38 protein-coding genes (2 of these 38 running past the window's edge) are annotated in these 57671 nt (G+C 71.8%); 5 read left to right on the forward strand and 33 right to left on the reverse strand.

Annotated features, from left to right (window positions below; translation table 11 throughout):
• Window positions 1–212: the 5' portion of a hypothetical protein gene (locus tag ACIPJI_RS24985; protein ID WP_402248926.1), read on the reverse strand. 643 nt of this gene lie to the left of the window's left edge; the window shows 212 of its 855 coding nt (coding positions 1–212); the start codon lies at window positions 210–212; its stop codon lies off the left edge, out of view.
• Window positions 213–567: 355 nt separating this feature from the next.
• On the opposite strand from ACIPJI_RS24985, the gene ACIPJI_RS24990 reads away from it, so the two are divergent.
• The gene (locus ACIPJI_RS24990) at window positions 568–1404 is read left to right on the forward strand and encodes an alpha/beta fold hydrolase (RefSeq protein ID WP_402248928.1); all 837 of its coding nucleotides are present in this window, start codon (window positions 568–570) and stop codon (window positions 1402–1404) included.
• A gap of 265 nt (window positions 1405–1669) precedes the next feature.
• Here the strand turns inward: ACIPJI_RS24990 and ACIPJI_RS24995 are convergent, their stop codons facing one another.
• The 4 genes from ACIPJI_RS24995 to ACIPJI_RS25010 all read right to left on the reverse strand — a co-directional run bounded on the left by ACIPJI_RS24995 (window position 1670) and on the right by ACIPJI_RS25010 (window position 5436).
• Entirely contained in the window at window positions 1670–2116 is a 447-nt protein-coding gene (locus tag ACIPJI_RS24995; RefSeq protein ID WP_356622164.1) for an SPW repeat protein, read from the reverse strand.
• A 126-nt stretch (window positions 2117–2242) separates the two neighbouring features.
• The gene (locus ACIPJI_RS25000; RefSeq protein ID WP_356622177.1) at window positions 2243–3727 is read right to left on the reverse strand and encodes an MFS transporter; all 1485 of its coding nucleotides are present in this window, start codon (window positions 3725–3727) and stop codon (window positions 2243–2245) included.
• A 189-nt stretch (window positions 3728–3916) separates the two neighbouring features.
• On the reverse strand, window positions 3917–4315 hold the full coding sequence (locus tag ACIPJI_RS25005; RefSeq protein ID WP_356622165.1) for a RidA family protein: 399 nt from the start codon (window positions 4313–4315) through the stop codon (window positions 3917–3919).
• Window positions 4312–5436: an acyl-CoA dehydrogenase family protein gene (locus ACIPJI_RS25010; RefSeq protein WP_356622166.1), complete on the reverse strand. Its 1125-nt coding sequence runs from the start codon at window positions 5434–5436 to the stop codon at window positions 4312–4314. Before ACIPJI_RS25010 ends, ACIPJI_RS25005 begins: the two co-directional genes overlap by 4 nt.
• A 153-nt stretch (window positions 5437–5589) precedes the next feature.
• Here ACIPJI_RS25010 and ACIPJI_RS25015 point away from each other — a divergent pair, with 153 nt between their 5' ends.
• The 3 genes from ACIPJI_RS25015 (at window position 5590) to ACIPJI_RS25025 (ending at window position 8777) form a co-directional block, all read left to right on the forward strand.
• The gene (locus ACIPJI_RS25015) at window positions 5590–7206 is read left to right on the forward strand and encodes an AMP-binding protein (protein WP_402248931.1); all 1617 of its coding nucleotides are present in this window, start codon (window positions 5590–5592) and stop codon (window positions 7204–7206) included.
• A gap of 4 nt (window positions 7207–7210) precedes the next feature.
• Window positions 7211–8029 carry a PaaX family transcriptional regulator C-terminal domain-containing protein gene (locus ACIPJI_RS25020; RefSeq protein ID WP_402248933.1) on the forward strand — a complete coding sequence of 273 codons (819 nt, stop codon included), beginning with the start codon at window positions 7211–7213 and terminating at the stop codon, window positions 8027–8029.
• A 238-nt stretch (window positions 8030–8267) separates the two neighbouring features.
• Window positions 8268–8777 (forward strand): hypothetical protein, encoded by a 510-nt coding sequence (locus tag ACIPJI_RS25025; protein ID WP_402248935.1) that lies wholly within the window; start codon window positions 8268–8270, stop codon window positions 8775–8777.
• 67 nt (window positions 8778–8844) lie between these two features.
• On the opposite strand, the gene ACIPJI_RS25030 is transcribed toward ACIPJI_RS25025, so the two are convergent.
• The 4 genes from ACIPJI_RS25030 to ACIPJI_RS25045 all read right to left on the reverse strand — a co-directional run bounded on the left by ACIPJI_RS25030 (window position 8845) and on the right by ACIPJI_RS25045 (window position 16540).
• Entirely contained in the window at window positions 8845–12108 is a 3264-nt protein-coding gene (locus ACIPJI_RS25030; RefSeq protein WP_402249165.1) for a DNRLRE domain-containing protein, read from the reverse strand.
• A gap of 455 nt (window positions 12109–12563) precedes the next feature.
• Window positions 12564–13184, reverse strand: a complete 621-nt coding sequence (locus ACIPJI_RS25035) for a hypothetical protein (RefSeq protein ID WP_402248937.1) — start codon at window positions 13182–13184, stop codon at window positions 12564–12566.
• Window positions 13185–13329: 145 nt separating this feature from the next.
• Complete coding sequence (locus ACIPJI_RS25040) at window positions 13330–15711, reverse strand: bifunctional salicylyl-CoA 5-hydroxylase/oxidoreductase (protein ID WP_402248939.1); 2382 nt, start codon at window positions 15709–15711, stop codon at window positions 13330–13332.
• Window position 15712: 1 nt separating this feature from the next.
• Window positions 15713–16540, reverse strand: coding sequence for an enoyl-CoA hydratase family protein (locus tag ACIPJI_RS25045; RefSeq protein ID WP_307708852.1), 828 nt, complete (start codon window positions 16538–16540; stop codon window positions 15713–15715).
• 206 nt (window positions 16541–16746) lie between these two features.
• On the opposite strand from ACIPJI_RS25045, the gene ACIPJI_RS25050 reads away from it, so the two are divergent.
• Window positions 16747–17196: an ATP-binding protein gene (locus tag ACIPJI_RS25050; RefSeq protein ID WP_373465430.1), complete on the forward strand. Its 450-nt coding sequence runs from the start codon at window positions 16747–16749 to the stop codon at window positions 17194–17196.
• A 21-nt stretch (window positions 17197–17217) separates the two neighbouring features.
• Here the strand turns inward: ACIPJI_RS25050 and ACIPJI_RS25055 are convergent, their stop codons facing one another.
• The 24 genes from ACIPJI_RS25055 to ACIPJI_RS25170 all read right to left on the reverse strand — a co-directional run.
• Window positions 17218–18648 carry an amino acid permease gene (locus tag ACIPJI_RS25055; protein ID WP_402248941.1) on the reverse strand — a complete coding sequence of 477 codons (1431 nt, stop codon included), beginning with the start codon at window positions 18646–18648 and terminating at the stop codon, window positions 17218–17220.
• 139 nt (window positions 18649–18787) lie between these two features.
• On the reverse strand, window positions 18788–19819 hold the full coding sequence (gene argF, locus ACIPJI_RS25060) for an ornithine carbamoyltransferase (protein ID WP_307708849.1): 1032 nt from the start codon (window positions 19817–19819) through the stop codon (window positions 18788–18790).
• 61 nt (window positions 19820–19880) lie between these two features.
• The gene (locus tag ACIPJI_RS25065) at window positions 19881–21110 is read right to left on the reverse strand and encodes an arginine deiminase (protein WP_402248943.1); all 1230 of its coding nucleotides are present in this window, start codon (window positions 21108–21110) and stop codon (window positions 19881–19883) included.
• A gap of 121 nt (window positions 21111–21231) precedes the next feature.
• A complete protein-coding gene (locus tag ACIPJI_RS25070; RefSeq protein WP_402248945.1) occupies window positions 21232–23640 on the reverse strand; it encodes a hypothetical protein in 2409 nt (802 codons plus the stop codon).
• Complete coding sequence (locus tag ACIPJI_RS25075) at window positions 23637–25769, reverse strand: hypothetical protein (protein WP_402248947.1); 2133 nt, start codon at window positions 25767–25769, stop codon at window positions 23637–23639. The genes ACIPJI_RS25070 and ACIPJI_RS25075 overlap by 4 nt, the downstream gene beginning before the upstream one ends.
• Window positions 25766–28489 (reverse strand): hypothetical protein, encoded by a 2724-nt coding sequence (locus ACIPJI_RS25080; protein WP_402248949.1) that lies wholly within the window; start codon window positions 28487–28489, stop codon window positions 25766–25768. Before ACIPJI_RS25080 ends, ACIPJI_RS25075 begins: the two co-directional genes overlap by 4 nt.
• 2 nt (window positions 28490–28491) lie before the next feature.
• Window positions 28492–31962 carry a tubulin-like doman-containing protein gene (locus tag ACIPJI_RS25085; protein ID WP_402248951.1) on the reverse strand — a complete coding sequence of 1157 codons (3471 nt, stop codon included), beginning with the start codon at window positions 31960–31962 and terminating at the stop codon, window positions 28492–28494.
• Between the two features lie 52 nt (window positions 31963–32014).
• The gene (locus tag ACIPJI_RS25090) at window positions 32015–34396 is read right to left on the reverse strand and encodes a VWA domain-containing protein (protein WP_402248952.1); all 2382 of its coding nucleotides are present in this window, start codon (window positions 34394–34396) and stop codon (window positions 32015–32017) included.
• Window positions 34397–34402: 6 nt separating this feature from the next.
• On the reverse strand, window positions 34403–34972 hold the full coding sequence (locus ACIPJI_RS25095; protein ID WP_402248954.1) for a Pycsar system effector family protein: 570 nt from the start codon (window positions 34970–34972) through the stop codon (window positions 34403–34405).
• Window positions 34969–36180 (reverse strand): hypothetical protein, encoded by a 1212-nt coding sequence (locus ACIPJI_RS25100; protein ID WP_356622677.1) that lies wholly within the window; start codon window positions 36178–36180, stop codon window positions 34969–34971. Before ACIPJI_RS25100 ends, ACIPJI_RS25095 begins: the two co-directional genes overlap by 4 nt.
• Window positions 36177–38495 (reverse strand): hypothetical protein, encoded by a 2319-nt coding sequence (locus ACIPJI_RS25105; protein WP_402248956.1) that lies wholly within the window; start codon window positions 38493–38495, stop codon window positions 36177–36179. Before ACIPJI_RS25105 ends, ACIPJI_RS25100 begins: the two co-directional genes overlap by 4 nt.
• Window positions 38492–39412 (reverse strand): hypothetical protein, encoded by a 921-nt coding sequence (locus tag ACIPJI_RS25110; protein WP_402248957.1) that lies wholly within the window; start codon window positions 39410–39412, stop codon window positions 38492–38494. Before ACIPJI_RS25110 ends, ACIPJI_RS25105 begins: the two co-directional genes overlap by 4 nt.
• Window positions 39413–39481: 69 nt before the next feature.
• Complete coding sequence (locus ACIPJI_RS25115; RefSeq protein WP_307708838.1) at window positions 39482–40210, reverse strand: Crp/Fnr family transcriptional regulator; 729 nt, start codon at window positions 40208–40210, stop codon at window positions 39482–39484.
• Window positions 40211–40568: 358 nt separating this feature from the next.
• The gene (locus ACIPJI_RS25120) at window positions 40569–43130 is read right to left on the reverse strand and encodes a polynucleotide kinase-phosphatase (protein WP_402248959.1); all 2562 of its coding nucleotides are present in this window, start codon (window positions 43128–43130) and stop codon (window positions 40569–40571) included.
• Complete coding sequence (locus tag ACIPJI_RS25125) at window positions 43127–44587, reverse strand: 3' terminal RNA ribose 2'-O-methyltransferase Hen1 (RefSeq protein ID WP_356622672.1); 1461 nt, start codon at window positions 44585–44587, stop codon at window positions 43127–43129. The genes ACIPJI_RS25120 and ACIPJI_RS25125 overlap by 4 nt, the downstream gene beginning before the upstream one ends.
• A gap of 96 nt (window positions 44588–44683) precedes the next feature.
• Complete coding sequence (gene mmuM / locus ACIPJI_RS25130; protein WP_402248961.1) at window positions 44684–45586, reverse strand: homocysteine S-methyltransferase; 903 nt, start codon at window positions 45584–45586, stop codon at window positions 44684–44686.
• A gap of 15 nt (window positions 45587–45601) precedes the next feature.
• Window positions 45602–46525, reverse strand: coding sequence for an LLM class F420-dependent oxidoreductase (locus tag ACIPJI_RS25135; protein WP_402248963.1), 924 nt, complete (start codon window positions 46523–46525; stop codon window positions 45602–45604).
• Between the two features lie 57 nt (window positions 46526–46582).
• On the reverse strand, window positions 46583–47068 hold the full coding sequence (locus tag ACIPJI_RS25140) for a DUF6099 family protein (protein WP_307708833.1): 486 nt from the start codon (window positions 47066–47068) through the stop codon (window positions 46583–46585).
• A 190-nt stretch (window positions 47069–47258) separates the two neighbouring features.
• Window positions 47259–47591: a nucleotide pyrophosphohydrolase gene (locus ACIPJI_RS25145; RefSeq protein WP_402248965.1), complete on the reverse strand. Its 333-nt coding sequence runs from the start codon at window positions 47589–47591 to the stop codon at window positions 47259–47261.
• A complete protein-coding gene (locus ACIPJI_RS25150; protein WP_356622668.1) occupies window positions 47588–48796 on the reverse strand; it encodes an ATP-binding protein in 1209 nt (402 codons plus the stop codon). Before ACIPJI_RS25150 ends, ACIPJI_RS25145 begins: the two co-directional genes overlap by 4 nt.
• 56 nt (window positions 48797–48852) lie before the next feature.
• Window positions 48853–49251, reverse strand: coding sequence for a cell division protein SepF (locus ACIPJI_RS25155; RefSeq protein ID WP_005310628.1), 399 nt, complete (start codon window positions 49249–49251; stop codon window positions 48853–48855).
• Between the two features lie 190 nt (window positions 49252–49441).
• Window positions 49442–54829, reverse strand: coding sequence for a pullulanase-type alpha-1,6-glucosidase (gene pulA, locus ACIPJI_RS25160; protein ID WP_402248967.1), 5388 nt, complete (start codon window positions 54827–54829; stop codon window positions 49442–49444).
• Between the two features lie 87 nt (window positions 54830–54916).
• Window positions 54917–56614 (reverse strand): carbohydrate-binding module family 20 domain-containing protein, encoded by a 1698-nt coding sequence (locus tag ACIPJI_RS25165; RefSeq protein ID WP_402248969.1) that lies wholly within the window; start codon window positions 56612–56614, stop codon window positions 54917–54919.
• A gap of 604 nt (window positions 56615–57218) precedes the next feature.
• Window positions 57219–57671 carry the 3' portion of a LacI family DNA-binding transcriptional regulator gene (locus ACIPJI_RS25170; RefSeq protein WP_356622665.1) on the reverse strand. Its footprint extends 606 nt past the window's final position, so the window shows 453 of its 1059 coding nt (coding positions 607–1059); its start codon lies off the right edge, out of view — the gene reads right to left on this strand; the stop codon is at window positions 57219–57221.

Below are 57671 nucleotides of genomic sequence, written 5' to 3' on the forward strand. Positions count from 1 at the left end.
GCGGAGGGCGTGCCCGGCGCGGTGGTGGCCGGCGGGTCGGACACGGGAGCGGACTGCGCCGGCGAGGACGTCGCCGGGCGGGACGACGGTGATTGCGACGCGCTGGCCGACCCGCCGGAGCCCGTGCAGCCGACGAGCGCCAGGACGGTCAGGGCCGTCGCGGCGACGAGACGGAACGGGAGCCGGAACGGAAGCGGGAGCCTGGTGTTCATCGATCCCCCAGGAAACGAGTGACGGCCGCGCCTAGTGCGTGCGGCCATGGTGCCACCCCTGCGAACCGCGTCACAGAGCGCGCGCCCCGGCGCCCGTGGATTCCGGCCCGTTTTTTCGGAGAAGTCGCGCCCGGGAACGGCTGAAACGGCTCGGATTCCAGCTTGCCGAACGATGACGGCAGAGATTTCCACCCATTGATCTTCACCCGTTCGGACCTGCTCGCCGGACACCGATTCGACGTGCCGGAATGATGTCGTGGAATACGTTCGCACTCCTCGCCGTCGTGCGACGGATCTCATGTGCAGGGGACGGCGGTCAGGCAATCCGCCTGTTCAGCGAAGGGACGTCGCTCCGATGCCGAGGATCGAACTGAACACCGGGAAAGACGCCACCGTCGAACTCCACTACGAGGACTTCGGAAACGGGAGACCGGTCGTGCTCGTCCACGGCTGGCCGCTGAGCGGCCGGTCCTGGGAGAAGCAGATCGCACCGCTGGTCGAGTCCGGATATCGCGTCATCACCTATGACCGGCGCGGATTCGGGCAGTCGTCGCAGCCGTGGGACGGCTATGAATACGACACCCTCGCGGACGACCTCGGCGCTCTGCTCGTCCATCTCGACCTCACCGATGTGACACTGGTCGGCTTTTCCATGGGCGGCGGGGAGGTCGTCCGCTACCTCAGCATCTACGGGACCGGGCGGGTCAGGCAGGCAGTGCTGGCGGCCGCCGTGCCGCCGTATCTCTACCGGTCCGCGGACAACCCCGACGGAGGTCTGGACGACGCCACGATCAGCCGCTTCGAGGTGGGTGTCCTCGAGGACCGGCCGGCGTTCCTGGACGGGTTCGTCACCGACTTCTTCCGGGTCGGCGAGCGCACCGATCTGGTCAGTGCGGCGCAGCACGCCTACAACGTCGGTACCGCCACTCTCGCGTCCCCCAAAGGCACGCTCGACTGCATCGCGGCGTTCGCGCGCACCGACTTCCGCGACGACCTCGCCGCGATGACGGTGCCGACCCTGGTCATCCACGGCGACTCGGATGCCGTCGTCCCGTTCGAAGTCAGCGGCAGGCGGACGCATGAGAGCCTCGCCGACAGCACCCTGGTCCTCATCGAGGGCGCGCCCCACGGGCTGAACGTGACGCACGCGGACCGGTTCAACCAGGCGCTCCTGGAGTTCCTTGCCCGCTGAGCCCTTTACGGGCGGGGGCGCCGTACGGGGAAGCCGATTGTCGTACCCGCGGGCTACGTCGGCCGCCATGACGCAATTCGTACGCGTGGCGGGCGCGTGGCTGGGATCTTCGGCATAGGACGAGGTGGTACCGCGGCTGCGGGCGGCGGGGCACAGCGCCCAGCCCGGCCGACGGCTCCTGAGCCCGCCGTCCACGCGGCCCGCGGCAGGGCGAAGGGCCCCGGTTCCTTGTCGCCGGGGCCCTTCGCCGTGACCGGAGTGGCTGTCAGCCGGGGCCGCGCCTGCGACCGCCGCCGCCCCGCCCGCCTGCCGCAGCAGCCATGGCCAGGCCGCAGAGCAGGGCGACCGCACCGACGATGATGTTGCTGACGACGCTGCGGGTCGTATCCATCTCACCGGCGACGACCCAGGGGGCGATGATCGTCCATGCGCCGATGGCGCATGCCGCCCACGCCATGGCGTGGGTGCGCTCGTACGCGGAGCTGAAACCGCCGATGCACAGGGCGAAGGCGATACCGGTGATCAGGTTGGACACCGTCAGGTTGGTCAGTCCGCTGAAGCCGACGATCCATGGGGATGCCGCCAGGTAGATGCCGGTGACAAGGCCCAGTGTCTCCACGGCCTGGGCGCGCGGAGTGCTGGTCGCCCGCTCGAAGCGGGAACGCATCTCGGCCAGGTCCGGGTGTTGCTCTATGTCTGCGTGGGTGGTCATGGTGGACGCCGCCTCCTACCAGCAGCCTTATGTCTCCTTTATATCCATAAAACGCCCATAAGGGCCGCCGGTCAATGGGCAATCTTCTGCCGGCACCGGCGTGCCAGCGTCCGGTGGCGCAGCGAATCAGGCGCCCCCACCGGGCGTGACACCGCCCTTGAGCCGTTCGAGGTCGGACGGGCGGACCTGGATGGCCAGCAGCGCGATCAGGGCCGCAAGCACCGCGAAGATCGCCGCCATGATGAACGCCGCGGACACACCCGAGGTCAGCACCTGGTCCGCCCAGGGCGGCGGGAGTTCGCCGGTGCGCTGGAAGGCGAGCCGCTCCGCCGGGGTCGCCTCCGCCATGAACTGCGGGATCAGGTGCTTCGCCTCGTTGGTGCTCGCCGTGCCGAAGACCGTGACCAGGATCGACAGGCCCAGCGAACCTCCCACCTGCTGAGTGGCGTTCAGCAGCCCGGACGCCGCGCCGGACTCGTGCACCGGCACGTTGGAGAGCGCCATCAGCGTCAGCGAGACGAACTGCATGCCCATCCCCAGACTGAAGACCAGCATCGGCCCGAGGATGCTCCCCGCGTAGGTGGAGTTGATGTCGGTCAGCGTCAGCCACGCCAGTCCCGCGGCGGCCAGTACGGCGCCGGTCACCATGAAGGGCTTCGGACCGTACTTCGGCAGCAGCTGCGAAGCGAGGCCCGCGCCGATGGTGATGACCGCGCTGACCGGGAGGAAGGCCAGACCCGCGCGCAAGGGCCCGAAGCCCAGCACGTTCTGGACGAACAGGGTCAGGAAGAAGAACATGCCGAACATCGCGGCAGCGAGCGCCAGCATCATGCCGTACGTGCCCGCCCTGTTGCGGTCGGCGAACATGTGGAGCGGCGTGATCGGCTGTTTCGAGCGCTTTTCGACGGCGAGGAACACGCCGAGCAGCACCAGGGCGGCGGCGAACGACGCCAGTGTCCAGCTGTCGCGCCAGCCCTCCTGTGCGGCGCGGATGAAGCCGTAGACGAGTGCCACCATGCCGAGCGTGGAGGTCAGCGCACCGGCGAAGTCGAAGTGCCCGGGATGGCGCTCCGACTCCTTGATCCAGCGGGGCGTGGCGATCGCGATGAGCAGACCGATCGGCACATTGACGAACAGCACCCATCGCCAGTCGAGCCATTCGACGAGCATGCCGCCGGCGAGCAGGCCGATGGCGCCGCCGCCCGCGGACACGGCCGCGAACACGCCGAACGCCCGGTTGCGCGCGGGGCCCTCGGTGAACGTGGTGGTGATCAGCGCGAGCGACGTCGGCGAGGCGATCGCGCCGCCGACGCCCTGGAGTGCCCGGGCGGCGAGCAGCTGGCCGGAGTTCTGGGCGAGTCCACCGAGCAGGGACGCCAGCACGAAGAGCAGCACGCCGAAGATGAACACGCGCCGCCTGCCGAGGATGTCACCGACCCGGCCACCGAGGAGCAGCAGACCGCCGAAGGTGAGCGTATAGGCGTTGACCACCCAGGACAGGCTGGTGGTGGAGAAGTCGAGGGAGCTCTGGATGTGCGGCAGAGCGATGTTCACGATGGTGATGTCGAGGACCACCATCAGCTGGCAGGACGCGATGACGAACAGTGCCATTCCGTTCCCGCCACCGCGATCGGCGGCGGCGGTCCGGACGGAGGAGGTCGGCTGCGGAGTCGTCATGGCGCATCGTGCCTCGTGAGGGGTCCCCCCGGCTGGGGGTGTGAACGGGGCCGTCCACTGTTCGACGTTAAGCCTGTCGGGTGAAGCCCCACCAGTCGATCAACGGGCGCCGGAGCGCCCCGCTCAGGGCAGCACCGCCACCCCGTCCACCTCGACCAGGCACTGCTCGTCCCACAGCCGTACGACCCCGACGACGGCCATGGCCGGGTAGTCGCGGCCCGCCAGGCGCCGCCAGACACGGCCCAGTTCGCGGGCGTGGACCCGGTAGTCGGCGACGTCGGTCGCGTAGACGGTGACCCGGGCGAGGTCGTGCGGGGTGCCGCCGGCAGCGGCGAGCGCGGTCAGGAGGTTGGACAGGGCGGTCTCGAACTGCGCGGGGAGCGTGTCGCCGACGACCTTGCCGTCCGTGTCCAGCGCGGTCTGGCCAGCCAGGAAGACCAGGCGGCTGCCGGTGGCGGTGACGGCGTGGGAGAAGCCGGTCGGCGGGGAGAGCTCGGCCGGGTTGTGGCGGGACAGGCTCATGCGCGGGCCTCCTCGGCGTAGAGCTCCTTGGCGATGATCGTGCGCTGCACCTCGGTGGCGCCCTCGTAGATCCGGGGGGCGCGGACCTCGCGGTAGAGGTGCTCGAGGAGATGACCCCGCTGGAGGGCGCGGGCGCCGTGCAGCTGGACCGCGGAGTCGACGACGTACTGGGCGGTCTCCGTCGCGAGCAGTTTGGCCATCGCCGCCCGCTTGGGCACGTCGGCGGCCCCGGCGTCGTACGCCGAGGCGGCGGCGTGGACGAGCAGCCGGGCGGCCTCCGTGCGGGTGGCCATCTCGGCGACGGTGTGGGCGACGGACTGGAGATCGCTCAGCGGGCCGCCGAACGCGCGGCGGGCGGCGGTGTGGGCGAGGGTCGCGTCGAGGGCTGCCTCAGCCATGCCGACGGCGAACGCGCCGACGCTGGGGCGGAAGAGGTTGAGGGTGCTCATGGCCACGCGGAAGCCGCGGTCCGGCTCGCCGAGCAGGTCGTCGGCGGTGACCGGTACGTCGTCGAAGGTGAGCGCGCCGATCGGGTGCGGGGAGAGCATCTCCAGCGCGCTGCCGGCGAGACCCGGGCGGTCGGCCGGGACGAGGAACGCGGTGACGCCGCGGGCTCCCGCGCCTTCGGTGGTACGGGCGAAGACGGTGTAGAAGTCGGCCTCCGGGGCGTTGGAGATCCACCGCTTCTCGCCGCTCAGCCGCCAGCCGCGGCCGTCGGGCACCGCTTTCAGAGCGAGGGCGGCGGCGTCGGAGCCCGCTTCCGGCTCGCTGAGCGCGAAGGCGGCGACGGCCCGGCCCGCCACCACCTCGGGGAGCCAGCGGTCGCGCTGCGCGTCGGTACCCGCCTGGACGAGCGGCGACGTGCCGAGCCCCTGGAGGGCGAGCGCGGTCTCCGCCTCCGTGCAGCCGTACGCCAGGGACTCGCGCAGCAGGCACAGTTCGAGCGCACCGGCCGTGAACAGGCGCTCCAGCAGCCCCAGTTCCCCGAGCGCCCGGATCAAGGGGCGGTTGACGCGGCCCGGTTCGCCCTTCTCCGCGAGCGGGCGGAGACGTTCCTCCGTCAGGGCACGCAGCCGCGCACACCAGGCGGTCTGTACCGGATCGAGCGAGAATACGGACATTCGTGCTCCCACTGAGAACGGCCTGGACGGTCCGCGGACGGCCGGGAACGGCCCTGGCGGGCGCCTTCGAAAAGCACGGTATCGCGAACTGTTGACTGTCGTCACTGTCACGATACGCTCGTTTGGCGACGCCGACCCGACAGGGGGCGAACCATGGAGCTGACACCCTCGGCCCACCTCGACACCTTCGCGCGCGACCATCTGCCGCCCATCGGCCAGTGGCCGGAACTCCTCTTCGAGCTGCCCGAGCTCCGGTACCCGCAGCGCCTCAACTGCGGCGAGGAGCTGCTCGACCGCACGATCGAGCGCTTCGGCGCGGACCGCCCCGTCTTCCGTTCGGGCGCGGGGGAGGTCTGGTCGTACGGGCACCTGCGCGAGCAGGTGGACCGGATCGCGCACGTCCTCACCGCGGAGCTCGGGGTCGTCCCCGGCAACCGGGTGCTGCTGCGCGGGCCGACGACGCCGCATCTCGCCGCGTGCTGGCTCGCGGTGATGAAGACGGGCGCCGTGGCGGTGACCGTCCTGGCGCAGCACCGGGCCGGCGAACTGGCCACGGTGTGCGAGATCGCCTCGGTCGGCCACGCCCTGTGCGACGTGCGGACGGTCGACGACCTGGTCAAGGCGGAGGTGCCGGGGCTGCGGATCACCACCTACGGCGGCGACGCGCCCGACGACCTGCTGCGCCTGGCCGCCGCGGCCGGGCCGGAGCCCTACGAGCCGGTGGCGACGGCGGCCGACGACGTCGCGCTGATCGCCTTCACGTCGGGCACCACCGGCCGTCCCAAAGGGTGCATGCACTTCCACCGGGACGTGCTGGCGATCGCCGACACGTTCTCCGCGCATGTGCTGCGGCCGGAGCCCGACGACGTGTTCGCCGGCAGCCCGCCGCTCGGCTTCACCTTCGGGCTCGGCGGGCTCGTCGTCTTCCCCATGCGGGCCGGGGCGTCGGCACTGCTGCTGGAACAGGCCGGCCCCGGGCAACTGCTGCCCGCGATCGCGGAGCACCGGGTGTCGGTGCTGTTCACCGCGCCGACCGCGTACCGCGTGATGCTCGACCAGCTCGACTCCCACGAGACCCGGTCCCTGCGCCGCTGTGTGTCGGCCGGGGAGAACCTGCCCGCCGCGACCTGGCAGGCATGGCTGGAGCGGACCGGGCTGCGGATCATCAACGGCATCGGGGCGACCGAGCTGCTGCACATCTTCATCTCCGCCGCGGACGGGTCGATCAGGCCGGGCACCACCGGGGTCCCCGTACCCGGGTGGCAGGCACGTGTGGTGGACGGCGAGGGCCTGCCGGTGCCGGACGGCGAGCCGGGGCTGCTGGCCGTTCGCGGCCCGGTGGGCTGCCGCTATCTGGCCGACCCGCGACAGACCCAGTACGTGCGGGGCGGCTGGAACCTCACCGGTGACACGTACGTCCGCGAGCCCGACGGCTGGTTCCGCTACGTCGCCCGGGCCGACGACATGATCATCTCGGCCGGGTACAACATCGCCGGGCCCGAGGTGGAGGACGCGCTGCTGCACCATCCGGACGTCGCGGAGGCGGCCGTCGTCGGACGGCCCGACGAGCTGAGGGGCCAGATCGCCGTGGCCTATGTCGTGCTGCGGGAGGGCGCCGAGAGCGATGAGGCGACGGCCGACACCCTGCGGGACTTCGTCAAGGAGCGGCTGACGCCGTTCAAGTGCCCCCGGGAGATCGTCTTCCTCGACGCTCTGCCGCGTACACCGACCGGCAAGCTGCAGCGCTACCGGCTGCGAGCTCTAGAGTGATCGCGTGGCCGAGCAGCACACCCCCAGATCCCTGATCGTCACCCTGTACGGCGCGTACGGACGCGAACGGCCGGGTCCGCTCGCCGTGGCCGAGCTGATCCGGCTGCTGGGCGTCCTGGGCGTCGACGCCCCGTCCGTGCGTTCCTCTGTCTCCCGGCTCAAACGGCGCGGGCTGCTCGTGCCGGAGCGGACCCCGGAGGGGGCGGCCGGTTACGCGCTCTCCGCGGACGCCCGGCAGCTGCTCGACGACGGGGACCGGCGGATCTACGCGCCCTCCTCCGCCGACCTGTCCGACGGCTGGGTCATCGCCGTCTTCTCCGTGCCCGAGGCCGAGCGGCACAAGCGCCACCTGTTGCGCTCGCGGCTGGTCAGACTCGGCTTCGGCGCCGCCGCGCCCGGGGTGTGGATCGCCCCCGGCCGGCTCTGCGAGGAGACCCGGCACACGCTGCGGCGGCTGCGACTCGACACGTACGTCGACCTGTTCCGCGGTGAGCACCTCGGGTTCGCGGCGACGGCGGAGTCGGTCTCCCGCTGGTGGGACCTGGCGGCGATCGCCAAGCAGCACGAGGACTTCCTCGACCGGCACGAGCCCGTGCTGCGTGCCTGGGACGCCCGCGAGGAGACACCGGCGCAGGACGCGTACCGGGACTATCTGCCGGCACTGGACTCGTGGCGGCGGCTGCCCTACGCCGACCCCGGCCTCCCGGCCGAGCTGCTGCCCCAGGGCTGGCCGGGCGGGCGGTCCGCCGAGGTCTTCGGACGGCTGCACGCGCGGCTGCGGGACGCGGGGGCGCCGTTCGTGACCGGGGAGTCACAGGCGTGACCGGGCGGCCGCGGCCGTGACCGGGGAGCCGCGGGCTTCGGGCGAGGAGCTCGAGCCCGTGTGGACGGTGGCCGCGAACCTCGTGCCGTGGCGGCGCCAAGGGAACCTCGGGCAGGGGAGACGGGACAGCGCAGCGTTCCGGATGGCGCAAATCCGGGCGGGTGACTGCCGGTCGGGCGTATCGAATTCGCGGGCATAATGCTGATCGCGACTCGATCGAAGACGTACGAGGTGACCCTTGAGCAGGCTGCTGGATGTTTTCGAGACTCTGATTTCTCCTAGTTATCGCATCTTTGGGCTGGTTGACACGAGCGTCGACACCTATTCACCGCACGCGGATCGCACGAAATGGCTTCTTTCCGCCCCCGGCATGGTTTATCTGCAAGTGCCGCCCCAGGTGATTCGGGCCTCGGTGCGGTTGGAGAGCTGGTCGGCGGCCCCTCCGGCAGGCGACGCTCCGTGGTCCGGTGCGGAGGAGGTGGAGGTGCACCTTCCCGGAGGTGACCTCGCGTTGGAGACCATCGACGGGGGGCAGCAGGAAGTCCCCTTGATCCTGCCCTCTTCCGGCCTGTACCGGATGCGATGGCATTGGACATTCAATCGTGAAGGCGGGCCTTTCACTTCCCCGTTGGCGGGACCACGGGAACCACTGCCCATACCCCCGGGCCACGAAGAGAAAATGAACGGCGCAGATCAATACTGTCTGGTTCAGATCTGGCGCACGGCCGCCGGTGGCGGGACAGAGTGAAACGGATGCGGGGCCGGTCCTGTGGACCGGCCCCGCGGTACGGCCGACTCAGACAGAATGTCCCGGGTCAGTCGCCGATGACGATGATGAACGGGTCATAACTCAGGATTCGGTCATTGTCGTACCAGGCGCCGAGACGCCGCCCGGCTTCCTGATTCTCGTTCGAGTCGATGTAGCGGACGGAGAAGTCGTCGCGGTACGGCTCTCCCTCGTACTGGTAGCGCGCTGCCCCTTGGTAACTGGAGGCGAAGGGGAATTCGTCGCAGTCGCGCTGCTCTCCCGCCGTGGGTTTACCCGGCACGGCGGCGTTGTTGCACGTGGAGGAGACGACGGAGCGGTTGGCGTCGTAGCGTGCCTGCTCGAACGGCCCGAAACCCGGCACGAGGCGGTGCAGCGGGTTCACGGCGCTCCCACCGGGCAGCTTCTTGTCGCTCTTCGTCGGGTAGGTGCTGCCCGGGTCGTCGAGAGCGTCGCCGATGTGGTCCGCGACCGCGGCCACTCCGATGTACGGCTCCACGGGAGCGCCGGCGTCGGACGTGTCACTCCGGTCGTAGCGCAGCGCGGGTGTGGCATCGGGGAAAACAGAACCCGCCTTGGCCCGTACGTTGTAGGCGGCGCTGTCGAAGCGGATCTCCCCCTGCTCGCCCTCGGAGGGGATGAGCTGGGAGTAGCCGGGGACCGTGAACTCGAGGACCGGGGTGAACAGGCCCGTGGCGATCTGATCGCCATGGGCGACATCGGGCAGCTTCGGTGCCAGCGACCACAGGTCGAACTTCGTGTCGCCGTTGTACTTCCACTGGCTGGGTGAATCACTGCGGCCCGTGTAGAGACCGGGCTGGCATGCGTCCTCTGCCGAGGGGTCGCCCGGAACACCGATGTCCCAGCTCCCCTCGCACTCCAGCTTCGCTTCCAACTTGGCGCCGACCTTGTTGAAATCGCCGCTGGATATGAAGACATCCACGTTGAAGTCGAATTCGGCGAACCGGGTCAGCGTGCTACCGTTCAAGCCGCCCATCTGGCCGCGGCCGATAAGGGTGTTGGTCGAGATGAAGGTGCCGTGCAGATAACAACCCGGGGGCCACAGGCCACACCTGATCGCCGGCATGACCGTCAAGGTCTCCTGACAGTAGGAGAACCGGTTCTTGATCCACCCGGCCGCGTTGTCCGAGTCGTCGGCGTTGTGGCATTCATCAACGTCGGCAATGTATTCGTACGGATCCTGGCCGTTGTTCTCGGGCTTGCGGCCGCGGTTGAATCGCTGGCTGGGAACGGTGTACGTGCGCTCCCAGACAGCCATGGTCCCGGCCGTCGGCGCCGTTGTCGTGCCGGACGCCGCCTGGGATGTGCCGGGCGTCGCCTTTGCCGCGGCAGGCTGCTCGGCGGACGGGCCGGTGCGCGGTTTGATGCCGAGCGCTTCCAGATTGCCGTCCCTGTTGAGGACTTGCTCCACCTGGGCGGGGTCGGCGATCAGCGCGGGATCGCTGATCGTGTAGGTGTCGCCGGGCTGAAGACTGCTGGGAACACCGGCGGCAGCGGTCTCCACGACGAACGACCGCCACGGGGACCAGCCCAGGTTGTAGTGGGTGCCGTCGTAGGCGTTGGTGCGGAACTTGTACATCTTGCCGTCGACGAGCTGCCCGTCCGGTACCTGCACGGTCGCCCACTCGCCCGGCGTGACGAAGGCGGAGACCAGCACACCGTCTCCGGCCGGCGTGGTGATCGGCGTGTTGGTTTCCGCGTCGTAGACCTGGAAGCTACCGCTGACCTTGTCGCCGTCCGCGTCCGCGAACGTGTCCCTGAGCGTCGGCGTGAGGGTGTTGACGGCCCACACATCGTTGTAGGTCTTGAAGGGCGGGCCGGCCTGCTGCGCCGTGCCGTCGGAGGGACGGTAGTTGTAGTTCACGGTCAGCTTCGGCTGGTTCGCCGTGGCGTTGCCGGAGTTGACGCGCTTCCAGGCGCGGGTGTCGTCGGTGGCCGCTCGCAGGCCCATGTAACCGCGGGTCGCCTTCGCCGAGGCCCAGGTCTGGACAAGGGTGTCGACGTCGGCGTTGATCCAGCCGTCGGGCTGGGCGGCGGTGCAGCTGGGGTTGCCACGGGTCTGGTTGGAGGAGTGGTACTGCTGGTTCCAGGTGGGCTGGTTGGTCCACCGTGAGGCGGTGGAGGCCTGGGTGGTGTCCCAGACGGTCCACGACTGGGCGGTGCAGTCGGTGTTGCCGGAGTGGAAGTTCCACAGCGCCAGGTTCGTGTCGATGATCAACGCGTCCTGGATGGGCGTGGTGTTCCAGTGGATGAAGGACCGGGCCACGCGGGTGGTGCCGTCCGCGTTGGTGGTGCCCGGGTTACCGAAGTCGAGCTCGGTGTCGGCGGACCAGTCGACCGTCTCGCCGCGCTGCACGTAGGTGTCGAACGTAGATGACAGGGCGGAGGTCGAAGGGTCGACCGTGACCGGGTACTGCGTCCTGGGGTCGGCGAGGAAGTCCGCGCTCGGCGTGACGACCAGGTCGATACGACCGGTGCCCTTGTTCACGACCTTCATGTCGACTCGGGCACGGCGGGTGTGCTCGCCGGACCGCTTGTCCACCGAGGCGTCCCACATGACCGGGGCGGGCATCGTCGCGCGCTGCTCACCGGTCTCGGCGTCGGTGAACGTCACCGATCCGTCCTTGTTCGCCTTGGCCTTCAGCCCCTTGGCCTTGACCGGCAGCGTGTAGGAGTACGCACCGGAGGGCTTCTTGGCGATCTCCACGAACTGTTCGAACCCGGTCCGCGTGGCCTCGACGATGACGTCGGCGCCGGGCACGGCCTCCCGGTAACGGGCGGTGGTGCCGTTCAGCTCCGGAGCGGGAAGACCGCCCTTCCACTGCAGGGTCACCGCCTGGTCTCCGGTGCCGAGGGTGACGAGATCGCGCGGGGCCGCGTCCTTGGCGGCGGCCAGGGAGCGCGGCGCGGTGCCGCCCTTGCCCGCCATGCGCAGCCCGTTGGGGTGCTCCTTCGCCTTCACGGTTCCGTCGGCGGCCCTGGTCAGGGTGACGTCGACCTTGCGCCACTCGCCGGCCCGCCACACCCGCTCGGGGCCGGAGGTCAGCTCAGTGGTGAGGGTGCCGTCGGGATTTGCCACGGTGTAGGAGGTGGCCGTCGTCTCGTCGGAGGCGACGACCTTCTTGCCGCTCTTCTTCGCCTGGGCGATGGCCCAGGCCTTCGAGCCCTTCGGGTGCTTGGCCGCCCGGGCCGGGTCCGGCTCCCTATTGCCCTTCTTCGAAGGGGACTTGGCGGACGTCGCGGCCGTAGCGGCAGGCTCGTCCGGTGCCGCGACGGCCGTCTGGCCGGACATGAAGACGACTTCTGCCGCCAGCACCACGGCTGACGCCAGAGCGATGCGCCCTCTGCGTCGTCGCGGGCGGGAACGCCCGGCTGTGTATCTGGACACGGGTGTGTCAATCCCTTCCGATCCTGCCGGTCGGCAAGATCAACAAGGGAATCTAGGGCCGGGCTGTGCGCCAACTACAGGCGGAATCAGGGACTCCGCGTGATCATGAACACGGTTGCCCACATGAAGATGAGGCCTCAGTGAGGACTTCTCCACAGTCGTGGTGATCTTGTGGTGGTCACGTCAGGGTTCCTCAGACGGATAGCAGCCCGGCCGCCTCGCGGACTCGTGCAGCCACCCCTGTCCTTTGACATCGACGCCGTCTCAGCGCCCCCGCCGCTGCGCCCCTCGAGCCTGTCTCACTGCAGGTCGGGGTTGATCAGTCTCACGACGGTGACGGATCCCCAGATCCGGGCTCATCACTCGTCTTCGTTGTCGAAGTCGTAGGGCGGGATGGTCCATCGCATCACCATCTCTCCCGCCTCGTCGGCTTCGAGCGTGACCGGATAGACCTGGCCGGCATCCCACTCACCGCGGTGCCTGATCGAGTGGTCGCCCTGGTCCCATTCGATGCCGAGCACATGGCAACCCCCGACCTCGATCGCACCGACGTGAAGCGGATGGTGCCACCCCGCCCGCCGAAAGCGGTGGAAATCGGTGTGCTCGTCGATCGAGACCACGAGGCCCTTGCCGTGAAGGCGGTCGCGCCAGGCGGTGAGTTCGGCCGCGCGGGCTGCCGCCTCAGCCACCGGGAGGTCCAGCCACCCGTGTGGACCGTCGACGCCGTACTGCGCGATCCGCTCACCGCCGAACTGCGCATGTGCGTCGTCCTCGTACCGGCCCCAATAGCGGTACGAGAAGGGTCCGCGCAAGGTGTCGGGGCCCCAGAAGCCGTCAGCATTGCCGGTGACGATGCGGCCCGCCAGGGGACCGGTGATACCGAGAAGTACCAGGTCACTTCGGTAAGGCGGGCGACCGGCAAACGGAACCCCCGAGGGCGACCGGACTCGACTCCAGGGTCCATCATGAACAGCCGACATGACTGCAGTGGCAGCAGGCTGTGGAAGGGCGCACCTTGGCCGGCTTGCGTCGGATGCGGGCGATCCGGGAGTCCGTCCAGCATGGGAATGGCGTGAGGCTCCCACGGCGGCACGCATCCCGATCCGTGCCTGTGCCACGACTGCGTCAGCCGAGCGTGAGCCTCGGTTTCGGGGCGTCGGTGCGGCCGGTGGGCGGCTTGCGGCTGCCCGCGCGGTACGGCAGCGGCCAGGGCGCCCCGTCACCGGTGTAGTTCTGGTCGGCCGCCGCGTGGAGCGTCCAGTTCGGGTCGTAGAGGTGCGGTCTGGCCAGGGCGCAGAGGTCGGCACGGCCGGCCAGCAGGATCGAGTTGACGTCGTCCCAGGAGGAGATCGCGCCGACGGCTATCACCGGGATGTGCGCCTCGCCCCGGATCCGGTCGGCGTACGGGGTCTGGTAGGAGCGGCCGTATTCGGGGCGTTCGTCGGCGACGACCTGGCCGGTGGAGACGTCGATGGCGTCGGCGCCGTGGGCGGCGAAGGCGCGGGCGACGGCGACGGCGTCCTCCGCGGTGGTCCCGCCGTCGGCCCAGTCGGTGGCCGAGATACGGACCGTCATGGGCCGGTCCTCGGGCCAGTGCTCGCGCACGGCGTCGAACACCTCGAGCGGGAAACGGAGCCGGTTCTCGAGGGAGCCCCCGTACGCGTCGTGACGCCGGTTGGTCAGCGGCGAGAGGAAACCCGAAAGCAGATAGCCGTGGGCACAGTGGAGTTCGAGGAGGTCGAATCCGCTGCGGGCGGCGCGCCGGGCGGCCGCGGCGAACTGCTGCCTGATCTCGGCGAGTCCCGTGCGGTCGAGGGCGTGCGGGACCTGGTTGACACCCGGCCGGTACGGGAGCGGGGAGGCGGCGGACACCGGCCAGTTGCCGGTCTCGAGCGGCTGGTCGATGCCTTCCCACATGACCCGGGTGGAGCCCTTGCGGCCGGAGTGGCCGAGCTGGACGCCGATCGCGGTGCCGGGCGCGTGATGGTGGACGAAGTCGGTGACGCGGCGCCAGGCGGCCGCCTGTTCGGCCGTGTAGAGGCCGGTGCAGCCGGGGGTGATCCGGCCCTCCGGGCTGACGCACACCATCTCCGTCATGACCAGGCCCGCCCCGCCGAGGGCGCGGGCGCCGAGGTGGACGAGGTGGAAGTCGCCGGGCATGCCGTCCTCGCCCACGTACATGTCCATCGGCGAGACGACGACACGGTTGCGCAGGGTCAGCCCGCGCAGCCGGAACGGGGTGAACATCGGCGGCGTGCCCGGCGGGCAGCCGAAGTCCCGTTCGACCGCGTCGGTGAAGGCGGCGTCACGCAGCCGCAGGTTGTCGTGGGTGACGCGGCGGCTGCGCGTGAGGAGGTTGAAGGCGAACTGGCGCGGCGGCTGGTCGGTGTGGACGGCCAGTTCCTCGAACCAGCGCAGGCTGGCGGCGGCCGCGCGCTGGGTGGACTCGACGACCGGGCGGCGTTCGCTCTCGTAGGCGGCGAGGGCCGCCGGCAGGTCGGGCTGCTCCTCGACGCAGGCGGCGAGGGCGAGGGCGTCCTCGACGGCGAGCTTGGTGCCGGAGCCGATGGAGAAGTGGGCGGTGTGCGCGGCGTCGCCGAGGAGGACGATGTTGCCGTGCGACCAGCGATCGTTGACGACGGTGCGGAAGGCGGTCCAGGCGGAGGAGTTGCCGCGCAGGGGCCGGCCGCCGAGGACCTCGGCGAAGACCTTGGCGCAGCGTTCGGTCGACTGCTGCTCGTCGCAGGTGTCGAAGCCGGCGGCCCGCCAGACCTCCTCGCGCATCTCGACGATGACGGTGGAGGCGTCGGCCGCGAAGGGGTAGCCGTGCAGTTGCATCACGCCGTGCTCGGTCTCGGCGATCTCGAACCGGAACGAGTCGAAGGCGAAGTCGGCGGCGAGCCAGATGTAGCGGCAGCGGTGGGTGGTGAGGTGCGGCGCGAAGACGTCGGCGTGCGCTGCGCGGGTGGCGCTGTGGACGCCGTCCGCGGCGATGACGAGGTCGTGGTCGGCGGCGAGTTGGGCGGCGGGCGGTGCCGGGGTGCAGAAGCGCAGGCGCACGCCGAGGGATTCGCAGCGTTCGTGGAGGATCTCCAGGAGCCTGCGGCGGCCGAGGGCGGCGAAGCCGTGTCCGCCGGAGGTAAGGGTCTGTCCGCGGTGGCCGATGTCGATGTCGTCCCAGCGTACGAATTCGCGCTGGAGACAGCGGTGGACGGTGGGGTCGGCGTGCTCGATCCCACCGAGGGTCTCGTCGGACAGCACGACGCCGAAGCCGAACGTGTCGTCGGGTGCGTTGCGTTCCCAGACAGTGATCTCGCGTGCCGGGTCGAGCCGCTTGAGCAGCACGGCCGCGTACAGCCCGCCGGGTCCGCCGCCGATGACGGCGATCCGAAGAGGCCGCGCCTTCCGCGCCGGCCGGGCACCGGTGTCCGGGGCCGGGCCCCGGTCAGGGCCGGCCTCGTGGGGCGTGGCCGCGGACCCGGCCGGGGGCGGCGTCAGGGCGGCCATGTCAGCGGCCCTGCCACTTGGGCGGCCGCTTCTCGGTGAAGGCCGCGTGGAACTCGGCGTAGTCGTCGCCGTTCATCAGCAGCGCCTGAGTCGCCGCGTCCAGCTCGACCGACGCCGCGAGCGGCATGTCGAGCTCGGCCGTCAGCAGCGCCTTCGTCTGGGCGTACGCCAGTGCCGGGCCGTCCGCGAGACGGCGGGCGAGCTCGGCCGCCCGGGCGTCCGCCTGTCCCTCGTCGGTCAGTTCACTGATCAGGCCGATGCGTTCCGCCTCCGGCGCGCGGACCGGCTCGCCCAGCATGAGCAGACGGGTGGCATGGCCGAGGCCGACGACGCGGGGCAGCAGATAGGCCGCGCCCATGTCACCGCCGGAGAGCCCCACCTTGGTGAAGAGGAAGGCGAAGCGCGCGGACGGGTCCGCGACCCGGAAGTCCGCGGCCAGCGCCAGCACCGCGCCCGCGCCCGCCGCCACGCCGTGCACCGCGGCGATCACGGGGAAGGGGCACTCCCGGACCGCTCGTACGACCTGGCCCGTCATCCGGTTGAAGTCGAGGAGCTGGGCGGTGTCCATGGACAGGGTCGCGCCGATGATCTCGTCGACGTCCCCGCCGGAGCAGAATCCGCGTCCTTCGCCGCCGAGCACGAGGGCACGCACCGAGCGCTCCCGTGACAGCTCGGCGAGCAGGTCGCGCAGGTCGGCGTAGGCACCGAAGGTGAGGGCGTTGAGCTTCTCCGGGCGGGCGAGGGTGACGGTCGCGACGCCGTCCTTCCTCGTCAGCCGCAGATGACGCCACTCCTGCGTACGTGGCACGGAACCGGTAAAGGGGCTCATGGAGTGGGGCCTCCCTCGGCACGGGCGGTCTGCTGCGCTGCCTCTGACATCGAAGCTATCACTCATTCGTGACTTCCGTCATGAGTGCGCGATACGAGTGTTGCGACTCCGCGAAGGTCCCGTACCGGTTGTGGCACAGGTGCCGGCCCGACCGGGGACGCGCCCCCGTTCCGGCGTCCTGGACTTCGTAGGGTCGTGATCAGCAACTGCCACCGAACGGAAAGCCCGCCTTGTCCCCAGCCACCGACTCCGCCTCATGGCGTGTCCCGCTGCCCCACACCACGGCGGCCGTGCCCATCGCCCGCGCGCTGGTGCGTGCGGCGCTGGCGGGCGGCGACCACCCCGCGCCCCCGGACCGCGACACCGCCGAGCTGCTCACGGCCGAGCTGGTCGCCAACGCCGTGGAGCACACCCCCGGCGGATCACCCATAGAGCTCGTGGTGGAACTGCTGCCGACGGGCTGCCAGGTCGAGGTCCACGACCATGACCCGACGCCGCCCCACGGACTGTCACCGTCCGCCCCGCTGCCGCAGCCCGATCCCTGGCAGGAGCACGGCCGCGGCCTGCTCCTGATCCGGGCGCTGAGCACCGCGTGCGGGCATCGGCCCACGGCACGCGGCAAGGCGGTCTGGTTCACCCTCCCGGGACCGGCCTGATCCCGTCCGAGGGCTGCGGCGCTACGCGTCGACGAGCGGCTTCGTTTCGGTCCCGGCCTGCGGCGGGCCGGCCGCGAGCCGGGAGTTCCGGCGGCCGTAGAGCGCGTAGACGACGGCTCCGGCCAGCAGGAACACCGAGAACTGGAGCCAGGTCGCCCGGCCTGTCCCCCACATCAGATACAGGCAGCAGGCGACGCCGAGCACCGGGGTCACCGGATGGAACGGCACACGGAAGCGCGTCTCTGCGTCCGGGTAGCGGCGGCGCAGCGCGATGACGGCCACGTTGACGACAGCCATGACGGCGAGTGTGCCGATGGTCGTCAGATTCATCACCACGTCGAGCGGTACGACGGCAGCGGGGACGGCGAAGGTCGCGGCGACGATCCAGGTGCCCGCGACCGGGGTGGACGTCTTCGGGGAGACCCGCTCGAAGACCCGCGGGACGAGACCGTCGCGGGACATGGACAGCAGGATCCGGGTCTGGCCGTACATCACGGCCAGGACGACCGAGGCGATGGCGACCAGCGCGCCGAAGGCGATCACGCCACCGCCCACCGTGGAGCCGGTGACGTCGTTCACGATCAGCGACAGGGCCGCGGGCCTGTCGGCGACGTCGTCCGCGGACATGGCGCCGATGGCGGCGAGAGCGACGCCGCAGTAGAGCAGCGTGACGACGCCGATGCAGATCATGATCGCGAGCGGGATGTTGCGCCGGGGGTTCTTGACCTCCTCGCCCGCCGTGGTGATCGCGTCGAAGCCGATGTACGAGAAGAAGGCGAGGGACGCACCCGACGTGACACCCGCCAGGTGGTGCGGCGAGAACGGCGAGAGGTTGTCCGAGGTGTACGCGGTGAACGCGATCGCGCAGAAGAGCACCAGGATCGCGATCTTGACCACGGCCATGACGGCGGTGGCGCGGGCGCTCTCGCGCACACCGCGGGCCAGGAGCAGCGCCGCGAGGACCATCACCACGACGGCGGGGACGTTGACGACGCCGCCGTCGCCCGGCGGGCCGGCGAGCGCCGCCGGCAGCGCGAGGCCGGTGAGGCTGCGGAGCAGTTCGTCGAGGTACTGGCCCCAGCCGACGGCGACCGCGGAGGCGGAGACGCCGTACTCGAGGAGCAGGCACCAGCCGACGAGGAAGGCCGTGCGCTCGCCGAGGGTGGCGTAGGCGAACGAGTACGAACTGCCGGACACGGGTATCGCGCTGCCCAGCTCCGCGAAGGAGAAGGCGGTGAAGACGCAGGTGATCGCGGCGAGCACGAAGGAGACGACGACCGCGGGCCCGGCCTGGGAGACGGAGTCGGACAGGCCGACGAAGATGCCGGTGCCGACGATGGCCCCCACGCCGAAGCACACGAGCTGGAAGAGCCCCATGGTCCGCCGGAGGCCGTGGCCCTCGAGGTCGGCGCCGGAATCGGCGACAAGCTGGGCCGGGCTCTTGATACGCATGGGGCCGTTCTCTTCTTCGGTGGTTCGGGGTTCGGTCGTACGCAGACGCACGAGTGGGGTCCGGACGTGCGAGCCCGGACCCCACTGACGGCGGACATACTAGCCCGCTGTGCGCATGATCACCCCATTCGGCGCATCGCTATACGGATGCCGTGCTCCCGCCGGCCGTGACGCCAGTCAGCGTGGCCACCATCACGGCCTTGATGGTGTGCATACGGTTCTCCGCCTCGTCGAAGACCACCGAGTGCTCCGACTCGAAGACCTCGTCGCTGACCTCCAGCTCCGTCAGCCCGTGCCGCTCGTGGATCTCGCGGGCGACCTTGGTGCCCAGGTCGTGGAAGGCGGGCAGGCAGTGGAGGAACTTCACCCGCGGGTTGCCGGTGGCGCGCAGCACGTCCATGGTCACGGCGTAGGGAGCCAGCGCCTTGATCCGCTCGTCCCAGACCTCCTTGGGCTCCCCCATCGACACCCAGACGTCGGTGGCGACGAAGTCGGCGCCCCGCACGCCCTCCGCGACGTCCTCGGTGAGCGTGATCCTGGCGCCGCTCACCGCGGCGGCCCGGTGCGCCTGCGCGACGACCTCCTCGGCGGGCCAGTACGCCTTCGGCGCGACGATCCGGACGTCCATGCCCAGCAGGGCGCCGGTGACCAGGTAGGAGTTGCCCATGTTGAAGCGGGCGTCGCCGAGGTAGGCGAAGGAGAGCGCCTCCAGCGGCTTGTCGCTGTGCTCCTTCATGGTGAGGACGTCGGCGAGCATCTGGGTGGGGTGCCAGTCGTCGGTGAGTCCGTTGTAGACGGGCACGCCCGCGTGGGCGGCGAGCTCCTCCACGACGTGCTGGCCGTCGCCGCGGAACTCGATGGCGTCGAACATCCGGCCGAGCACCCGCGCGGTGTCCTTGGCGGACTCCTTGCTGCCGATGTGGGAGCCCGACGGGTCCAGGTAGGTCGTCGAGGCGCCCTGGTCGGCGGCCGCCACCTCGAAGGAGCAGCGCGTACGGGTCGACGACTTCTCGAAGATCAGCACGATGTTGCGGCCGCGCAGCCGCTGCACCTCGGTACCCGCGCGCTTGGCCGCCTTGAGCTCGGCGGCCAGGTCGATCAGACCGCGGAACTCCTCGGCGGTGAAATCGAGCTCCTTGAGGAAGTGGCGGCCTTCGAGATGTATCGCCATGATGGCTGCTCCTGCGTGGCGGATGCGGTGACAGTGGAACTCTATACGATCCCTTGCATCGCTATACAGCGTCCCGCTCGACGGGACAGCTCATGCACCGCGGACCGCCACGGCCCCTGCCCAGTTCGCTGCCCGGGATCTCGATGACCTCGATGCCCTGCTTGCGCAGATGGGTGTTGGTGGTGACATTGCGCTCGTAGGCCACGACGACGCCCGGTTCCACGGCCAGGACGTTGCAGCCGTCGTCCCACTGCTCACGCTCGGCCGCGTGCACGTCCTGCGTCGCGGTGAGCACCCGGACCTCCTTCAGACCGATCGCGGCCGCTATCGCGTCGTGCATCCGCTCCGGCGGATGGTCGCTGACCTTGAGTCCCCCGCCCTCGGCCGGTTCGATGGTGTACGAGCGGAGCATGCCGAGGCCCGCGTACTTGGTGAAGGTGTCGCCGTCGACCATCGTCATGACCGTGTCCAGATGCATGAAGGCCCGCCGCTTCGGCATGTCGAGGGCCACGATCGTGCGGGCCGAACCGGCCGCGAACAGTCCGCGGGCCAGCATCTCCACTGCCTGGGGCGTGGTGCGCTCGCTCATCCCGATCAGCACCGCCCCGTTGCCGAGCACCAGCACGTCGCCACCCTCGATGGTGGACGGGTAGTCGTCCTGCCCCTCCGACCAGTGATGGAAAGGTCCCGCCTCAGGTCCGCCGAAGAGCGGATGGTGCTTGTAGATCGCCTCGAAGTGGACCGTCTCGCGCTGGCGGGCCGGCCAGCGCATCGCGTTGATGGCGACCCCGTCGTAGATCCATGCCGAGGTGTCACGGGTGAACAGGTGGTTCGGCAGCGGATGGAGCAGGAAGTCGTCCAGATCCATCACATGGAAACGCACCGACGTCGGCTCCGAATGGTCCGCGAGGAACTCCCGTTTGGTCATCCCGCCGACCAGGGCCTCCACCAGGGCGGCGGTGGGCAGTTCGTCGAAGGCCGCCCGCAGGTGGTCGGTGGCGAGCGGGCCGTACTCCTTCTCGTCGAAGACCCTGTCCAGCACGAGCTTCCTGGCTTCGGGGATCTCCAGCGACTCGCGCAGCAGATCACCGAAGAGATGGACCTCCACCCCCCGGTCACGCAGCACGTCCGCGAACCCGTCGTGCTCCTGCCGGGCGCGGCGCACCCAGAGCACGTCGTCGAAGAGCAGTGCGTCCTTGTTGCTCGGTGTGAGCCGCTTCAGCTCCAGATCGGGCCGGTGCAGTACGACCCGGCGGAGCCGCCCGGCCTCGGAGTCGACATGGAATCCCATGCCCCCATCCTGGCCGTGCGGGCCGCCGGACACACGCCGTACGCGGATCTTCGCCGCTTGTCCGTCGCTCTTCGGCCGCCTTCGTCCGCTCCCCCGCCCGCTCTCCCTCCCGGGCGGGCTGTCAGGACGTCACGGCGAGGACCACGATGAGGACCACCAGCACCGCGCCGAAGCCGCCGAGAGCGAGGACGAATCCCCGCCCGTTCCCGGACGTCATGCCGGACGAGCGGTGCCCGTCGCGGGACGACCCGCGGCCGTCGGTCCCGGGCCGCACCGGTTCGCCGGGCGGGTAAAGGGTGCGCGTCTGCGGCCGGCCGGTGGCACCGCCCGGAGGCTCCGGGTCGCGGCGGGGGTGCCTGCCGGGCTCCGGCACGGGACGGTCCGGTTCGGGTGCGCGACGGTCCTGCTCGGGGCGGCGGGGCGGCTCGGGTGTGCGGCGGGCGGGCCCGCCCGCCCACTCGGGGCGCTCCTGGTACTCCGGAGGACCGGGCGGCTGCTCGGGGGTGAGGGGCCGCTGCTGGAGGCGCTCCGGCGCCCGGGCGGGGGGCTCCGGAGGCCCGTGCGTGACGCGCGCGGGCGGCGGCCCGGGAAACGTCATCGACCGTCGCACCAGCGCCTGCCACACCGGCAGCGTGATCCCCGGGTCGGTGCGGCCGGTGAGGATCTGCTCCGCCGCCCCGCGCCCGATCGGGTCGGCCCCGCCGCACAGTTCGGGCAGCAGTCTCTCCAGACGGCTCCCCACATCCGGTTCGGCGGCGAACGGCCGCACGGCCCAGCGGTACAGCGATGCCGCGTTCGCGGCGCGGACCGCCTCGTCCGGGCCGCCCCGGGCCGCCGAGGCACCGGGAGCGAGATAGAGCCGTCGGCCGAGGACCGCGTCGCACAGGCGCTTGCGCTCCCCCGCGGTCCAGTCCGGCCAACCCTCCGCGATCCGGCGCACGACCAGGGTCAGCACGTCGTACGAGGGGTCACCCTCCAGGACCGTCAGCAGGTCGCCGTTGCCCGACTCGCCTATCGTGTCGGCGAGTTCCCGCCCGTCGCGGCAGGTGAGCAGCCGCGCCGGCAGTGAGCCGGTCTCCCTGGGTGCGGAGCGGCGGCCGAGGACGGGCCGCCGGCGCCGCTCCCCTTCCGGCTCCGGCCAGGTGGGGCGTACGAAGGGAAGCCGCCCCGGCGGCCCGGGAGTCGGCGCCACCGGTGGTCGCGTGTCATGAACGGGCGACGTGGCGAACGGCGTCGCGGACGAGGCACGCGCGGACGGCTCCGCGCGGGACTCCGCCGAGCTGGACGGTTCCGCGCGGTACGGCTCGGACGTCGGTACCTCCCCCGCGCGGTACGACCCTGACCCGGGCGCCTCGCCCGCGCGGTACGACCCTGACCCGGGTGCCTCACCCTCGCGGTAGGACGTCGGCGTGGACGGCTCCGCGCGGTACTCCGCGGACCTGGACGGTTCCGTGCGGTACGACCCGGACGCGGGTGCCTCCCCCGTGCGGTACGACGCAGGCGCGGACGGCTCGTCCGCGTAGTACGACTCGGCCGCGGACGGCTCCGGACGATACGGGCGGGGCCCGGACCGGTCACGCCCGGCGCGGGGCCCGGACCGGTCGCGCCCGGCGCGGCGCTCGAGCGCAGCCAGCGCGTCCTCCGAGGCGTCCAGCAGCGCGCGGCTGTCCCGCACGGCCGCGCCGCGGGGCAGCGCCGTCGACAGCGCGTCGGCGAGCTCGAACTCGTGCGCGTCCCCGCGTTCGACCGCGTACAGATAGGCGCGTACCAGGCGCTCAGCCACGTCCCGCGGCCGGCCGTCCGGCGCCTGAAGCGGGTCGGTGCGCACCCTCGGCCCGTCCTGGTCGGGCGAACTGGACCAGCGGCTCACGAACATGAACCTGATCCGGCGGCTCTCCGCGGTGTCGTGCGTCGCGAACGTCCACGGCTGCGGCAGGACCTTGCCGAAGATCCCGTACAGGGCCCACAGCAGCAGGCACGGCCCGTCGTCGCCCGCGCGGTCCAGCACGGTGTGCAGCGCGGCCGGGTCGCGCAGCACCTCCGCCGCGACCGCCGTCAGTTCGGCCTCCGTCCGGCGGAGCCCGCCGGCCAGCCGCTTGCCGCCCTCGAGGGCGGACCGTTCGAGGGCGCCGAGCGGCACCGGGTCCAACGCGCCGCGGACCTCGCCGAGCTCGATGCCGCTGCCCTCCCAGTCCCAGCTGTGCAGCCCGAGGCAGGTCTCGGGGCCGAGGCTCCGCTCGGGTCCGTACAGGGCGTGGCACAAGGTGTCCTGGCGGCCCCCGAGGCCGCGCCCGGACATCCTGCGCACCAGCAGCGCCGTCGCCGAGTCCTCGCTCACCAGACGCACCAGCGCGGGGGCCGTGTCCGGGCCCGCCGACCTCAGCAGGTGGGTGACGGGCCGGAACAGCCGTACGACCTCGCTGCGTTCGCCCGACCAGGCGACCGGGCCGAAGCCCGTGTTGCCCATCGGGTTGGCGGCGTCCCAGCGGAAGACGATCTGGTCCACGGTCCCGGTGTGACGTGACGTCATACCCCTGTCTCCCTCAACTCGGCGCCGGGCAGGAGCCCGCACATCGCGAACACGGACAGCAGCGGGGCCAGGACCCGGCGCGGCCGCACGCCGTGCGGGAAGGTCTCACCCCTCTCCTGGCCGCCGGTCGCCGCCACGAAGTGCAGCGTGCAGCGGGCGCAGTCGTCGAACGGCTTCAGCCATGCCTGGCTGCCGTGGTGCCGGACGAAGGCGTGGACGTCGCGGCTCTCCGCACGGAAGGTGGCGTCGTCCAGGACCGCCGGCAGCCCGCGGGCCAGCCAGCGGTCCACCGAGGGGTCGAAGCGGACCAGGTCGCTCTTGTTCAGCGCCACGGCCGCGGGAGCGGTGATGTACGGGCCGGTGCGCGGGATCCGGCCGAGCACGGTGGCGAACGCCTCGTCGCCGAGATCACGCTGGACCAGTCCGGTGCGCTCACGGACCGGGTCGAGCTGGGGCAGCCGCAGCGCCCGCAGCGGGTCGAGCACGAAGATGAACGCGCCCACACCCATGAGGAACCGGGTCACGTCGCTGTTCTGCGCCAGGTCCTCGCCGGCCAGGTCGAAGAAGACCACGGGCCGGGTCACCCCGTGCCCGGTGACCAGCAGACTGTCCGCGAACTCGGCGAAACGCACCTGCCCCGTACGCCGCAGCACCTCCCCGCGGTGCAGCGGGTGGACCGTCTCCGCGAGGTACTCGCGGTGCTCCTCCGGGTTGAGCGGCAGGCACTTGAGCCCGTACGGCTCGAGACCGCCCTGCTCGATCTCGCCGAGCATGGCGGCCAGCAGATGGGTCTTGCCGGCGGCGGAGCTGCCGACCATGGCGACGGTCAGCGGCTCACCGCTGGTGAGGTAGGGGACGGGCAGCCGGTGCGGCTGGTTCTCGTCCGCGTGCGGACACATCTGGAAGGCCTGGCGCAAGGCGTCCTGACGGTGCATCGGACGGTACTCCGCGCTGAGGTCGAGTTTCCTGGGCTCCTTCTTGCTGTCGAGCGTGAACAACTGCGTCTCGTCGTAGTGCACCGGCAGCAGACAGTGCGGGCACAGCGGGGGCCTGGTGGGCAGGGGCACGTCCACAGGGCCGTCCTGCCGGGGCTCGGTCGCCGGCCTGGGAGCGGGCGGACGGCCGGCCCCCAGCAGCCGCCGCAGCGAGCGGCGGGGCGGGGGGTCGACCAGTTCCACGTAGACCTGCTCCTGGTCCACCGGGGCGGCGAGCCCGAGCCGGTCGCGCTTCTCCGCGAGCCTGGCGTCGAACTCCGCGCGGGCGCGGCCGAGCGGGTCCGGGGCCAAGGAGACCACGGCCAGCGGATCGCCGACGTTCAGCAGACGCATCAGTTCGGCCGGCGCCGCCCGCATCGTGGCCAGGGGAGCGAACGAACCACTCTCGCTGAGCGCGGCGAGCCGGCGGAAGTCGGCCAGGTCCTCGGGAGGCGCCGTCGCGTCACCGGGGCGGCCGGACAGCAGGAAGTACATGAGCCGCGCCACCGACCACAGGTCGTCGCGCGGATCGGCGGTGCCCGTGCCGTCCCGCTGCTCCGGCGCGGCCCACGGTGCCGCACCGAACGCCTCGCGGGGCTCGTCGACCCGCTGGGTGCGGTACAGCTCGCCCAGCCGCACATGGGTGCCGTCCCAGCGGACCGTGTAGGGGTTGATGTCCCGGTGCACCAGCTGGACGTCCTCCAGCAGACGCACCGCGAGCGCCAGCTGGCTGAGCACCTTGTGCTGTTCCGCCACCGTCAGCGCGCCCTGCCGGGCGGCGATGGGCCGCCCCGTGTGCGCCTTGTACAGGACGAAGGGCTCCGGAGCGTCGAGATGGAACCCGACGAGACGGGTGAACAGCTCGCTGTAGGGCTCGGCCCCGTGCCGCCGCTCCACCGCGACCGCCGCGCTGACCTCCCGCTCGAGCGCACCGTAGGCGTCGGCGCCGCCGTGCGCGGAGCGCGGCAGCCGGTACTGGATCACCCGCCAGCCTTTGCTGAGGGTCACCTGCCGGGCCAGCAGCGGCGCCCGCTCCGGCATACGGACGTCGTCGGAGAAACGGGCGGAGAAACGGACGGGGTCCTGGCGGTGGGTGTAGAACTCGAGCTCTTCCACGTCCTCCGCCGGTGTCCCCGTGCTGTGCGGCACGGTCATCGCGTTCCGCCCTCCTCTCCCCTGACCGACCTGACCGTGTCCGGCCGCATCGGCACCAGCGTGAGCACCCCGGCGTGCCTGCCGCCCGCCGTCCACACGACGTCCTCCGCCGCGGCCGGCCACGCGTCCTGACCGGTCTCCGGCTCCGCGCCCCGTCGCAGGGCCTCCGGCGCGAAGCGGAACCGCCGCGCCGCGTGCGGGTCCTTGGAGAGCAGCCGCCGGTGCTCGGCCCCGCACAGCGGGACGACGTGCTCCGTGCCGCCGTCGGCCAGGAGACGGCGCACCCGGTCGGAGGAGACACCGAGCAGGCCGGCGATGCCGGGCCGGTTCCCGGGATCCGGGGCGTACGGGGGCGGTGCGGCGGCTGCGTCCCTGATCAGCCGCCGGTGCTCCTCGTCGAGGAGTTCGTTCATCAGGGGGCGCAGCGGCACCCGGGCCGCGGTCGCCGGTTCACGCTCCACGGCGGCCCAGCGGGAGGCGAGGATCAGCGCGGCGCCGTGGGTCAGGTCGCCGACCAGCGTGTCGACCAGTTCGGGGCCGCCGTCGCCGGTCTCCCGTTCGAGCCAGGGCGGGCCGTCGCCGTCGGAGCGGGACGGCCACAGGCTGCGCAGGGCGTGCGGCTCCTCCTCGGTCGTGGGCGGTCGCTCCTCGCCGGTGTGCGGTCGCGTCCCGGCGGTGTGCGGTACGGAGCGACCGCTGCCCGCCGGGTCCGAGGCGGCGTCCGTGGCGTGGCTGTCGTCGAAGCCCGGGCCGAAGTGGGAACCGGCCCCGGGCGCGGTGTCGTCGCCGAAGCCCGAGCGGAAGTCCGAGCCGAAGCCCGCTCCGAGGTCGGGGCCGGGGCCCCGCCCCGCATGAGGGCCGAAGTCGCCTGCCCCGTACGGATCGTGAGCACCCCCGCCGTCCGAGAAGGCCGTGTGCGAGCCGGCGTCCGGGGCGGTCGGTTCCGGCCAGTCGTCGTCGGCGCCGTCACCCCAGCTGTCCCAGTCGAAGCCGCCCGCCTGCCCGACGGAGGGACCGCCCGGTTCGTCCATCGGCAGCACCCTGTCCACGGACGGACCGGCGCCCAGCCTTTCCTCCACCGTGTCGGCGAGTGAACCCACCAGCACGGCGACGGCGCGTGCCGCGTCGGAGCAGTGGTAGCGGGCGTCGGCGAGCAGCCAGTCGTGCACGACGGTGTCGGCCAGCAGTTCGTCGACCCCTTCCACCGCTCCCGCGGCGAAGGCCCAGTCCGTCTGTCCCCACCAGTCGTCGACCGCCGCCGTCCAGTCGCGTATCGCCAGCAGCACCAGCGCGGTCAGCGCGACGGCAGGGGCCACAGCGCCCGCCCAGGCCGGCAGGGACAGCGCCGCGCCGGCGAGCGCACCCGTCACCCCGCCGACGGCGCCCGCGGCGAGGCGGGTGAGGGCGCGCGTGTCGCCGCCCCCGTCCAGACGGCCGTCGCGGGAACGGCTGGGCCTGCGCCGCAGCATCAGGACGGCGAGGGCCGCGCCCGCCACCGCGCAGAGCGGGCCGCTGAACCACCCGATTCCCGGCCAGAGTCCGGCGACGCAGCAGATCAGCAGGGCCAGGCCCGCGTCGGCCGCCCACGGGCGGCGCATCAGGAACGGTGGCGGCAGCGGGAGTTCGGCGACCCGCTCCGGCGGACAGGTCTCGTCGAGCCGGCGCAGTCTCGCCGTGCTTCCCGCCGGCGCGGACCGGCCGGAGAGCGCGTTGAGCGTCGCCGCGACGGACCGCAGGGGCAGCCGCTGCCCGAGGAGACGCTCCGTGTGGTCGCGCAGCGCCGGTCCCACGCTCGCGCGGGTCACCTCCGGCACCTCCGTCAGTTCGATGCCGCGCTCGAGCAGGCGGGCGCGCTGCTCCGGGCGGACACGGTCGCCGCCACCGTCGCCGAGCGCACCCGCGACCTCTGTGCGGTACGCGGCCAGCGCGCCGGCGAGGCCCTCGAACCGTGCGGGGAGGTCGGCCTCCTTGCCGGCCCTGCCGAACAGACCTGCCCCGCCCCGGATCGCCTCGTAGGCGTCCCTGGTGTCGTGCAGGGCGTCCACGCACTCCTCGTGCCGGGTGTCGGTCCTGCCGCCGGGCGTCAGCCACGGCCGGTCGGCGAGGCTGCGCGGTACCGACCGGCCGAGGAGGAGCGACAGTTCCGGGGTGAGACCGTCCTGTCGGGTCCCGCCCGACGCGGCGCCCCCCTCCGGCGGGGCGACGGATACCGGCAGGTCCTGGCCGGTGAGGTGCTCCAGCGCCTGCCGCCACGCCCGTGACCGCGCCTCCTCCGTCAGGTCGTGCTCCAGTACGTGCACGGCGGGCACGGCGACGCCGTGCGGCACGTCCGCCAGTTGACCGAGGACGCAGTCGAACACGGCCGGTTCCACGAGGAGTTCCAACAACGGCCGCAGCGACGCGTCGAACCTGTCGGTCCCCGGCGCGGCGCCGACGAGCGTGTCGGGCAGCCACAGCACACCGGCCTCCGGCGGGCCGAGCGGCAGCGGCCGGTGGAGCTGCCGCTGGCCGGGGGCACCGGTCGCGAGACAGAGCAGCCGTGCCGGTCCGTAGGAGTAGAGCTGTTCGTAGAGGAGTTGGTGGTCCACGAGGTCCGCAGCGCAGTCGATGACGAGGAACCGCCGCGTGCGGTCGTGTTCCGTCTCCTTCAATGCCGCGGTCACCGGCGCCCCGTGCCGCAGGTCCACGACGACGGCATGGGCCGGGCGGTTCTGTTCCATGTTCACCATCGTTCGCCGTCCTGGTCGTGGCCGTGGCGGCCCCAGTCGCCCTCGTCCCAAGGGTCGGTGGGGCCCGGCGGCTGTGTGCGGGCGGCGTCCTCGTCCCGGCGGGGGCCGGCGGCCGGTTCGTGGTCGTAGGGGTGCGCGTCGCGGTCGTGGCCCGGGTCCCGTCGCCCGTGGCCCACGCCGCCCCGTCCGTGGCTGTTGTCCTGTCCGTGGCCGTTGTCCTGTCCGTGGCCGTTGTCCTGTCCGTCCGCGTACGTCCGTTCGCGGCGGGGGTCCGAGCGCGGATCGGGTCGCGGCTCGGGGCGCGGAGGCGGGACCGGCGCATCCTCCTGGCGGCGTGCGGCTTCGCTCTGCGCGACGCGCTGGTCGAGCGCGCGCAGGTTGGGCCGGGTGGGGCGGGTGGCACCGGGGAAGCGCATGTCGAGCGCGCCGGGGAAGGTCTGCTCCCAGAAGTCGCGCAGCGGGACGAGCCATTCCTCGTCCTCCGCGCCGAACTGCCCGGTCAGCTCCTTGATCAGGGCGAGCTGGCGGGGCGCCACCTCGTGCACCAGCCGGCGGAACAGCGGCGAGGGGGCTTCCGGTGTGGTGGCGAGACCGACCGGCTGCGCGCTCATCAGCCGCTCGCACACCTCCTCGACGATCCGGCCCTCGTCGAGCAGCGCCCACTGCTCGTAGGCCCGCAGCAGTCCCGCCCAGCTGGAGACGCTGTTGTCGAACGCCTCGAGGCGCAGCGTCATGGTGGCCGCGCCGCCCTCCTGGAGGCGGATGCGGATCTGCTCGGGCGAGTCGGGTGACCCCTTGACCTCGACGAGGCCGTTCCAGACCGCGCACAGGATGCGGTGCAGGATGCGGCGCCGGTCCTCCTCGGTGCTGGCCAGCCAGTCGTCGCGGTAGCCGAGGCGCTGGCGCCAGTGCAGGAAGTCGTCCACGCCGGCGGCGTCCCGGGCCTCCGCCCACAGCCGCAGCACGTGCCGCACCTCCGAGACGTCGGTGAGGCTCATGCCGCTGCGGAACAGCACGACCGTGATCGACTCCGTGTCCACGGCACGGAATTCGGGCACCGTCCCGTACGGCAGGCGCAGTTCACGCCTGAGGAAGGCCGCGGCCCCCGAGCCGGCCTCGCTCTGCGGGTGCACGATGAGCACTTTGAGCGGGCCGCTGCCGTCCGGCTCGAAGCCGACCGGCAGCAGTCCGACGAGCTGGGAGCGGAACTGCTCCAGCCATCGGGTGTCCACCTTCGCGGCGGCGTCCTCGTCACCGGCCGCTGCCTGGAGCAGCACGCCCAGGGAGGGCAGCAGGGGACGGTCGCCGAGCACGCTCGACTCGACGAACAGTCCCTTGACCCGCCGTTCGATGACCTGCTTGATCTCCTTGACGCCGGCCTGCGGCGAACGGCGCACGGACTCCAGGGCCCGCATCCAGTCGTCGGGCCGGATCAGCTTGGCCACCAGGCGGGCGGCGCCCGGGTTCTCCGGCAGGTCCTCGTGCTGGTAGAGCCGGCGGATCACGTCGTCGTAGAAGGCGGCGAGGGTGTTCTGCGGGGGAAGCAGGTACAGCACGCCCTTGCGGTCCTTGCGGTACAGCTCCTTGCGCCGCTCCGCGAAGAACTTGCGCTCGTCCTCCTCGTGTCCGCGCAGCGCCTTGACCAGCTCGCCGATCTCCTTGGTGGTGCGCAGCAGCGGGGGCCGCCAGCGCGACTCCTGGTCCTTCCAGCCGCGGTGCCACTTCTGCCGGGCCCGCCACCGGTACCAGGCGTCCTGCTCGTCGAGGGCGTTCTGCACGTCGGGGTCGCCCCAGCGGGCCGGTACGAGCCCGCCGACGGCCCGCTTGATCAGCGGGATCTGCGGCGGGTGGACGTCCACGCCCTCGCCGCGTTCCGGGTCGTTCCTGCGGTTGTCCAGCATGCCGACGAACCCGGCCTCCGCGACCCGCTGCGGATGGCCGGGAAGGCCGGCGAGCAGCCTCTCCAGCTTGAACGGGTCGATCACGCCCAGCAGTTCGCGGCAGCCCGACCCCGGCCGGAACTCCTCGACCAGCCGTGGGATCTCGGCGTCCAGTTCGCGCTGGAGCCTGCTCAGTGCGTCGTCCATGTCGCCGAGCCTGTTCCGCAAGGCCTGCATGATGGCCCTGGTGCCCTTCGGCAGCGGGTCGGGCGGCACCACCTCCGGCGCCTCCCGGGTCCACAGCCGGCCGATGGCGGAGCGGTCGAACAGGTCGCGGACCCGCTCGGTGCCGTCGTCGGCCGGCTTGCGCGCCTCCTCGTCCATCGCCCGCACGGCCTGGGCCAGCAGCCGTCCCGCCACTATCTCGGCCAGGTCGTCGACCGGCACGGTCAGTGACGCGGCCAGGCTGGTCGACATGGACCGGTGGCCGATGCCCGACCTGGACGGCTTGGAGCGCTCCACGCTCTTGTTGACGAAGCTCGCCGCGAAGGACTGGTAGTCGCCCTCGGCGCGGCCCTGGCCGTTGTCGTCGCCGAGTTCCGTGCCGATGAGGGACATCACCATCGCGGTGATGGAGCGGCGCAGGTCCTCCGGCTCGATGCCGGCGGTGCGGCTGAACAGGAACGCGGTCTGCACCGTCGAGGGGCGCAGCGTGACGAGGCCTTCGCCCGGGTAGCGGACGCCGAGGGAGCTCTGCTCCTCCACGTCTCCGAAGTCGGACCGGGCACTGGGCACGTTCTGGTCGTCGACCAGGCGGGAGAGGTCGACCAGGGCGCGGGACGAGTTCAGTTCGGCCTCACGGCCGCCGCCGGCCTCCGGCGGGAAGGCGGAGGGCATGACGACCAGCGGGTAGATCTTGACGCCTCTGACCTTGGACCTGCGGAACTCGTGGCCGATCAGATGGATGAAGTCGTAGAAGATGCCGGCTCCGGTGCCGCCGGCCACGGAGAACGCCACGAACACGTCGCAGCCGCGGATCTGTCCGCCGCCCATCTCCCGCAGGTCGCCCTGCGAGTTGCTGATCGCGCCGATCGCCTCACGCAACTGGCGCAGCACCGGCTCGAGTCCGCTGCGCAGTGTCGCGAACAGTGCCGACCTGCCCACGGTCGGCAGCTGCCCGGCGCCTGTGTGCAGGGGTGCGACCCGGGGCTGCCGCTCCTGGGGCGGCAGCCAGTGGTGGGTCTCCTCGTGCAGCGCGACCCGCAGCATCCGGGCCACCTCGGGCGAGCTGTCGTAGTCGCTGGGCAGCAGGTCGTGGATGATCCGTGAGGTACGGGCGTGGGCGGCGCTCTCCCCGGCCTTGAGGCCGGCCGGCCGGAGCCGGTCCAGCTCGGACTCGCTGAAGTCCGCGTAGACGAACTGCAGACAGTCCGGCAGTTGGAACGGCAGCCGACGGCCGTCGGTGACCAGCTTGTTTCCGTCGGGCCCGCACAGCTCCCGGCGCAGTCCGCGCTCCAGGTCCGCGCCGATCCTGGCGCCCGTGCCGCCCAGGCCGACGTAGAGCATGGGCTGGTAGATCTTCATGTCTGTCTCCCCTTGCGCCGCCGTGGACGGGCGCTCGTGGCCGAGAGGTGGGTCAGAAGTTGGGGTCGGGAGGGGTTGTTCCGCGTCGCGGCGGGGCGGCCGAGGCGTCGCCCCGGGTCCGTCCGCCGCGGGGGCCGGTGCGATCGGTGGAGCCCTCGGGCCTCGGGCCGCGCGGTCCGGGCACACGCCGGCGGCCGAAGGGGCCGCCGCCCTGGCCCGGGGCCTGTCCGTCACGGCCGGGCCTGCCCGATCGGGAGGCGGTACGGGCGTCACCGACGACGAGCTCGAACCCGTCGGCCAGGCCGGCCGGCTGGCCCTGCCCGATGGCCCGCTCCTGTCCGCCCGGGGGCTTGAGCAGCAGTTGCCCGGCCGTCGTGCGCCGCAGCCGGTACGCCTGGGAACCTCCGCCGCGCCGCAGCGCGGGTGCCCCGTCGCCGGAGCGGCCGACGCCGAACAGGAACTCCCCGCCGGGGCTCTGGCCGGCCCTGATGGTCAGCGTGTCGGGGCGCTGCCCCTCCGCCCGCAGTTCGAGCCGCACACCCGAAAGGTCCCGCCGTCCGGCCCCTGCCCGCAGCCGCACGGCGACCACGGCGGCCAGCGCGCACAGCAGCAGCGCCGCGCCGGTGAAGGCCCACCACCACCTGTCCCACAGGGTGGGTTCGGCGGTGACGCGCACCCCGAGGAAGACGTTGTCCACGACCCGGCCTCCGTCGCCGAGGTCGGTCACCGTGATCCGTCCGGACAGCTCGCCCAGGGGGACGCCCGGGCCGAGCGTGACGGTGAACGGGGTGGAGCTGCCGCCGGGTGCGGCGTTCACCGTCGTCGGGCTGATGCGCAGCGCCGATCCGGGCGGCTGGTCGGCGAGGGAGAGCCGCAGGGTGTGCGGTCCCGAGTCGTTGTTGGTGACGTCGAGCGTGCCGCTGACCGTCTGCCCGGGGTGGACGTCGCCACGGTCGACGCTCAGCCCGGCGGTGAGCACCGGGGTGCCCTGCGAAACGCGGGCGTGCAGGGGCCGGCGGTCGCTGGTGATGCCGGGTGCGGTCATCTCGGTGGTGAGCCGCAGTTCCCCGGAGGCGGTGGCGGGAACGGTGAACCGTCCGGCGTAGCGGGCGTCCTCGGCCCGTTCGTCGGGCTTCTTGCCGCCGTCCGCCAGCGGTACGACGACCGGGTCGAACCCCGCGCCGGTCATCCGGGCCGAGACCCGGATGCCCGTGAGCTGCTCGGGGTCGGTGATCACCACACCGCGCCGGGTCTGCATACGGACCTCGACGACGGCCTCCTCCCCCGGGCGGGGCGAGGCCGGGCTGAGCGTGACCGCGGAACGGAGCCTGCCCTGCCAGATGGCGCGCACGGCGACCTCCCGGTCGCGGTGGCCCTCCGGCGCCTCGATATGGATCCTCCACTTGCCCGGCAGCGGGTTCTTCACCCGCAGCGCCTCGACGGGCCCGTCCTGGCCGCTGGTCTCGAAGGCGGAACCGTCGAACTCACCCTGGGTCGGCACCCGTCGGCCCTTGGGGTCGTAGTAGGTGACGGTGACCTTGGGGTCGTGCTTGCTGACCGTGAGGGAGCCGTCGGTGGCGATGGGCGGGATGGTGACGGACAGGTCGGTGGGCGGTTTGCCGACCGTGCCGTGCGCCACGCGGGCGCAGCGGGCCGCGGCGAAGGTCTCCTGGAGCGCCTTGTCGATCTGCGCCGAGCTGTCGACCACCCGCATCTTCGGGGCGGCGTCGGGCAGGTCGGCGCAGCCGCCTCGGAATCCTCCCTCGGCCATCCTGGTCAGCGCGGCCCGGTCGATGCTGTCGCCGAAGCCGAGCGGCCAGATCTGCACGGACTCCCGCCGCGCCCTGGCCAGTTCCTCCGTCAGGCGCTTCGCGCCGTTGGCCTGGCGGCTCGCCTCGTCGGTGCCGTACTCGGGACTGTCGGAGACGTCGAGGCGGCCGTCGGTGAGCAGGAAGACGACCTTGGGGATCTCCTTGTCGCCCTTCTCCGCCAGCCGGTCGACGGCCTGCCGCACGGCCGCGGGGAAGTCGGTGCCCGGTCCGGTCTTCTTGTCGTCGCGGTGGGCCAGTTGCTGCACGCAGTCGCTCAGCCGCTGCCGTCCCGCGGTGTCGGCCGTGGTCAGGGCGCACACTTCGCTGACCGGTGACTGGCCCGGTTTCTCCGAGCTGCCGAAGCCGATGACGGCGGCGCGGGAGCGAGCGGAGATCTCACCCTGGGTGATCAGCGAGGCGGCTTCCACCTCACGTGTCAGGTCCTCGTCGGACAGGCTCTCCGACTGGTCCACGACGACCGCGAAGTCGATCGGGTCGGGCCCGTCGGACGCCGGCGCGGCCGCCCTGCCCAGGGGGCCGGCGGCCTGTCCCGGCGCCGCGGCCGGAAGTATCAGGAGCGCGCAGACCAGCACCGGCACACCCGTCTTGCGGAACATTCTCATCGTCTCTCACCACAGCTCGCCGAAGAGGACCAGCAGCGCGCCGAAGGTCAGCGTGCAGACCCCCATGCGCAACCACCGGTATTTGGCGGCCAGGACCGCCCCGTGCACCCGTGCCTGGCCGACCAGCCAGCGCACGACGTCCTCGCCCGACTCCGAGAGCCGGACGAGCAGTTCATCGGTCGGCGTGCCGACCGCGAGATCGCGAAGGTACGTGGAGTCCGCGCCGGTCCGCGTGCGCGGCAGTATCACGCCGACGAGCATCAGCACGCCCGCCGCGTAGAGCAGCAGCCCGGCGGTCACGGTGGCTGCCGCCGCCCGGGACGCCGGCAGCGGGAGTTCGTTGCGCGAGAAGGCGACGGCCAGTGCGGCGACCGCTCCGGAGAGCAGGATCGCCGCCTTGGCGTCGGCCCGGCCGATGTCCTCGCGTACGGAGTTGAGCAGCCGCTCGGCGACGAACCGCACGTCGCCGCCGGGGTCGGGGCCGGGGCCGGTTGCCGGTCCGGGTGCGGCACCCGCGCCGGGGACGGGCCCCGCACCGGCGCCCGGACCGGGGCCCGGCGGTGCGCCGCCGGTCACTCGTCCCCCCAGTCGTCGAAGTCCGCGCTCGGGCGGGAGCCGCCCGATCCGGCAGCCGGCCGCCCGTCGCGGTCCCGCTCCGCGGACGACTGCACCCGGGTGGGCTCGTAGACGTGCCCGTCGTCGGGGGCCGGGCCGGCGGCGTCCTCCGGCTCCTCGTCCCAGAACGGCCGCCTCGGCTCCGGGGTCTCCTCCCTGCGCGAGGAGAGCGCGGGCCGGCCTCCGTCGGGGGACGTGAGCACCCGGTCGGTGACCCTGCCGGTCACCCTGCCGCTGTTGTCCCTCAGATACCGGAGCACCTCGTACATCTGCTCGCCCACGTCGTGCCGCTCCAGCATTCCCGCGTCGAGCAGGCGGTTGAACAGGTGCAGATAGTCGGCCTGTCCCTCCCGCTTCTCCTGCCGGATCGCCTGGCGGATCTCCCACACCTTGTCGGGGTTGCTCGCCATCAGATGGGTGATCTCGGCCTCCTCGCCGCGGCGCAGGACCTCCTCCAACTGGGCGGCGCGCTCCGCGACGCGCTCGCGCTCGTACCGGTCCTTGCGCCGGTCCGCCTCGGCCTGCGCCCGGTCCTTCTCCATCGCGAAGGCGACGTCGTCCCGCTCGGCGACCCGGTCCCTGACCTGGTCGCTGAGGTCGATGAAGACATGCACCCGGGTACGCAGGCCGAGATCGGCGCCCAGATCCATCCGGCCGGCCCGCAGTTCGGCCTGGACGGCCTCCTCCGCGCGCTGCGCCTCCGTCAGCCGGAACCGGCGGGACACCTGGCGCAGCCCGTACAGCAGGTCGCCGTGCAGCATCTCGCGGACGTCCCAGACGGCCTTCTCGACCACCAGGCGCGGGTCGTCCACCTCCCACTGCACCTCGGCACGCGTCTTGAACGACTGGGCGTCGCCGGCCGCGGGCAGGGCCAGGTCGAAGGCGGTGACATGGCGTCCGAGGATCACCTCGAAGACGGCGCGGGGTCCTCCGAACCAGGGCTTGTCGTGGTCCTCCCTGCGGCTCGGCCACAGCACGCTGTGGCCCCCGTTGGGGTACAGGTACACGGCCGCCACCTGGCCGCTGCGCGGCGTGTACGGCAGGACGCACTCCCGCAGCAGCGGCCCTTTGCGCGGCTCGGCGGCACCGGCCCTCTCGTCGGCGCCTGCTTGCTCGTCGGGCCGGAACGGCTGCTGCGCGGGCGGTTCTCCGGCGCCTGACGGGGTCATCGCATCGCTCCTTCCGCCGCCGCTTCCCACATCACGCGGGCGGCGTTCTTGTCCAAGGGGTCGTCCTCGTCCCGGACCAGCCGGGCCAGCAGGTGCCGCACCCGGTCGCGGTCCCTGCGTTCCACGGTGATCAGCGGGAGGAAGCCGCGGACCACCTCCAGTTGCGTGGGGTCGTCCACGCACTGGCGCAGGACCCGCCCGAGGGCTTCGAGCGCCACCTCGCCGGAGCGGGCGGTGCCGAGGGTGAGGCTCACCAGGTCGGCGAGCTTGCCGACCAGGGGTTCGTGGGTGGCGAGCAGGGCCACGAGCAGCGGCCGCCTGGCGTGCTCCTCCAGCGCCTCGGTCTCGTCGAGGCCCCACAGATAGGTGGTGCGTGTGGTCATCGTGCCGAGCACGCTCAGCAGAACCAGGTCGGCGAGCTCCCGCTGGCCGCCGCGCAGCCAGGCGCCGAGGCGGGTGACGACCGTCGCCGGCTCCGCACCGGCCAGCAGCCGGGTGACGCTGAACGCCGCGTTGGACAGCGTCGTCACATCGCCGGCCCGGACGGCCTTCGCCAGCGCGTCGAGGGAGGCGCGGACGGAACCGGCGGCCATGCCGTACCCGTGGGTCAGCAGCGCCGTCGTCACCAGCGCCTCGTCCCCGGACGTGGCCCACTCCTTCAGCAGCGCGCCGACCGCGGGCCGTACGGACGCGTCCCTGGACGCCTCCGCGAGCGCGGTCGCGGCCGACATCTGCTGGACGGGGCTGTCGACGGCGGCCATCGGGCCGATCAGTTCGCCCGCCCCGTGGACCCAGTCCCAGGAGCAGAGCACGCCGGCGGCGACGGAGGCACGCACCCACACCTGGGGCCGCGGGTCGTCGCACAGGGTGCGCAGCCAGCGCACCACCGGGCCGCGCGCGTTGTGGTAGCCGTTCCACACCTCGCGCAGGACGGCGGTCGCGAGGGCCTCGCCCTGGAAGCGGATGGCGCGTACCGGGATCTGGGCGTCACCGAGGTCGAACTCCGCGTCCTCGACGACCGCACGGGCCAGGGCGGGGCGGTCGTCGGCGTGGGTGCCGAACAGCCGCCGCCCCACGGGCTGTTCGGGGTCAAGGGTGACGGACATCTCCCAGGCGAGCTGCTCGGCGGCCTCCGCGGCAAGGCCGTAGGGCGAGCCGTTGAACACGGCGACGGCGATACGGAAGGCCGCGGCGCTCAGCGCGGGACCCGCCTCGGGGAGGGTGCCGGGGCGGTCCGCGCCGGCGAACCACGCGCGGGCCTGCGCCCGTACGAAGGTGGTGCAGCCGTCGAGGAGTTCGTCGTCGCCGAGTTCGCCGCGCCAGTGGCGGGCGAGCAGCTGCGCGAGACCGGCGGCCTCCTTGGGCCGCAGTTCGTCGAGTCCGAGCGCGCCCTTCAGGTCCTCGCGGCGGGCCAGTTCGCGGCAGGCGTCGAGGGCCTCCGGCGGTTCGCCGAGCAGCTGGATGCGCAGATGGCGGTGGAGGACGTCCTCGGTCACCGGCGGGCGGAGCTGCATCCCGTACCGGCCGCGCAGCAGCCGGTCGGCCAGGTCCCCGCTCTCCACGAGGACGACGCCGAACGCCTTGGCGGTCAGCAGCTGCCTGCTGAAGCGGTCCAGATGCAGTTCCGTGAGCCGGCCGGGGTGACGTCCCTCGTCCCGGCCGTCGCCGCGGGTGCTCCGGCCGCCCTCCCGGTGCAGCTCGTCGGACGCGAGTTCCAGGAGGTGCCCGTACTCCTCCTTGAGCATGTCGCCGGAGATCCGGTGCACGGCCTCGCTGGGGTCCAGCCGGGTGACCTGGTGGTCGGTGAGTTCGGAGAGCAGGGCGAGGGCCGTGGCCGTGCGGCCGCTCCCCCGTTCCCCGCACAGGACCAGCAGCCCGCATTCGCGCAGCCTGGTGCGCATCCGACCGTATCCGGGGGTCTCGCAGTAGACCCCCGCGAGCCGGCGCAGCTCCTCGGCGGGGACGGGCCCGTCGAGCATGGCCGGGCCGGGGCCGGCGCCGAACTGGTTGATGAAGTAGTTGCCGTGGAAGTACTGGCCGTCGTCGCCGAAGGTGACGACCCGCTCCGCCTGCCGCGGTGCGAAGGTCCGGCGTGCCGCGTGGGCGGTGCCCGATCCGCCGGTGCCGCCGGCGGACCCCATCGGGCTGCGGCCCGCCGTGGCGAACGGGTTGGGCGGTTCCGGAGCCGGTTCCGCGGCGTCCTGCGCGGCGGCCTCCGCGTCCGGTTCCGCGGGTTTCTGGACGGGTGCGGGGGCCGGCTTCTGCTCGTCGGCCGGGGCGTCGGGCGGCGGGGACTCGTCGTGGTCGCTGCTCATGCGGCACCGTCCCCGTCGGGGGCGGCCGGGCCACGGCTCTTGCGGATGCCGGTCACCTCACCGTGGAACACGTTGTTCTCGAAGGAGGCCACGTCGCCCTGGGCGTTGATGTGCGTGACGGTCGTGCCGGCGGTGCCTGCCGTCCCTGCCCGGTCTGTCGTGCCGGTGGTGCCTGTGGTGCCCTTCGTGCCGGTGGTGCGGGACCCCGGCGGGTCCCAAGGCGGTGGGCCGTCCCCCTGTACCGGCCCACCGCCGGTCTCGGCCCCCGGTTCGCCCGCGCCGCCCGTGCTCCGGTGCGCGGCGCCCGGCCCTGACGCGGGCCGGTCCTCTGGCAGTGGGGGCGCGGGTAACCGGGGGATGTGGAACCAGGCGGTCTCGTCGGTCTCCTTGAGCCGGACCCGCGCACTGCGGTACGCCTCCGGTTCGACGTAACGGCCGCCTTCCGCCACCACGTTGGCATAGAGCCAGTCGGAGACGACCAGCAGCAGATCGCTGCCGGGGGCGAGCTCCATCGTCCGCCTGGCGACCGGGCTGTCGCAGAGCCGTGCCGCCACGTCCACGGCACGCCCCACCAGTCCCCTGCCGTCGTCGAGCACGGGGCCGGCATTCATCCCGATCCGCAGCCGCAGGCGGTCGGCGCTGCCCGCGTTGTGCTCGCGCAGGCTCTGGAACAGCGTGTCGAGCCAGGTGCCGACCATCAGGGTCGGCGGTACGCCGGGGTCGAGCGCGGCGAGGATCCCGTCGCCGCGGTCCTCCTGGTGGACACGGTCCACCTCGACGCCCACGGAGGCGTACGCCTCGGCGAAGGCCCCGTACATGGCGGCCCGCATACGCCTCTTCGCGTCGAGGCCCATGCGCCCCGAGCCGCAGGCGTCCCCGAAGACCACCAGTCTGTTCACGGCTGCTGCACTGCTCACTCGGACCCCCTGGGTGCTGTCGTCTCGGGAACAAGACTCGGTGCGTCGTGCGACGGGCGATGTAGCCGTTTACACAAGTGGCGGGCTTTTCTTGGCCGGTCCGCGCTGCGGTGGTTGCTCGCGGCCCTGCGCGAGGAGCCGCAGCAGGTCCATGTCGGTGACGATCAGCCGCCGGTGCGCGGTGCGGACCACCCCTTGCTCCCGCAGCAGCCGCAGCACCTTGGCGACCGCTTCCCTGGTGGCCCCTATCGCCGCCGCCAGGTCGTGCTGCGGCAGGGGCAGGTCGATGACGGTGCCGTCGCCGTCGGTGCGGCCGACCCGTCCGCCGAGTTCGACCAGGCGGGCGGCGAGCCGCTGGAGCACGGAACCGGACGCCAGGGAGCGGCGCTCCACGTCCGAGCTGCGCAGCCGGGCGGTGAGCTGGCGCATGATCAGCGCCGTGGCCTGCGGTCTGGCGGCGAGGAAGCTGCGGAAACGCTCGCCGGAGACGGCCACGGTGCGCACCTGGCCGAGCGCGGTCACCGTGGCGCTGCGCGGGCCGCGGTCCACGGCAGCGAGGTCGCCCACGACCTCGCCGGCCCCGCGCAGGGCGAGGATGAGACGGCCGCCGCGGTCGGTGCCCACGGAGACCACGGCCCAGCCGGAGAGCACCAGGAGCACGAAGGTGCTGGTGTCGCGCTCCTCGATCATGACGTCACCGGACGCGTAGACGCGGGGTGCTCCCAGTGCGGTGAGCGTGGCGCGGTCCTGTGGAGTGAGGGCGTCGAGAAACGAACGGCCCCCTCCGAACAGACTCATCGACTCGCCCCCCGCAGCGGATGTGCTGGCCCTTCGGGGGACCACGTCCTTCGCCGGCGTTCCTTCCCGCGCAGTGGACTCTCAAGGCACGCGGTGCCACAGAGTTGACCAACCGTCACACTGCGTCGGGGCAATGACGCTATGGGCCGGTCATTGGTCGGTCAATATGACCTGGATGGAGCTCGGGGGCACGAGGGGGCGCATTCATCAACGCGCAGGCGCATGATCCACAGCCGTACCTCTTGAACGAGCCCCCCACGTACGAACGGCCTCGGGCGCCCGCCGGGCGCCCGAGGCCGTCGCACAGCCCTCGCAGCCGAATCCTCCGTGCTCGCTGCCTGCCCGCCGGATCAGCGGCTCACAGCCGCGGGTCCACCGGTTCCGACTCCAGAGCCAGCACGGCGAACACGGCTTCGTGGACCCGCCACAGCGGCTCCCCGTCGCCAAGCCGGTCCAGCGCCTCGAGGCCCAGGGCATACTCGCGCAGTGCGAGAGAGCGCTTGTGGTTCAGGAACCTCTCCCTCAACCGCTCCAGGTTCCGCGGCCGGGTGTACTCGGGGCCGTAGATGATCCGCAGGTACTCACGGCCGCGGACCTTGATGCCCGGCTGCACGAGACGGCCCTTGCCGTCCCGCGCGAGCGGCTGGAGCGGCTTGACGACCATGCCCTCGCCGCCCCGCCCGGTCATCTCCAGCCACCAGTCGACACCGGAGCGCACCGACGCCTCGTCACCCGTGTCGACGATCAGCCGCCTGGTGACCTGGAGCAGGCCGGTGGCGTCGTGCTCCACCAGCTTGTCGAGCCAGGCCAGTTGCTCGTCGTGCGGGACAGCGGCGAGCGAGCGGCCCTCGGCCGCGAGGATCTGGAAGGGCGCGAGACGCACCCCCTCCAGCCCGTCGGTGCTCCAGCAGTAACGCCGGTACGCCTCGGTGAACGCGGCCGCGTCGGCGGTGCGCTCGCGCTGCCGGTCCCGCAGTTGCTCCACGGTGGCGCCGCGCGCGGCGGCGGCCTCCAGGGCGGCGGTCGCCCTCGGCAGCACGGCTTTGGAGGCAGCGCCGACCGCGGCGTACTGCGAGCGCAGCAGCCCGGACGCCTTGAGCGACCAGGGCATCAGCTCCGCGTCCAGCAGCAGCCAGCGCGTGTCGAGTTCGTCCCACAGCCCGGCGTCGGTGACGGCCGTGCGCAGGCGTCCCAGGATCTCCTCCGTGACCGCCGGGTCGTCGAAGAACGGCCGCCCGGTGCGGGTGTGCAGCGCTCCGGTGGGTCCTTCGACGCCGAACCGCTCCCGCGCCGCGTCGGCGTCACGGCAGACCAGCGCGACCGCCCGCGAGCCCATGTGCTTCTCCTCGCACACGACCCTGGCGATGCCGTCGGACCGGTACTGGGCGAACGCCTCCACCGGGTGCTCCAGGTAGCCGTCCTCCTTGGAGGTGGCCGTCGGGGCCATCGTGGGCGGCAGATACGTGAGCAGCCGCGGGTCGACGGCGAAGCGGCTCATCACCTCGAGCGCCGCCGCCGCGTTCTCCTCGCGCACGCCGATGCGCGCCATGTGCCGGGTCTCGACCACCCGCCTGCCCTGCACGTCGGCGAGGTCCAGCGGCCGGCCCTCACGGCCGCCCGGCGCCTCCGTGACGAGCGGCCTGACCGGCTCGTACCAGACCTTCTCGGCCGGTACGTCGACCAGCTCGCGTTCGGGCCAGCGCAGCGCGGTCATCCTGCCGCCGAAGACGGCGCCGGTGTCGAGGCAGATCGTGTTGTTGATCCATGAGGTGTTGGGGACCGGTGTGTGGCCGTAGACCACGGCGGCACGGCCCCGGTAGTCCTCCGCCCACGGGTAGCGGACGGGCAGCCCGAACTCGTCCGTCTCGCCCGTCGTGTCCCCGTACAGCGCGTGCGAACGCACCCGCCCCGACGTGCGGCCGTGGTACTTCTCGGGCAGGCCCGCGTGGCAGACGACGAGCTTGCCCTCGTCGAGCACGTAGTGGCTGACGAGGCCGTCGATGAACTCCCTCACCTGCTCGCGGAAGGCGTCGTCCTCCTTCTCCAGCTGCTCGATGGTCTCCGCGAGGCCGTGGGTGTGCTGGACGTTGCGGCCCTTCAGCCAGCGGCCGAGCTTGTTCTCGTGGTTGCCGGGCACACACAGGGCGTTGCCGGCGGCGACCATCGCCATCACCCGCCGCAACACGCCGGGGCTGTCGGGGCCGCGGTCGACGAGGTCTCCCACGAAGACGGCGGTACGGCCCTCGGGGTGGGCGCCGTCCACATAGCCGAGCTTGCCGAGGAGGGTCTCCAGCTCGGAGCTGCAGCCGTGGATGTCGCCGATGATGTCGAACGGGCCGGTGAGGTGGCGGAGGTCGTTGTAGCGGCGCTCGAGGACGATCTCGGCGCTCTCCACCTCCTCCACGCTGCGCAGGATGTGCACCTTGCGGAAGCCCTCGCGCTCCAGACCGCGCAGCGAACGGCGCAGCTCCCGGCGGTGGCGGGCGATGACGTGGCGCGGCATGCCGGCCCGGTCGGGCCGGCCGGCGTTGCGCTCCGCGCACACCTCCTCCGGCATGTCGAGGACGATCGCGATCGGCAGGACGTCGTGCTGCCTGGCCAGCTGCACCAGCTGCCGGCGGCTCTCCGCCTGGACGCTCGTCGCGTCGACGACGGTGAGCCGGCCGGCCGCGAGCCGCTTGCCCACGATGTAGTGCAGGACGTCGAACGCGTCGCCGCTGGCACTCTGGTCGTTCTCGTCGTCGGCGACGAGTCCCCGGCAGAAGTCGGAGGAGATGACCTCGGTCGGCTTGAAGTGCCTGCGCGCGAAGGTGGACTTGCCGGAGCCGGTGGCCCCGACGAGGACGACGAGCGACAGGTCGGTCACCGGGAGCCGGCGGCCGGGCGCGGTCGTGCCTTCGGAGAGTGTCGTGCTGGTCATGCGGCCTTCGCCTCCTTCTCGGTGATCTCGAACACGGCCATCTGCGTGGGCGGGCCCACTTCGGGGTCGTCGGGCCCGACGGGCACGAGCCGTACGCCGTAGCCGTGGCGCTCCGCCACGCCCTCGGCCCAGGTGCGGAACTCCTGCCGGGTCCACTCGAAGCGGTGGTCGCCGTGGCGCACGTGCCCGGCGGGCAGGCTCTCCCAGCGGACGTTGTACTCGACGTTCGGGGTCGTCACCAGCACCGTCCGCGGCCGGGCGGAGCCGAACACCGCGTACTCCAGGGCCGGCAGCCGCGGCAGGTCGAGGTGCTCGATGACCTCGCTGAGGACGGCGGCGTCGTATCCCGTCAGCCGCTTGTCCGTGTAGGTGAGCGAGCCCTGCATCAGCTTGACGCGGGACGCCTGCCGCTCGCCCATGCGGTCCAGCTTGAGGCGCCGGCCCGCGACGGTCAGCGCCCGCACCGACACGTCGACGCCGACGATCTCGGTGAAACGCGTGTCCTTCAGCAGAGCCTGCACCAACTGGCCCTGTCCGCAGCCGAGGTCGAGCACCCTGCTCGCGCCGGCCGTGTGCAGCGCCTCCAGGACGGCGGCCCTGCGCTGCTCGGCGAGGGGTACGGGGCGCTCCTCCGTGTCGGTGGTCTCGTCGACCGCGTTGTCGACGTCCTCGACGTCGAGGTCGTCGGCCTCGGCCAGCCGCACCAGTTCGAGGCGCTCCATGGCCTGGCGGGTCAGTCCCCAGCGGCGTGACAGGTAGCGGCTGGTGATCAGCTTCTGTTCGGGGTGGTCGGCGAGCCAGCCTTCACCGGCGCGCAGCAGCTTGTCGACCTCGTCGGGCGCGACCCAGTAGTGCTTGGCGTCGTCGAGGACGGGCAGCAGCACGTAGAGCTGGCGCAGCGCGTCGGCGAGCCGCAGCTCCCCTTCGAGCACCAGCTGTACGTAGCGGGAGTCGCCCCACTCGGGGAACTGCTCGTCGAGCGCGACCGGTTCGGCCTCCACCGTGCTCCAGCCGAGCGGCCCGAAGAGCGCCCGCACCAGCTCGGCGCCGCCGCGGGCGGGCAGCGCGGGCACCTCGACACGCAGCGGCATCGGGGCCTCTGCGCGCCCCGGCAGTGCGGCGCAGACGCCGCGCAGGGCGCTCTTGAACACCGTGGTCAGGGCGACGGCCAGCAGTGACGACGCCGCGTAGGGGCGGTCGTTGACGTATTGGGCGAGCGCCGAGTCGGGGGCGCCGCCGCGGCCCTTGCCCTTGCCGCGCCGCACCAGGGCCACCGGATCCACCTCCAGGAGCAGCGCGGCCGTGCACCGCTCGGCGGACGCCTCGGGGTAGAAGACGTGCGCCGTGCCGTGCGAGGTGGAGAACGCCTGCGCCTTGTCGGGATGCTTGTGCAGCAGATAACCCAGGTCGGTCGCGGGGCGTTCAACGGTGCCGGTGGTACTGATCGTCAGGAACACGCGTTTGAGTATCGTCCGCATCGGCCGCCCCGACCAGGGGTTTTCGTCAGGGGACGGCTCGTGTTCGGCGCGCCACCGGGCGTGTCCGGCCCCCGCTCAGGGGCGCAGCAGCCGCGCGAGCTCCGCGATCTCGCCAGGGCCGACCCGGCAGCAGCCGCCGGCCAGGCGTGCCCCGGCCTCGCGCCATTCGCGCACCATGCCCGGGTCGTACCCGAAACCGCCCTGCCAGGAGCGGGAGGCGGCGTCCCACCGTTCGCCGCTGTTCGGGTACACGACGGCCGGCTTGCCGGTGACCCGCGAGGCGAGCGCGACCGCGTCCGTGGTCTCGCGCGGGTCGCAGCAGTTGACGCCCACGGCGATGACCTGGTCACGGCCGGCGGCGAGCGCGAACGCCTCGGCGAGCGGTTGGCCGGCGCGCGTGCGGCCGGCCGCGACGGTGTACGACAGCCACACCGGCACGCCGCACCCTTCGGCGGCGTCGAGCAGCGCCTGCGCCTCGTCCGTGTCGGGCACGGTCTCCAGGGCCAGCACGTCCGGGCCGGCGGCGGCGAGCGCCTCGATCCGCGGCCGGTGGAAGCGCTCCAGCTCGCGCACGCCGAGTCCGTACCGGCCGCGGTACTCGCTGCCGTCCGCGAGCATGGCGCCGTACGGTCCGACGGATGCGGCGACCCACACCTCATGGCCGGCGGCGTCCGCGGCGGACCTGGCGAGGCCGACGCTGCGGCCCAGCAGCCCGGCCGTCTGCTCCCGGCCGAGTCCACGCCGGGCGAACCCCTCGAACGTGGCCTGGTAGCTCGAGGTGATCAGCACCTGGGCTCCCGCCCGTACGTACGCCCTGTGCGCGGCCTCGATCTGCTCCGGGTCGTCGGCGAGCAGTCGGGCCGACCAGAGGCTGCCGGTGAGGTCACAGCCCTGTGCCTGGAGTTGGTTGGACAGACCGCCGTCCAGGACGACGGGGCCTTCCTCGAGGGCGGCGGCGAGCGTACGGGCGGGTTTCACGGTGCTCTCCTTCGGTCAGCTCAGCTGCGAGCTGACCTGCGACGAGATCAGTTCCAGGTGGTCGAGGTCGTCGAGGTCGAGCACCTGGAGGTAGATACGGGACGAGCCTGTGGCGGCATAGCGCCCGATCTTGTCGACGACCTCCGCGGGCGAGCCCGCCAGTCCGTTCGCCTTCAGCTCGTCCACCTCGCGGCCGATCGACGCCGCGCGACGGGCCACCTCCGCGTCGTCCTTGCCGACGCACACGACCAGCGCGTTGGAGTAGACGAGGTCGCCGGGGGCGCGGCCGGCCTTCTCCGCGGCGGCGCGCACCCGGCCGAACTGCCGCTCGGTGTCCTCGATCGAGGCGAAGGGCAGGTTGAACTCGTCCGCGTACTGGGCGGCGAGGCGGGGGGTGCGGGTCGCTCCGTGGCCGCCGATCAGCACGGGGATCTTCCGCTGGGCGGGCTTGGGCAGTGCGGGCGAGTCGGACAGCTGGTAGTGCGTGCCGTCGTAGGAGAAGGTCTTGCCCACCTCCGTGGCCCACAGTCCGGTGACGATCGCCAGCTGCTCCTCGAGCCGGGCGAACTTCTCCTTCGGGAACGGGATGCCGTACGCCTTGTGCTCTTCCTCGAACCAGCCTGCGCCGAGGCCCAGTTCGACACGGCCGCCCGACATCTGGTCGACCTGGGCGACCTGGATCGCCAGCACACCGGGGAGTCGGAAGGTGCCGGCCGTCATCAGGGTGCCGAGGCGGATGCGCTTGGTCTCACGGGCCAGTCCGGCCAGGGTGATCCAGGCGTCCGTCGGTCCCGGCAGCCCGTCCGAGGAGCCCATGCTCAGGTAGTGGTCGGAGCGGAAGAAGGCGTCGAAGCCGAGGTCCTCGGTGGCTTTGGCGACGGCCAGCAGGGTGTCGTAGCTCGCCCCTTGCTGGGGCTCGGTGAAGATTCGAAGATCCATGGTTCCATCCTGCACCCTGGGCTCGCGGCCCGTCGCGGCCCAAGGTCCCGGTGGCCGTCAGGGCCCGGCGCGGCCGGGGACGGTTTCGGGAGGCCGGTCCGGTTCCCGTTCGGCGAGCCGGCGCAGCATGCCGCGCACCCGGTCGCTCGACTCGTCGGCGGCGTCTATCGTCTCGATGCACTGCCAGTAGAGCCCCTCGTCGTCCGTGGCGCAGGCGACGCCGACGAGTGCGATGCCGACGTCGCAGAGCAGCACGTTCAGACTGAGTAACGTGGCCTCCGGGTCAGCCACTTCGGTCAGTCCCATGGCCCGGACGGTGCCGCTGCGCACCATCGGATGGTCGAGCACGCCGCATCCGCGACCGCCGATCTCGCTCAGCCCTCTGGCCTCGCCCCGCAGTTCCGGCGGGCCGACGAGCGCCAGCCGGGCGCCGATCGCCTGCGCGAGAGCCTGCGCCTGCCATGCCTCCGCGACGATGTCCGGCACCGCGCGGCTCTGGGCCAGCGCATGACGGCACGTTCTGACGAGCCGTTCCGCATCCATGTACGCACCCCCGTTCGTACGAAATTCTGCCCACTGAGTTCATTACCCAGAGTGAGGCCCATTGAGCCGGAAAGCCAGGGGAATTCGGAAATCTGTGGACAGCAAGGCCGTTGTGGATAACTCAACGACTCCGGAGAGTGACGAAGTAGCGTTGTGTGCCCAGTGGTACCCGGCTGTTCGTCCCCGGTTCTCACTTCGGCGGGAAACGGATCTCGTTGCGGTCGATCTTCTCCGACAGAGCCTGAAGGGCGTCGATCCCGAGCACCTCGCAGAACTGCAGCAGGTACGCCAGCACATCCGCGACCTCGTCGCGCACCCGGTGCGCCCCCTCCGGCTCCTCCATCACCCGCGCGGACTGCTCCGGCGTCAACCACTGGAAGATCTCGACCAGTTCGGCCGCCTCGACGCTGAGCGCCACGGCCAGGTTCTTCGGCGTGTGGTAGGGCTCCCAGCCGCGCGCCGCCGCGAACGCGGCCAGTCTGCGCTGCAGCCCCTCGACATCCAGCCCGTCGTCTCTCGTCACGGCACCAGGTCTACCACCGTCACGCCGTCGATCCCCCGCGCGCACGACGCGTCCGTGACGGTCCCCACCAGCCTGATGTGCCCCCGCGCGCACATCTCCGCCCCCAGGGCCACCAGTTGGCGGGTCTGTTCGGGGTCGAGGCTGCGGTCGAAGCCGTCGGCGAGCACCGTGAGCGACTGGTAGGCCACGGGCACCTCCGCCACCTGGTCCACGGCGAGCACGCCCGGCCCGGTGAGCAGTACCAGGGCGAGCCCCAGATACCTGAGCTCCCCTTCGCCGAGCCGCCCCACCGGTGTCGAGCCCAGCGCACCGCCCCGCGCGAGCAGGGCACGTACCCGCCCGCCCGCCAGCTCCTCGACCGCGACGTCGGCCACCGCTCCCGCGCACCCCATCCGTGCCGCCGACGCGAGCCTCGCGTGCCGCTTGGCACATTCACTGCGCGTGCGGTGCAGTACCTCGGCCAAGTTGTCGCAGCCGCGGCGCAGCCGCCCGGCCCCCGCCGGCACGGGCTGACGCATCCGCTCGGGCCGCGGGTCGCAGGCGAACACCGACCGCAGTGCCACCACGACCTGTTCGGCCGCGGCGAGCACCTGTAACTGCGCCTCGGTGCTCCCCGCGACGCGCAGCGGCAGCAGCGCGGTGCCGAGCCTGTCGTCGGGCAGCGGACCGCGGGTGACGGTCGCGGAGCCCGCGGTGTGCCACGCCGCTTCCACGACGGACCGGGCGGGGTCGCGCAGTGCCGTGGTGAGCAGGGTCCGGCCGCCGCCGGTGAGCCGTTCGCCCGCCACCCGCAGGCTCGGCTCGGTCTGCACGGCCAGGTCGAGCAGGACCGGGCCGGCCGGGCCGTCGACCGTGCAGCCGATACGGAATCCGCGCCGCCCCTGTCTGTCGGCGACCGCCCGCTCCGGGACGCATTCGGCCGGCTCGGGGAACGCGGTGGCCAGGTCGCGGCCGGCGCCCAGGAGCGCCAGCGCCTCGTACGCCTGGAGCGCGTTCGACTTGCCGCTGCCGCTCGGCCCCGCGAACAGCGTCATGGGGCCGAGCGGGAAAGCGGCGGCGCGGTGCGATCTGAAGGCGGAGAGCCGTAACTGTGTGACGGCGGGCCGGGCGTTGCTCCCCCTGCCGGGCGACGTGGCCGGATCCACGCCCGGGGTTCGGGTCACGATCGGCCTTCTCGCGTCCATGACCTGCGTTTTCGCGTCCATGATCGGGACGGTACGCAGCCCTGGACACGCCGAACCGTTCCGCCTGAGGGACCTTCCTACGAATGAGGTACGGCGGCGGCCGTGGCCCCCTCGACCTCGGTGCCGACGGGTGCGAGCAGGAAGACGTTCCGGTCGACCCGGTGCATCTGGCACCCGAGTCCGAACACCACACCGCTGCTGAAGTCGAGGATCCGCTTGGCGACGTCGGTGTCGGCGCCGGTGAGGTCCAGCAGCACCGGCATCCCGGCGACGAGGTACTCGGCGACCTCGCGCGCGTCACCGAAGACCTGTACGCGCAGGACGATGAAACGACGGTGCTCGGCGGCCTCGTACTCCCGTGGGACCGTGACGTGGTCGACCCGCGACGGCCACTCGTTGCGGCCGCGCAGCGGGACCACCTGGGCCAGGCCTTCCCACTGCTCGTCGGTGACGTCGTACCTCTCGTACCTACTCATGGGTCCATCCTCACCCCCCTCACCCGTTCGGCCCAACACCGACACGGATGGAGGAACAGGAACCCGCTCGGCACCGTGCCCGGCGCGGCCGCATCGCGGCAGTGACGGCGCCGACGAAAGGTTCCGCGCCCCGGAACACGGCGATCCCCTGGCCCCGGGAGTCGCGGGCCAGGGGATCAGCGGCAAAGGCTCAGCCGCGTTCGAAGACGGCGACCGTGCGTGCCGGGACCGTGAAGGTGCCCGAACCCTTCTCGTAGGCGGCCGACTTGACGGTCGCGTCCGCACCCGCGCGCTGGACCGGGTGGAGGGCGTAGTCCTCACCGGCCAGTGCCGCGACCCGCTGGGTCTGCTGCTGCGGACCGGCGTTGAACACCACGACCAGGTCGTCGAGCCGCATGGTGATCACGCCGGGGGTCTCGTCCTTGCCCGACAGCGGGAAGGACAGCGCCGACTGGACCTGCCCGGCGGTGGACAGGCCGAAGGCCGGCTCACCGGTGCGGATCTTCAGCAGGTCCCGGTAGGCCGCGGAGGCGCCGTTGATCTCGGCGCAGCCCACGGTCAGCGACGGGTCGGTGAGCAGCGGCTTCGCGAAGCCCCACTTGGGCTTGTTGTCGGCCTCCGGCGGCAGTCCGCGGCCGAAGCCGTTGCCGTCGCGGCAGTCCCAGTGGATGGCGTTGAACCAGTCACCGCTGTCGTACGAGTTGCGGTCCAGCGACTTGGACCGCAGCAGGTCCGAGCCCGCCTGGGAGAGCGAGGGCCCCTGCGACAGTGCCGACGTCGCCATCGCGAGCACCTGCATCCGGGCCCGGTCGGCCGGTGACGTGCCGGCCGGGAGCTTGAAGGCCAGGGCGTCGTACAGCGACTCGTTGTCGTGGGCGTCCGAGTAGGCCAGCGCGTCACCGGGCACGGCGGCGTAGCCGGCCGGGGCGCCGTTGTAGTCGACCTCGGAGCCCTTGACGGTGCGGCCGCTGGTGTCGGTGAAGGAGTAGGACGCGAGGTTGCCGGACAGACCGACCTTGATCAGGTCCTGGTAGTGCAGCAGCCGCGCCTTCTGCTCGGCCTGTGTGCCGTTGGCCTTGGAGGTGTTCGGGTCGGTGTAGAGACCGGAGGCGAAGCCCTGCACGCCCGGGTCCTCGTCGAACGGTCCGCCGCCGCGGACGGCGTCGCGCGCCCGGTCGGAGAAGGTGGCGATGCCGGTGCCGGCCATGTTCTTCTGGGTGGCCTGGACGAACCGGGCGTCGTCGGCGACCTCGCCGAAGTTCCAGCCCTCCCCGTAGAGGATGATCTTCTTGCCGTCCACGCCGTCCCGCTCGAGCGTCAGCTCGTCGAGCGCGGCGCGCACCGCCAGGATGTTCTCCTTCGGGTGGTGTCCCATCAGGTCGAAGCGGAAGCCGTCCACCTTGTAGTCACGCGCCCACGTCACGACGGAGTCGACGACGAGCTTGCCCATCATCGCGTTCTCCGGCGCGGTGTTGGCGCAGCACGTGGAGGTGGCGACGCTGCCGTCGGCCAGCAGCCGCTGGTAGTAGCCGGGCACGACCTTGTCCAGTACGGACTTGTCCGACTGTCCCGCGGCCACGGTGTGGTTGTAGACCACGTCCATGACGGTGCGCAGGCCGTCCTCGTTCAGCGCCTTGACCATCTGCCGGAACTCGACCGTGCGCTTCGTGCCGTCCGGGTCGGTGGAGTACGAGCCCTCGGGGACGGTGTAGTGCAGCGGGTCGTAGCCCCAGTTGAACGCGTCCTTCGCGGCCGCCGCGGCGACGCACGCCTGCTGCTCGTCCGAGTCCGGGGCGTAGATCGACAGGTCGCACTCGGGCTGCTGCTGGTCCGACTTCTTCTCGGGGATGGTGCCGATGTCGAAGGCGGGCAGCAGATGCACGTACGAGGTGCCGGCGCCGGCGAGTTCGCGCAGGTGCTTCGAGCCCTTGCTGTCCTTGTCGGCGAAGGCGAGATAGGTGCCCTTGTTCTCGGCGGTGGCGTCCGCGATCGAGAAGTCGCGGATGTGCAGCTCCTGGATCTGCGCGTCCTTCAGGGGCACGGCAGCGGGCTTCTTCAGCGTCGACCAGCCCTTGGGCGCCAGTGACCTGTCGGACAGGTCGACGACGACGCTCTTCTCCGAGTCCGCCGTCAGTGCCAGCGAGTACGGGTCGGTGACCTTGTTGGTGACGACCTTCTGGACGGTGGGGGCCCAGACCTTCACGTTGTACCGGTACGTGTCCCCCTTCCAGCTCCTGCTGCCCTTGACGGACCAGACGCCGCTCGCCTCGTCGCGGCGCATCGCGACGGTCCTCCCCTCGAGTTCGAGGGAGACGTGCTGGGCGGTGGGTGCCCACAGCCGCAGCGTCGGCACGCCGTTGCGGTCGAAAGTGGCGCCGAGATCGGCCTTGGTGGCCCTGGCGGCGTACACGTCGTCGAGCACTCCGGCGATCTGCACCCCGGTGGCCGTGACCGCGGCTCCGTTGGCGGCGTACTGGGCCGCCACGAGCTGGCTCTTCAGCGCTTCCCGGATGCGGTCGCGGTCGCGCGGGTCGACCGTGTGGGCGGCGTACTTCGACAGGTGCGGGAACTTCTCCTTCTGCGCGTCGGTGAGCTCCGTCCTCGCGAGGCGCAGCACGCGGCGGTCACCGGTGAGCGCGCCGTCCTTGACTGCGATCGAGCCGTCGCGCGAGTAGAGCAGGGCGCTGGAGGCGGCTGCTTCGCTGCCGTTCCAGGCGACCGTGTTCTCGTCGATCCAGACCGCCTGCGCCTTGGTCAGGTCCAGTGCCGCTCCGCCGCCCTTGGGCTGGGGCAGCAGGTACTTCTCCTGGCCGGCGAGCAGCCACACCTCGTGGCCGTGGGCCTTGAGGTCGAGCGACTGGTCGGACGGCAGGTCCTTCTCGTCGCCCTTGTGGAGGATGTAGCTGAGTGACGTGGCGCCGGGTGTCAGCGGCACCTCGTAGACCGCGCCGTACGCGTCGGTCCGTACCGGCTCCAGCGGCTTCGACCAGTCGGTCGGGTTCGCGGCGCCGGTCCAGGTGTGCAGGCCCCAGCCGGCGTGGTCGCCGTCGGCCCGCTTGTAGTGCAGGATCGCCTTGCCGGTGTCCTGGGGCGGGTAGGCGCCCTCGGGCGCCGTGTTGCGCACCTCCGGCTTGCCCTGCTCGATCCAGACCTCGCCGGTCCTGGACAGATCGATGCTGCGGTCGGCGTCGGTGTCCTTCACGCCGTCCTTGTTCACGGCGATGAAGCCGACGGAGGAGGCACCGGGCTTGAGCTTGACGTAGGCGAAGGCGCCGTAGGCGTCACGGCCGGTGAACGGCTTGCCCGCGGGCCAGGTGGTGCCTTCGCCCTCGGCGATGTCGCCCCAGGTGTACAGGCCCCAGTCGTCGTAGTCCCCGTCGGCGCGCTTGTAGTGGACGATCGCGTAGTCGCGCTGGGTGGCGCTCGGCGGCTGCTCGACGGCCGGGGCGCCGCTGGTGGTGGCGGCCGTGGCGCTCGCGGTACGGCCCGCGCTGTCGACGACGACGGCCTTGTAGCGCAGGGCCGTTCCGGCCGGGGCCGTGATGTGCTGGGTGACCTTGTAGGGGGCGTGGTCGGCGGAGCCGAGGACCTGCCACGTGCCGTTGCCGGTCTGGGCCGCGAACACGACACGGTTCAGCTGTCCGCCGTCGACGTCCGCGGAGATCTCGACGGTGCCGGTGGCGCCGGCGCCGGGAGCCTCGAGCGTGATCGACGGCACGGCCGCGGGTGCGGCGAGCGGCCCGGCCGCCTTGAGGACGACGGAGGAGAGCGCGGGGACGGTCACCTCGATCTTCTTGTCGGGACCGCTGCGGACGGTGCCGTCGGCGCCGTGGATCGCGGTGAAGTCCATGGCGGCCGAACCGGTCGGCACCTGGACGGTCTTCGCCTCCATGGCGTTGTTGACCGCGACGACGTACTCGGTCGCCGCCCGGGCGTCGGTGCGGGAGAAGGCGTACACCGAGTCCTGCGCGTACCGCTGCTGCTGGATGCCGTCACGCAGCGCGGGGTGCGCCTTGGTGAGCTTCGCGAGCGCGGCGATCTGCCGGTAGAGGGGGTGCGAGGTGTCGTACGCGTCCTCGGCGTGCGTGCGGCCGGTGCCGATCTGGTCGTCGTCCAGGAAGTCGGCGGTCTTCGAGGCGAACAGCGTCTGGCGGGCGTCCTTGTCGCCGCCGGCCCCGGTGTATCCCTGCTCGTCGCCGTAGTAGACGACCGGGTTGCCGCGGGTGAGGAACATCAGCTCGTTGGCGAGCCGGTAGCGCTTCAGCAGCTCGGCGTCGTCGGCGCCCTTGTTGTCCTGTGCGAGGAAGGTGCCGAAGCGGCCCATGTCGTGATTGCCGAGGAAGGGCACGGACTCGTAGGCGTTGGCCTTGTCCGTGGTGTAGCGGTAGTCCTGCGCGAAGAGGTTGGCCAGCTTCTCGGCGGACCCGCCCTGCGAGGCGAAGGTGCGTGCCGCGTCCTGGAACGGGAAGTCGAGCGTGGCGTCGAGGCGGCCCTGGGTGACGTACTTCGAGGTGATGGCCGGGTCCGCGGAGTAGACCTCGCCGAACATGAAGAAGTCGTCACGGCCGCGCTTCGCCGCGTACTCGTCCAGCGAGGTCGCCCACTGTGTCCAGAACTCGGTGTTGACGTGCTTGACCGTGTCGATGCGGAAGCCGTCGATGTCGAAGTCGCGGACCCAGCGCTGGTAGATCTTCTCCATGCCCTCGACGACCTCGGGACGTTCGGTCCACAGGTCGTCCAGGCCGACGAAGTCGCCGTGCTCCGCGGACTCGCCGGCGAAGGTCGAGTCACCGCGGTTGTGGTACATCTCCGGGTCGTTGAGCCAGGAGGGGACCTTGAGGTTCTTCTTGGCGTCCGGCACGACGGGGGTGCGCGGGAAGGAGTCCTCGTCGGTGCGGGGGAAGCGCCTGGTGCCGTCGGCGTAGTCGCTGTCGTCGAACGGCACGCCGTCCTCGGTCAGATACGGGAAGGCGCCCTTGGAGAGATAGCCGTACGACTTCTCCTTGTAGTCCACGACGTCGGCGGTGTGGTTGGTGATGACGTCGAAGAAGACCTTCATGCCCTTGGCGTGGGCCTTGTCGATCAGTCTCTCCAGGTCGGCGTTGGTGCCGAAGTGCGGGTCGACCTGGGTGAAGTCGGTGATCCAGTAGCCGTGGTAGCCGGCGCCCGCGTCCTTCCCCTCACCCTGCACGGGCTGGTTCTTGAAGATGGGCGCCATCCAGATGGCGGTGGTGCCGAGGCCCTTGATGTAGTCCAGCTTCTCGGTGAGCCCCTTGAGGTCGCCGCCCTGGTAGAAGCCCTTGTCGGTGGGGTCGTAGCCGGTGGTGAGGCGCGAACCGGTCAGTCCGCCGCGGTCGTTGCTCCTGTCGCCGTTCGCGAAGCGGTCGGGCAGGACGAAGTAGAACTGCTCTCGGGTGAGGTCGTGGCGGGCCGGCTCAGCGGCGAGCGATCTGTCCGACGGCGGCTTCGGCGGTTCGGGCACCGCGGCCGCCGGAAGGGCGGTCACGAGCGCCGCGACCGTCGCCGTCGCCGCGGCGGCGGCCACGATGTGGCGCAGCGGGACACGGGGGCGTATCAAGGCGGGTCTCTCCTGGATGAGGGTGGTTGTGGTGCGAGTGCGGTGCCCCGCGCCCGGGGAGGGACGCGGGGCAGCACGGGGGTGGCGTCAGTTGCGCCAGGTGTCGTTCAGCGTGACCTTGCCCGAGGACGGGACGGTGGCGGTGCGGTTGGCGCCGCTCTCCCAGGTGACGTTGCCTGCTCCGTCCTTGCGGATGTACTTGTACTCGAAGGACGTGCCGGCGGCGAGGTTCACGTCCGCCTTCCAGACGGGGTAGGCCGACGGGTCGAGCTTGACCGCGCCGGCGGGGTTCCAGTTGCCGAGCGCCGGCTGGTTGCCGGTGACGTAGACGTTCTGGCCGACGACCGTGGTGGCGTTCACGGCGAAGGACGCGCCCGCGCTCACCGGCCCGGGGCCGGTCGAGCCGCCGCAGTCACGCGCGCCGGCGTGCAGCGCGAGGGCGGTGCCGGCGCCGAGCGTGGCCGTGAACTGGCCGGAGCCGTTGACGGCGACGCTCTTGCCGCTCTGCACGTCGCAGTAGGTGCCGGACGGCAGGGAGGTCTGGAAGGTGCGGGTCAGCGCCGCCCCCTCCTGGTTGATGGCCACGTACGCCTTGTCGCCCCGTCCGAAGGCGATCTGGTCGGCGCCGTTGTCCCACCAGTTCGTGACGCCCTGGCCGCGGGCGGTGTTGCGGAAGCCGACCATCGAGGAGATCTCGCGCCAGGCGTGCTGGCACTTCCACCCGTCGCTGTAGCAGCTGCTCACCGCTCCGCCGTTCGGCGGGCCGGCGTCGTGGTCGGTGAACTCGTAGCCGGAGTGGACGTCGGGCGAGCCGTACGGCCAGGCGAGCATGAAGACATGGGCCAGTGTGTAGTTGGCCCCGTCCTTGTAGGTGAGGGTGTCACCGCCGCGCTCCGTGTCGTGGTTGGCGACGAAGACGGCGGACTTCCCGGACTCCATGAAGCCCCAGCCCTCACCGAAGTTCTTCAGGTGGGCGAGGTTCCCGCCGGTGAAGGCCTGCTTGAGCCCTCGTCCGTAGCGGAACTCCTGTACGTCGCCGCTGCCGAGGTACTCGCTCGGGGAGACGGCTTCGCCCGCGCCGTAGATGGCTTCGTGCTTCCAGTAGACGCCCGGGTTCGCGAGCTTGCCCTTGATGGCGGCCAGGTCGTCGGCCGGCATGTGCTTGGAGGCGTCGATGCGGAAGCCGTCGACGCCGAGCGACAGGAGGTCGTTCAGATATCCGGCGATCCTGCCCCGGACGTACTCCTCGCCGGTGTCCAGGTCCGCGAGCCCGACGAGCTCGCAGTTCTGCACGTTCCCACGGTCCTGGTAGTTGTTGATCTGCGAGGTGCAGTTGTCCATGTCGTACGAGGAGTACAGGCCGGGGTAGTTGTACTTCGTGTACGCGGATCCGCCGGTCCCGGTGCCGGAACCGGCGGCCATGTGGTTGATGACGGAGTCGGCGATGACCTTCACGCCCGCCGCGTGGCAGGCGTCGACCATGCTCCGGAAGGCGGCGCGGTCACCGAGACGTCCGGCGATCCGGTAGCTGACGGGCTGGTAAGAGGTCCACCACTGGCTGCCCTGGATGTGCTCCTGGGGCGGCGAGACCTGTACGGATCCGTAGCCGGCGGGGCCGAGGGAGTCGGTACAGGCACGGGCGACCGAGTCGAACTTCCACTCGAACATCACCGCGGTGACGTCCTTGTCGCCGGGCGGGGCGGCCTGGGCGGTGCTGGGGGCCGTGACGGCGACGGCGGCTCCTGCCACAACGGCGAGTGCCGCGGCCACGGTTCTGTTGGCCATGATTCCTCCTGGGCTCACAGGAAGGTGCGGATGCGAGGGGTCAGCCTCGTGCGGCAACGCGCCGTGCCCGCAAGGCCTTGGGGATTTCTTGCTGCAAGAAGTCTGAAACTCGTTGCGGACGAGACCGTAGGGCCCGCCCGGCCGCCGGTCAACCCTTCGGAGCACACTCCGGTGACATGCTTGAAAACCCGGTGTTTCCTGGCCGCAAACTCTTTCGCAAGCCATTGCAACGGTGTTACGTTCAACCATGACTCCGGTCCGGTCGGCCGGGGGTTCCGGTCAGTGCCGGGCCCTACGCGCCCGGCCGGCCGGGCCGGTCACCCCACCGGCCGGTGAGCCGGAGCGCCTCAACAGGCCACAGAGTCACGGGCTTCGGGCGACCCGCCCCGGACTCACCGGCCGAGACCCCACAAGCTGGAGGCCCGGGGCCGCCGACAGACCCCGCCGCGCCCCGACCAGGGGCAGGCCCCGGGCCTCCCGAACAACCGCACGGCGCCTGCGCGTTCGCACGACGCGCCGACGCCTCGGCCGCGACCTCCCAGCGGACGCGGGTCCCTCCGCCGCGCCCTCACGCCGGCGCGTTCTCCGCCGATCGGCGCCGCTGTCAGCGCCGCGGCGCACCCGTCGAGCCGCGCACCACGAGTTCCGGCTGGAAGACGAACTCGGTGCGCTGCACCGGGTTTCCGTCGATCTCCTCGACCAGCGCGTCGACCGCCGCCGTCGCCATGGCCTGCACCGGCTGACGCACCGTCGTGAGCGGCGGGTCCGTGAAGGCGATGAGGGGCGAGTCGTCGAAGCCGACGACCGAGACGTCCCCGGGCACCTCGAGCCCCCGCGCCCGCACCGCCCTGATGGCGCCGAGCGCCATCAGGTCACTGCCGCAGACGATGCCGGTGCACCCCTGGTCGAGCAGCAGGCCGGCGGCCGCCTGGCCGCCCTCGACGGAGAACAGCGTGCGCTGGATGAACCCCTGCGCCTCGTCGGCGCTCAGCCCCAGCATCGCCTGGAGGGCCTCGGTGAAGCCCTCGGCCTTGCGCAGCGAGGGCACATAGCGGGT

This window comes from Streptomyces sp. NPDC086835, from assembly GCF_044745705.1.
Taxonomy (GTDB): domain Bacteria; phylum Actinomycetota; class Actinomycetes; order Streptomycetales; family Streptomycetaceae; genus Streptomyces.

Coding starts and splice junctions, on each gene's coding strand:
- ACIPJI_RS25015 (WP_402248931.1), top strand. CDS start 5,590: ATGGAGCTGACACCCTCGGCCCACCTCGACACCTTCGCGCGCGACCAT.
- ACIPJI_RS25140 (WP_307708833.1), bottom strand. CDS start 47,068: ATGGATGCGGAACGGCTCGTCAGAACGTGCCGTCATGCGCTGGCCCAG.
- ACIPJI_RS25120 (WP_402248959.1), bottom strand. CDS start 43,130: ATGACCAGCACGACACTCTCCGAAGGCACGACCGCGCCCGGCCGCCGG.
- ACIPJI_RS25105 (WP_402248956.1), bottom strand. CDS start 38,495: ATGAGCAGCGACCACGACGAGTCCCCGCCGCCCGACGCCCCGGCCGAC.
- ACIPJI_RS25055 (WP_402248941.1), bottom strand. CDS start 18,648: ATGCGTATCAAGAGCCCGGCCCAGCTTGTCGCCGATTCCGGCGCCGAC.
- ACIPJI_RS25005 (WP_356622165.1), bottom strand. CDS start 4,315: ATGAGCCTGTCCCGCCACAACCCGGCCGAGCTCTCCCCGCCGACCGGC.
- ACIPJI_RS25100 (WP_356622677.1), bottom strand. CDS start 36,180: ATGACCCCGTCAGGCGCCGGAGAACCGCCCGCGCAGCAGCCGTTCCGG.
- ACIPJI_RS25165 (WP_402248969.1), bottom strand. CDS start 56,614: ATGGCCAACAGAACCGTGGCCGCGGCACTCGCCGTTGTGGCAGGAGCC.
- ACIPJI_RS25075 (WP_402248947.1), bottom strand. CDS start 25,769: ATGACCGTGCCGCACAGCACGGGGACACCGGCGGAGGACGTGGAAGAG.
- ACIPJI_RS25030 (WP_402249165.1), bottom strand. CDS start 12,108: ATGTCCGGCCAGACGGCCGTCGCGGCACCGGACGAGCCTGCCGCTACG.
- ACIPJI_RS25035 (WP_402248937.1), bottom strand. CDS start 13,184: ATGTCGGCTGTTCATGATGGACCCTGGAGTCGAGTCCGGTCGCCCTCG.
- ACIPJI_RS25155 (WP_005310628.1), bottom strand. CDS start 49,251: ATGAGTAGGTACGAGAGGTACGACGTCACCGACGAGCAGTGGGAAGGC.
- ACIPJI_RS25070 (WP_402248945.1), bottom strand. CDS start 23,640: ATGACGTCACGTCACACCGGGACCGTGGACCAGATCGTCTTCCGCTGG.
- ACIPJI_RS25045 (WP_307708852.1), bottom strand. CDS start 16,540: ATGAGCCCCTTTACCGGTTCCGTGCCACGTACGCAGGAGTGGCGTCAT.
- ACIPJI_RS24990 (WP_402248928.1), top strand. CDS start 568: ATGCCGAGGATCGAACTGAACACCGGGAAAGACGCCACCGTCGAACTC.
- ACIPJI_RS25080 (WP_402248949.1), bottom strand. CDS start 28,489: ATGGAACAGAACCGCCCGGCCCATGCCGTCGTCGTGGACCTGCGGCAC.
- ACIPJI_RS25150 (WP_356622668.1), bottom strand. CDS start 48,796: ATGGACGCGAAAACGCAGGTCATGGACGCGAGAAGGCCGATCGTGACC.
- ACIPJI_RS24995 (WP_356622164.1), bottom strand. CDS start 2,116: ATGACCACCCACGCAGACATAGAGCAACACCCGGACCTGGCCGAGATG.
- ACIPJI_RS25010 (WP_356622166.1), bottom strand. CDS start 5,436: ATGTCCGTATTCTCGCTCGATCCGGTACAGACCGCCTGGTGTGCGCGG.
- ACIPJI_RS25040 (WP_402248939.1), bottom strand. CDS start 15,711: ATGGCCGCCCTGACGCCGCCCCCGGCCGGGTCCGCGGCCACGCCCCAC.
- ACIPJI_RS25135 (WP_402248963.1), bottom strand. CDS start 46,525: ATGGATCTTCGAATCTTCACCGAGCCCCAGCAAGGGGCGAGCTACGAC.
- argF (WP_307708849.1), bottom strand. CDS start 19,819: ATGGCGATACATCTCGAAGGCCGCCACTTCCTCAAGGAGCTCGATTTC.
- ACIPJI_RS25000 (WP_356622177.1), bottom strand. CDS start 3,727: ATGGCACTGTTCGTCATCGCGTCCTGCCAGCTGATGGTGGTCCTCGAC.
- ACIPJI_RS25085 (WP_402248951.1), bottom strand. CDS start 31,962: ATGAAGATCTACCAGCCCATGCTCTACGTCGGCCTGGGCGGCACGGGC.
- ACIPJI_RS25115 (WP_307708838.1), bottom strand. CDS start 40,210: ATGAGTCTGTTCGGAGGGGGCCGTTCGTTTCTCGACGCCCTCACTCCA.
- ACIPJI_RS25090 (WP_402248952.1), bottom strand. CDS start 34,396: ATGAGAATGTTCCGCAAGACGGGTGTGCCGGTGCTGGTCTGCGCGCTC.
- ACIPJI_RS25065 (WP_402248943.1), bottom strand. CDS start 21,110: ATGGGATTCCATGTCGACTCCGAGGCCGGGCGGCTCCGCCGGGTCGTA.